36 protein-coding genes and 5 pseudogenes (1 of these 41 only partly in view) are annotated in these 57,671 nt (G+C 61.0%); 13 read left to right on the top strand and 28 right to left on the bottom strand.

The window, feature by feature from the left end:
- Positions 1-393 precede the first annotated feature (393 nt).
- The 9 genes and pseudogenes from ACQR1I_RS32115 to ACQR1I_RS32075 form a co-directional block, all read right to left on the bottom strand.
- Positions 394-900 carry a hypothetical protein gene (locus ACQR1I_RS32115; protein ID WP_434870271.1) on the bottom strand — a complete coding sequence of 169 codons (507 nt, stop codon included), beginning with the start codon at positions 898-900 and terminating at the stop codon, positions 394-396.
- Positions 901-1,163: 263 nt separating this feature from the next.
- Positions 1,164-1,718, bottom strand: coding sequence for a transposase (locus ACQR1I_RS32110; RefSeq protein WP_434870270.1), 555 nt, complete (start codon positions 1,716-1,718; stop codon positions 1,164-1,166).
- A 33-nt stretch (positions 1,719-1,751) separates the two neighbouring features.
- Complete coding sequence (locus ACQR1I_RS32105) at positions 1,752-2,132, bottom strand: IS110 family transposase (protein ID WP_434870269.1); 381 nt, start codon at positions 2,130-2,132, stop codon at positions 1,752-1,754.
- Positions 2,133-3,401: 1,269 nt separating this feature from the next.
- Complete coding sequence (locus ACQR1I_RS32100) at positions 3,402-4,415, bottom strand: carbon-nitrogen hydrolase family protein (RefSeq protein ID WP_434870291.1); 1,014 nt, start codon at positions 4,413-4,415, stop codon at positions 3,402-3,404.
- Between the two features lie 210 nt (positions 4,416-4,625).
- Positions 4,626-5,435, bottom strand: a pseudogene (locus ACQR1I_RS32095) (branched-chain amino acid ABC transporter permease); the annotation flags it as partial.
- A 47-nt stretch (positions 5,436-5,482) separates the two neighbouring features.
- Positions 5,483-6,349 (bottom strand): branched-chain amino acid ABC transporter permease, encoded by an 867-nt coding sequence (locus ACQR1I_RS32090; protein ID WP_434870268.1) that lies wholly within the window; start codon positions 6,347-6,349, stop codon positions 5,483-5,485.
- 2 nt (positions 6,350-6,351) lie between these two features.
- On the bottom strand, positions 6,352-7,044 hold the full coding sequence (locus tag ACQR1I_RS32085; RefSeq protein WP_434870267.1) for a branched-chain amino acid ABC transporter ATP-binding protein: 693 nt from the start codon (positions 7,042-7,044) through the stop codon (positions 6,352-6,354).
- Positions 7,031-7,780, bottom strand: a complete 750-nt coding sequence (locus ACQR1I_RS32080) for an ABC transporter ATP-binding protein (RefSeq protein ID WP_434870290.1) — start codon at positions 7,778-7,780, stop codon at positions 7,031-7,033. The genes ACQR1I_RS32085 and ACQR1I_RS32080 overlap by 14 nt, the downstream gene beginning before the upstream one ends.
- 5 nt (positions 7,781-7,785) lie before the next feature.
- The gene (locus ACQR1I_RS32075) at positions 7,786-9,099 is read right to left on the bottom strand and encodes an ABC transporter substrate-binding protein (RefSeq protein ID WP_434870266.1); all 1,314 of its coding nucleotides are present in this window, start codon (positions 9,097-9,099) and stop codon (positions 7,786-7,788) included.
- Positions 9,100-9,140: 41 nt separating this feature from the next.
- Here ACQR1I_RS32075 and ACQR1I_RS32070 point away from each other — a divergent pair, with 41 nt between their 5' ends.
- On the top strand, positions 9,141-9,371 hold the full coding sequence (locus tag ACQR1I_RS32070) for a hypothetical protein (protein WP_434870265.1): 231 nt from the start codon (positions 9,141-9,143) through the stop codon (positions 9,369-9,371).
- Positions 9,372-9,374: 3 nt separating this feature from the next.
- Positions 9,375-10,370, top strand: a complete 996-nt coding sequence (locus ACQR1I_RS32065) for a helix-turn-helix domain-containing protein (protein ID WP_434870264.1) — start codon at positions 9,375-9,377, stop codon at positions 10,368-10,370.
- 128 nt (positions 10,371-10,498) lie between these two features.
- Here the strand turns inward: ACQR1I_RS32065 and ACQR1I_RS32060 are convergent, their stop codons facing one another.
- The 7 genes from ACQR1I_RS32060 to ACQR1I_RS32030 all read right to left on the bottom strand — a co-directional run bounded on the left by ACQR1I_RS32060 (position 10,499) and on the right by ACQR1I_RS32030 (position 18,533).
- Positions 10,499-11,194, bottom strand: a complete 696-nt coding sequence (locus tag ACQR1I_RS32060; RefSeq protein WP_434870263.1) for an ABC transporter ATP-binding protein — start codon at positions 11,192-11,194, stop codon at positions 10,499-10,501.
- Positions 11,191-12,924: a branched-chain amino acid ABC transporter ATP-binding protein/permease gene (locus ACQR1I_RS32055; RefSeq protein WP_434870262.1), complete on the bottom strand. Its 1,734-nt coding sequence runs from the start codon at positions 12,922-12,924 to the stop codon at positions 11,191-11,193. Before ACQR1I_RS32055 ends, ACQR1I_RS32060 begins: the two co-directional genes overlap by 4 nt.
- Positions 12,902-13,756 carry a branched-chain amino acid ABC transporter permease gene (locus tag ACQR1I_RS32050; RefSeq protein WP_434870261.1) on the bottom strand — a complete coding sequence of 285 codons (855 nt, stop codon included), beginning with the start codon at positions 13,754-13,756 and terminating at the stop codon, positions 12,902-12,904. Before ACQR1I_RS32050 ends, ACQR1I_RS32055 begins: the two co-directional genes overlap by 23 nt.
- A gap of 13 nt (positions 13,757-13,769) precedes the next feature.
- Entirely contained in the window at positions 13,770-14,951 is a 1,182-nt protein-coding gene (locus ACQR1I_RS32045; protein ID WP_434870260.1) for a substrate-binding domain-containing protein, read from the bottom strand.
- Positions 14,952-14,991: 40 nt separating this feature from the next.
- The gene (gene iaaH / locus ACQR1I_RS32040; RefSeq protein ID WP_434870259.1) at positions 14,992-16,401 is read right to left on the bottom strand and encodes an indoleacetamide hydrolase; all 1,410 of its coding nucleotides are present in this window, start codon (positions 16,399-16,401) and stop codon (positions 14,992-14,994) included.
- 146 nt (positions 16,402-16,547) lie between these two features.
- A complete protein-coding gene (locus ACQR1I_RS32035) occupies positions 16,548-17,276 on the bottom strand; it encodes a helix-turn-helix transcriptional regulator (protein ID WP_434870258.1) in 729 nt (242 codons plus the stop codon).
- A 339-nt stretch (positions 17,277-17,615) separates the two neighbouring features.
- Complete coding sequence (locus ACQR1I_RS32030) at positions 17,616-18,533, bottom strand: LysR family transcriptional regulator (RefSeq protein ID WP_434870257.1); 918 nt, start codon at positions 18,531-18,533, stop codon at positions 17,616-17,618.
- Between the two features lie 102 nt (positions 18,534-18,635).
- On the opposite strand from ACQR1I_RS32030, the pseudogene mdlC reads away from it, so the two are divergent.
- The 4 genes and pseudogenes from mdlC to ACQR1I_RS32010 all read left to right on the top strand — a co-directional run.
- Positions 18,636-20,231, top strand: a pseudogene (gene mdlC, locus ACQR1I_RS32025) (benzoylformate decarboxylase); the annotation flags it as partial.
- Positions 20,232-20,282: 51 nt separating this feature from the next.
- A complete protein-coding gene (locus tag ACQR1I_RS32020; RefSeq protein WP_434870289.1) occupies positions 20,283-21,728 on the top strand; it encodes an aldehyde dehydrogenase in 1,446 nt (481 codons plus the stop codon).
- Positions 21,729-21,750: 22 nt separating this feature from the next.
- On the top strand, positions 21,751-22,734 hold the full coding sequence (locus tag ACQR1I_RS32015; RefSeq protein WP_434870256.1) for a ketopantoate reductase family protein: 984 nt from the start codon (positions 21,751-21,753) through the stop codon (positions 22,732-22,734).
- 57 nt (positions 22,735-22,791) lie between these two features.
- A complete protein-coding gene (locus ACQR1I_RS32010; protein ID WP_434888869.1) occupies positions 22,792-24,222 on the top strand; it encodes an MFS transporter in 1,431 nt (476 codons plus the stop codon).
- Positions 24,223-24,519: 297 nt separating this feature from the next.
- Here ACQR1I_RS32010 and ACQR1I_RS32005 read toward each other — a convergent pair whose 3' ends face one another.
- Positions 24,520-24,744, bottom strand: a complete 225-nt coding sequence (locus ACQR1I_RS32005) for a conjugal transfer protein TraD (protein WP_434870254.1) — start codon at positions 24,742-24,744, stop codon at positions 24,520-24,522.
- Position 24,745: 1 nt separating this feature from the next.
- A complete protein-coding gene (locus ACQR1I_RS32000; protein WP_434870253.1) occupies positions 24,746-25,072 on the bottom strand; it encodes a conjugal transfer protein TraD in 327 nt (108 codons plus the stop codon).
- Between the two features lie 170 nt (positions 25,073-25,242).
- Between ACQR1I_RS32000 and traA the strand changes: the two are divergent.
- Positions 25,243-28,253, top strand: a pseudogene (gene traA, locus ACQR1I_RS31995) (Ti-type conjugative transfer relaxase TraA).
- A gap of 127 nt (positions 28,254-28,380) precedes the next feature.
- Positions 28,381-28,617: a helix-turn-helix transcriptional regulator gene (locus tag ACQR1I_RS31990; protein WP_434870288.1), complete on the top strand. Its 237-nt coding sequence runs from the start codon at positions 28,381-28,383 to the stop codon at positions 28,615-28,617.
- A 695-nt stretch (positions 28,618-29,312) separates the two neighbouring features.
- On the opposite strand, the gene ACQR1I_RS31985 is transcribed toward ACQR1I_RS31990, so the two are convergent.
- Complete coding sequence (locus ACQR1I_RS31985) at positions 29,313-30,503, bottom strand: tyrosine-type recombinase/integrase (protein WP_434870252.1); 1,191 nt, start codon at positions 30,501-30,503, stop codon at positions 29,313-29,315.
- A pseudogene (locus ACQR1I_RS31980) lies at positions 30,496-30,603 on the bottom strand (Arm DNA-binding domain-containing protein); the annotation flags it as partial. The pseudogene ACQR1I_RS31980 and the gene ACQR1I_RS31985, both read right to left, overlap by 8 nt.
- 316 nt (positions 30,604-30,919) lie before the next feature.
- On the opposite strand from ACQR1I_RS31980, the pseudogene ACQR1I_RS31975 reads away from it, so the two are divergent.
- A pseudogene (locus tag ACQR1I_RS31975) lies at positions 30,920-31,228 on the top strand (IS3 family transposase); the annotation flags it as partial.
- Here the strand turns inward: ACQR1I_RS31975 and ACQR1I_RS31970 are convergent.
- The 8 genes from ACQR1I_RS31970 to ACQR1I_RS31935 all read right to left on the bottom strand — a co-directional run bounded on the left by ACQR1I_RS31970 (position 31,218) and on the right by ACQR1I_RS31935 (position 53,751).
- A complete protein-coding gene (locus ACQR1I_RS31970; RefSeq protein ID WP_434870251.1) occupies positions 31,218-35,303 on the bottom strand; it encodes a DEAD/DEAH box helicase in 4,086 nt (1,361 codons plus the stop codon). The pseudogene ACQR1I_RS31975 and the gene ACQR1I_RS31970 overlap by 11 nt on opposite strands.
- Before the next feature lie 31 nt (positions 35,304-35,334).
- Positions 35,335-36,828, bottom strand: coding sequence for a protein kinase domain-containing protein (locus tag ACQR1I_RS31965; protein ID WP_434870250.1), 1,494 nt, complete (start codon positions 36,826-36,828; stop codon positions 35,335-35,337).
- Between the two features lie 13 nt (positions 36,829-36,841).
- A complete protein-coding gene (locus ACQR1I_RS31960; protein WP_434870249.1) occupies positions 36,842-37,711 on the bottom strand; it encodes a hypothetical protein in 870 nt (289 codons plus the stop codon).
- Positions 37,696-38,784 (bottom strand): type IV toxin-antitoxin system AbiEi family antitoxin, encoded by a 1,089-nt coding sequence (locus ACQR1I_RS31955; protein ID WP_434870248.1) that lies wholly within the window; start codon positions 38,782-38,784, stop codon positions 37,696-37,698. Before ACQR1I_RS31955 ends, ACQR1I_RS31960 begins: the two co-directional genes overlap by 16 nt.
- Before the next feature lie 663 nt (positions 38,785-39,447).
- The gene (locus tag ACQR1I_RS31950; RefSeq protein ID WP_434870247.1) at positions 39,448-40,164 is read right to left on the bottom strand and encodes a 4'-phosphopantetheinyl transferase family protein; all 717 of its coding nucleotides are present in this window, start codon (positions 40,162-40,164) and stop codon (positions 39,448-39,450) included.
- A 109-nt stretch (positions 40,165-40,273) separates the two neighbouring features.
- A complete protein-coding gene (locus ACQR1I_RS31945; protein WP_434870246.1) occupies positions 40,274-41,452 on the bottom strand; it encodes an aminotransferase class V-fold PLP-dependent enzyme in 1,179 nt (392 codons plus the stop codon).
- A gap of 153 nt (positions 41,453-41,605) precedes the next feature.
- The gene (locus tag ACQR1I_RS31940) at positions 41,606-42,577 is read right to left on the bottom strand and encodes a 2OG-Fe(II) oxygenase family protein (RefSeq protein ID WP_434870245.1); all 972 of its coding nucleotides are present in this window, start codon (positions 42,575-42,577) and stop codon (positions 41,606-41,608) included.
- Complete coding sequence (locus ACQR1I_RS31935) at positions 42,574-53,751, bottom strand: amino acid adenylation domain-containing protein (RefSeq protein WP_434888868.1); 11,178 nt, start codon at positions 53,749-53,751, stop codon at positions 42,574-42,576. The genes ACQR1I_RS31940 and ACQR1I_RS31935 overlap by 4 nt, the downstream gene beginning before the upstream one ends.
- Positions 53,752-54,496: 745 nt before the next feature.
- Between ACQR1I_RS31935 and ACQR1I_RS31930 the strand changes: the two genes are divergently transcribed.
- The 4 genes from ACQR1I_RS31930 to ACQR1I_RS31915 form a co-directional block, all read left to right on the top strand.
- On the top strand, positions 54,497-54,709 hold the full coding sequence (locus ACQR1I_RS31930; protein ID WP_434870243.1) for a hypothetical protein: 213 nt from the start codon (positions 54,497-54,499) through the stop codon (positions 54,707-54,709).
- 284 nt (positions 54,710-54,993) lie between these two features.
- On the top strand, positions 54,994-56,379 hold the full coding sequence (locus ACQR1I_RS31925) for a hypothetical protein (RefSeq protein ID WP_434870242.1): 1,386 nt from the start codon (positions 54,994-54,996) through the stop codon (positions 56,377-56,379).
- Between the two features lie 176 nt (positions 56,380-56,555).
- Complete coding sequence (locus ACQR1I_RS31920) at positions 56,556-57,491, top strand: CmcJ/NvfI family oxidoreductase (RefSeq protein ID WP_434870241.1); 936 nt, start codon at positions 56,556-56,558, stop codon at positions 57,489-57,491.
- A gap of 58 nt (positions 57,492-57,549) precedes the next feature.
- Positions 57,550-57,671 carry the beginning of a 2OG-Fe(II) oxygenase family protein gene (locus tag ACQR1I_RS31915; protein WP_434870240.1) on the top strand. Its footprint extends 811 nt past the window's final position, so 122 of the gene's 933 nt are visible here — the first part of the coding sequence; the start codon lies at positions 57,550-57,552; the stop codon falls past the right edge of the window.

The following is a 57,671-nucleotide window of genomic DNA, read 5'->3' as shown; positions in this document are numbered from 1 at the left end:
ACCATCGCCAGCATAGGCCCGAGGTCGGACATCCGTAGCAAGCGGGCGCCGGAATGCCCCCCATCGCTCGATCTGGCCGCCTCGTCCGCGGTGCAGGATGTTGTGGCGAGTGTGAAACTCATGTCGGTTGCGCAACAAAATCTGGCCCTTCGTCGTGGCTGCTCGGATCTTTTGAGACTCAGGTAACGTTGAGAATGGTGACTTGGGGAATGGTGACGTGGAAAGCGGCGGCGCGGTTCGGCGACGACCTTACTGTGAGGATGTCATCGGAATGGCGATCGGTTCAAGCGGCAGTCAGCCGCGATCAGCATGAATGACGCCAGCTCAGCCCCGGCGACTGCTGCCACCATCACCACCACACCACTGCCCCTTTGCAGCGGCGGTTCGCGACCATCACTCCGATACGGACCCCGCTGGCGCCGGTGTCTTGGGGACAAGATGGCGATATCCGTCCTCCAGGACGCCGGGTGCTGGCCTGACCCGGACCGTGCGGATTTTTTGAAGGCCCTCGGAGGAGATATTTCCAGACTTCATTTCATCGGATCTCCGTCCACCCGCTGCTTCGCTGCTGTTTTCCGATTGAGGCTGGATTGGTTTGATGGTGAGGAGCTTGAAGCTGGCCGTGGGCGGTAGAGGTTGCGCGCTGTCGTCGGCGGCGGGCTGCGAGCGGATGGTGATCGTGCGGGTTTTTGACGGCACCAACGACTCCGCCGTCACAGACGTCGTCAAAGCAGCTGCAAAACAGCTCAGGATAAGGAGGCAGATCCGCGCCTTCGGGGACACTGACTGGATCGGTCGATGACGCTGCATTTTCTCGGCTCCACCTGACGTATGCTCCAGCGTAAGCCGCTCGTTGCGCTTGGCACAAGGGGCGACATCCGCGAGCTTGATGTCCGCCACCACGTGTAGTCGATCGACAGCGCTGGCCGCAGATTCTGAATACCAGAAAACTTGTAGACACCAACCCCAAATCAGTGGTTGATCCGGCCATCCCGCCTCACTGCAAGCAACTGTGCTTTGAGGTAACCCGGCGATCGGCCGGCCTCAAGGCTGGCGCGAGACGCGCCCCCGCCTTCGGCGGCTTAAGGCCTTGACCTCGTCCGCTCGCCGTCCTGTGGGCTTGGCATCCGCTGGTCCTGGACCGAGCGCGGTAGAGCGCTCGATCAGCTCACCGCGTTACGTAGCGGCTTGGGATTCCACCTCTCACCGCGAGCGATCATCGTGTTGAGGATGATGATCAGCTTGCGCATGCAGGCAATGAGCGCAACTTTCGGCTCCTTGCCCTTGGCGATGAGGCGCTCATAGTAGACGCTGAGCATCGGATTGTGCTGCGTCGCCGCGCCGAGGCAGGGAAGGAACAGGCCGTTTCTCACCCAACGTCGTCCGCCCTTGATGTGACGCTCGCCGCGGCGCTTGCCGCTGTCGTCGTCATGAGGGGCAACGACGATCAGGGCAGCGGCGATCCTGTCACTCACCTTGCAGAGCTCTGGCGCTCCTGCAATGAGGAGCGCGGAGGTCGTGCCGGCGAGCCCCGGCACACTTTCGATGATCTCGGCGCGCTCGGCAAACTCCGGTGTCGCCTTGACCTTGGCGGAGATGGCAGCCTCGAGCTTCGCAATCTGGGCCGCGAGCATCTTCAACACCTGGGAATGGGCCTTCTGCGCCAATCCCAGCACGACATGCTCGGTCTGGTTCTGTAAACGAGTTTTCAGATCCATCAGATTCTTGCGCGCTTTCACCAGCCCCGCCAGTTACTCGCGTGCAGCATCGTAGGTCTGACTCGGTGCCTCGTCGAACGTCTCGGCGAACCAGGCAATCATCTCTGCGTCGATCGTGTCGTTCTTCGCCAGTCGCCCCGCCGACAAGGCGAAGCTACGAACCCGTTTGGGATAAACGATCCGCACCTCTATCCCGGCCTCACGCATCGCCTTGGCCCATTCGCGCTCATAGCCGCCGCTGGCCTCCATGACGGCCTTTGTCACCTTGTGCTTGCGAAGCAAGGCCACCAATTGGCGGTGCCCGTGCAGACTGCTCGGGAACGTCTGCCGTAAGCCCAGCTTGCGAATGCAGCCGTCGACCTCGTCATTGGCGACATCGATGCCCGCGACACCGTTTACGATTTGTGTCATCATCCACTCCCTTCCTTGCCTTGTATGGACTCAAGGCCCTTGCAACTGTTCGGGTTGAGGAAGATCACCGGAGCTGTCCCTCGCTCTGATACAATCTCTGCCGCTTTTGGGGCGTAATGGGCTCAGCTCCAGCGACGGGCGGTTTTGCGAGAACCGCCCGTTCGCACATTCTGGCAGATCTGGCGTACACAAGGGGCGTATCGCGATCGTCACGGGACGTTGCGGCGGGGAGCGGTGGCCGCGGGGCGACGCAGCATCTCGATGGAGGTGCGGACGAACGTCGCCAGCGCGGACGGTCAAGCCGTGTGGTCCCGACACCCCGACGCTGGTGTCTTGGTCGGCGACGATGTCGATGACGGGGGCAAGCAAGCCGGTCCCCTGGGAGAGCACGGAGCAGCCGGAAGCCCATCGCGCAGGGAAGGCCGGGTTCATCCGGCTGACCTGTGGTTCCTGCCCCGTGCACTTCTTTCGCACGGGGGCCACGGGTGCCAGTCGGCACTCGGCCTTCCCTGCGCCTCTCTTTCTGAGAGGACGCGGACTACAGCATAGCTCGGGCCTGATGGGCCGCGAGGTTGCGGCGGCATGCGCGAGCTACGGCTGCTGATCGCGGCGGGCTGTTTGACAGGGTTGATGGGAAATCAGAGAGCGTGGCTCAAGCGAGACTTGGGGGGCTCAAACGCCCGGCTTCGCCAAGGGGCTACGCCGGGCACGCTTCGCCGCTTTGCGGGTCAGGGAGCCGGGCTCGGCCGCACCACGCGTAGCCGCAAAGCGGCGAAGCGTGGAGCCCAGGGGCGGAATCGAAGATTCCTCTATCGATCTGAAATTACATCACTTTCTCTACAACACTTCTGCAGTGTACCCACCAGTATACCCAACTGTTTTAGCCAGACCCTGCGTCTCGATAGGCCTTTTTTTCATGCTGTCGGTGATTGCGGGAAGACGCAACCACCGATACCGACACTCACTGGCGGTGGCGATTTGACCGTTCGGCCGCGCTTTTGCGTCGCGGACTGCCGCGGGGTCGCAATCTGGCGTAGCGCCCTCTTTGGGTATTCCTACGCGCCGTCAGCGATTGAGCTCGAAGTTGCGTACCAGGGTTACGCCAAGGAAACGGAGACATCGCGATTTGCTTGATTGAGGGATCGCTTGCCGGGGTCGGCTTTCGACCCTCCTGCCAGTCGACCGATCTCAACCGGCCGCACCTTGCAGCATTTGACGACAGTGTCGTCGAAGGCATCAAGGCGCGCTCCCCTGGTTTCAGGCCGAGGCTAGCTAGTTGCCTTGCTGTGGCCTATCCGGATCGACCTGTTCGTGGGGTAACGAGAAGTGTTCCACGCGGCGCGCCGGCTTATTGTTGAAAAGGAGTCTTACGACGTCAGGGCGCGCGTAATGGCCGGCCGGGTCCGCAGCGTTCTTGGCCACGCCGATCGCCCCGAGATCAACGGTCGCATAGAGCAGCCCCTCCTCGTTTTCCCCGAGCTTGTTCGCGAGCGGGCTTCCGTCGGGGCCGTAGATCACGGCATGACCGCCGCCGGCGTGAACGAGCTCGCGCTTGTCGGGCGTATCGCACATCTCATCCACCATCGCCTGCGAGATGACTGCACAGGGCGCAAGCACGAAGCACGATCCTTCGACCGCGTAGACCTTGCTGACCGCATTGTTCGTTTCCCAACCCAGCGCATGCGCGAAGGGCTCGTACATCGAGAAGCTCGGCCAAGCCGCTACGTGAACCTGCTCGTTCTGTGCGTACATCGCGAATTTTGTCAGAGGTTGCACGTGCTCCCAACAGCATAGCGCTCCCAGGCGACCGATATCTGCCCGCTCGTGCACCGCGATGTGACTGCCATCACCATCTCCGAACACCGTCCGCTCGACGTGGGTCGGACGCAGCTTCCGTCTCTTGGCGATGGTCTCGCCGTCCGGCCCGATCAACCACTGTGCGATGTAGAGACTCCCGCCGTCCCGCTCAGACAGGCCTAGAACGACCGTGATCCTGTTCTTTGCAGCGGCCTCGGCAAGCTGCCGCGCGAGCGGGCTGTCATAGCTCAGCGAGTTGTCGAAATAGCGTTGGACAAAGCCCCTGCCGATGGCCCAGGCCGGCGTTCCGACCCAGATGTACCAGGGATAACCCGGAAGCCAGGTTTCAGGAAACGCGATCAGCTTCGCACCGGCTCTCGAGGCTTCCTCAATGTACTTGATCGTCTTTTCGACGGTCGCCTCCAGATCCAACCAGACCGGCGCGGCCTGGACGACTGCGACTTTGTAGTTGGGATGAGTGATGCCCACGGACCTTCTCCTTTGATCGATAGTCAATTGGCCAAGTTGATGATTGCTGTTTTCGTCAGACCGGACTGGCTCGGGTCCGTGCATGCGCCGGCGAATGCGGAAGAGATCGATGCGCCATTTTTCCGGGACGAGGGACACCGCGCCGCCCGGAGCCGCGACCATGGTCAAGATCGCGAGCAGACCGACGCCGATGAAGTACCAGGAACCGTAGCCGGCAAAGCTCTCTCGCAGCAGGAAATAGACGATGGTTCCCACGATCGGGCCTTCCAGCGTACCAATCCCCCCGAGAACCGCGATGAAGATCGCGGCGGCCGTCCAGTTCAGCGAAAACGAGGCGTCTGGCGTCACCTGAAGCGTATTCATGTATGACACCGCGCCGGCAAGTCCTGACATGACAGCGCACAGAACCCAAAGCGCCATCTTCGCGCGGGTGACCGGGACGCCACTGGCCGACGCCGCCGGTTCTGAATCCCGTACGCTCATCAGCGCAAGCCCCAATGCGCCGCGCAGCACCTCTCTAGCTGCCGCGAGGGAGCCCACGCCGATCAAGAGCGCCGCCCAATACACGCCCGCATTGCGTGTCCAGCGATCGAATTCGCTCATCGCCTCCAGTGGCATGCCGCCTCCTGCGCCAAGCCAAGGCGAATTCAGCGTCAGAATCCGCATCATCTCGGCAAGGACCCAGGTGCCGACCGCGAAGTATGCGCCGCTGAGACGGAACATGGGCCACGCCGAAAGCAACGCGAAAGCGGCAGATGATACCGCCGCGACGGGGAGCAGCAGCCACGGATTGAGGTGCGACTGGTTCGACAGCGCGAACAGCGAATAGGCACCAACGCCGACGAACACATGCAAGCCGATAGCCACCAGGCCGCCGTAACCGGCGAGCAGATTCCACGCGAGAGCGACAGCAAACAAGGTGAGGACTTCGACCAGCAGCCGCTGAACGGCAAAGGTCGCAAGCCAGGGAACCGCAACCGCGAGCGCAGCGACAGTGAGAAGCCCGCCCCAGGACAGCATCCGCACCAGCGCAGTCCAGGAAGTCTTGTTCGACCTGTTGGCCGCCATCATGACGTAGTCCTTGCGAACAAACCTTGGGGACGAGCCAGCAGGGCGGCGAGGAAGACGAGATGACCAAAGAACGGCCCCAGGCCCGAGGCGACCTTGGCGCCAAGAAGCTGAGCAACACCGATCACGAGCCCGCCAAAAAGCGTTCCCCAGATATTGCCGAGGCCACCCAGAACCACCGCCTCGAACGAATAGAGAAGGCGCTCGGGTCCCGCCGTCGGCGAGAAAGGCGTTCTCAGAGCGTAGAGCACGGCAGCTACGCCGATGGTCGAAAAGATGACCCCGGTCACGATTGCGAACAGATGGCGATCGTTCACGCCGACGAGCCTTGCCGTCCCGGGATCGTCGGAAACCGCCCGCGCCTGACGTCCAAAATGCGTGTGCCCGACCATCCAGTGCATCGCGCCGAGCAACGCGACGCTCGCGAGCGTGGAGAGCAGAGGAAGAACTCCAACGGAAACGCCGAGAACGTTGAATCCCAGACCCGCCAGATCGCCGGCCCGCAAACTGCGCGTGTCGGCGGTGAACGTCTCCTGGAGAACATTCTGCAGGACGATGGACAGGCCGAACGTGAGCAGCAATGGCGCGAGGGCATCCTTTCCGACGACGCGATTGAGTAGCGCGGTTTGAAGGACCCAGCCGAGCGCGAACATGATTGGAATGACGAGGAGCAAGGCGGTGAAGGGGCCGATATTCGCCGCGCTCATCACCACGCTGGTCAGATATGCGCCGACGACGATCAGATCGCCATGCGCGATGTTGATCATGCGCATGACGCCGACGCTGAGGCTGAGCCCAAGTCCGAACAGCGCGTAAAGCGCCCCCAGCATTAGGCCGTTCAAAACTGTTTCCACCGCGATCTGCATGATCAGTCTCCGAAATACGCGGCCGATACGCGCGCGTAGTCCGCGGTGCCGGAATTTCCTTCGAGCACGACCTTCCCCTTCAACATGCAATAGTATCTCGACGACTTCGAAAGCGCGCGACGCACGTTCTGCTCCACGAGGACGATCGCCGTACCCTGGTCGATGACGGTCCCGAGCAGGCCGTAGACGGCGTCGACCGCGACCGGCGACAGGCCGAGCGAGATCTCGTCGCAAAGCAGAAAATCGGGATTGGTGACGAGCGCCCGCCCCACCGCCACCAGCTGCTGCTGCCCCCCCGACAGAGCCGTAGCAGGACGAGACCGCAATTCGTCGAGAACGGGCAGCTCACGGTAGAGGCGGCCCGGCGTCCATGGACCACGACGGCCGTTTCTCGCGGCAAGAAGCAGGTTCTCCTCGACCGTAAGGCTCGGGAACAAGCGGCGACCTTCCGGCACCAGCGCAATTCCACGCTTGAGCTGCTCGATTTCGGCTGAACCGCCGATTGGCTTGTCGTCGAGCAGCACGCTCGGAGCGGAAACGTGGACGGCACCCACAATGGCGCGAAGAAGGGTCGACTTGCCCGCTCCGTTGGCTCCTATCAGCGACACGACCTCGCCGCGCGCGACTGAAACGGCGATGCCGAAGAGGGCTTGAAACATGCCGTAGTGTGCGTGAAGACTTTTAGTGCGCAGCATGTGACCCCTGCTCTTCGAGATCGGACCCGAGATACACGTCGCGAACCTCGCGGCTGCTCATGATCACGCCGGGCGTACCGTCGCCGAGCAAGCTTCCCTCCGAGAGAACCAGCAGCCGATCGGCGCAAGACACCAGCGCGTGCACGAGGTGCTCGATCCAGATGACCGTGACCCCTGCCTTATGAATCGCAATCACGAGTTCAAGGAGCTCCCCGACTTCGGCGTCGGTCAATCCGCCAGCCACTTCGTCAAGCAGCAGCAACCGGGGTTCGGTCGCGAGCGCCCGGGCCAGTTCGAGCCGCTTGCGCTGGAGCAAAGTCAGGCGGTCGGCAAGCGTGTCGCCGAGATGCTCGATGTCGCACTGGACGAGCGCATCCCGTGCCTTCTGCTGCGCCTGCTTGCCGCGCAAAGCGGCTCCGAAAGTCGCCGCGACGAGCGCGTTCTCGAACACCGTCATGCCCTGGAACGGATGCGGGATCTGGAACGTCCTGCCGATGCCGACGCGGCAACGCGCATCCGCGCCGAAAGCGGTGACGTCTTCGCCATCGAAATAGACCGACCCGGAGTCGCAACGGAGGTTGCCGGAGATCAGGCCGAACAGGGTGGTCTTACCTGCCCCGTTCGGCCCGATCACACCGACGAACTCGCCTGCACGAACCGTGAGCGTCAATCCGGGGATCACGATCATATCACGATAGCGCTTGCTGACGTGACGGAGTTCGAGCAGCGCAGTCATCGACATCAGCCCTTCAGGAGCTCGAACTTGCGTTCGACCGGGATCTCAGGAGCCGTGCCGTTGTTCGTGATGTAGAGCTTCCGCTTGCCGTTAGACTCGACATGCCATTGCCCGCCGACGACCCGAATCTTCGACACGTTGGCAACTCCGCTGCCGCCGAAATCGAGCTGACCAATGATGGTCTCGTGCTTGAGCCGGCGGAGAGCTTCAACGACCTTGGACGGGGACTTGGGATCGCCGCTCGCCTTCAAAGCCTGTACGCCAGCCTCGAACAAGGCATGGACGACGCCAATCGGCTGCGTCCAGTCGCGGCCGCTCGCAGCCTGGTAGGACGCTCCCAATTCAGCCGCGGTCTGCCCGGTCAAGCTCGAGCGGAACGGATAACTGGGCAACCACCAGATTTCGGTCGACATGCCCTCCGCACGCGGCCCGAGAGCCGCGACCCCGCCGGGAAACAACAACGCCTTCGCAATGGTGCAGACCTTCGGGGCAAATCCCATCTGGGCGGACTGATTGAGGAAAGTCGCCCATTCCGGCGGATTGAACAGGCCAGTGACGATCTCGACGCCTTCCTTCTTGAAGGCCTGAATGTAGGTCGAGAAGTCGTCGGCACCGACCGGGAAGCGGCCGACATCGATGATCTTGTAGCCCGCCTTCGCGAAAGCGGCCGGAATTCCGAGCTTGGGATCACCGAAGGCGTTGCCGGGCACGTCGTTCGAAAATACCGCGCCCACGACCTTGTTGGTATTCGCGCCCTTCCAGATGTCGAGATAGACCGCCGCGATGTCCTCGATGCCCCAGAAGAAGTGGAATGAATTCTTGAAGCCTTTGGCCGGATCTCCCTTCATCGGAAACATCCAGGCCTGCCATGGGGTCATGGTTGAGAGACAGGGAACGCCATTGAGCTCGCATTGCTGTGACACCCCAGGGCCGATCGCAACCTGGGCAAGCATCAGGTCGACGTTGTCCTTGTTGATCAGCTCGGCCGCGAGGTTCGATTGACGGTCCGGGCTGCTCTGATCGTCACGCGCGACGATTTCCACCTCGTATTTGGCGCCGCCCACGGACAGTCCGCCGGCGAGCGACTTCCTGACCTGATCGAGAATGAAATCGTCCGCCTCGGCGAACGGGGCGAACGGGCCGGTTTTCGGACTGATGTAGCCGATGCGGATCTTCTTGTCCGCGGCTGCCCATGCCCGTCCGGTCGAGCCGAGGGTCGCTCCCGCCGTCAATACCGCGGCGGTCTTGAGGAGATCGCGCCGCGTCGGGGCGGCGATATCGGTCCCCTGGATGAGACCGGGTGTTTCCTTTGAAGCCATGAGCTCTCCGATGCGAAAATAGATCGAGTTGGAGGCGCTCATTGAACAGCCTTGGCCGCGAGCGGCTTGGTTTAACCGGAACAGAAACTTGTCTGAGAGGGCTGAACGTATCGCCGCCACACCCCAAGACCGTTCAGGTCAAAACCGAAAGATTGGCATACTTCGTGCTTGATCTCGGGCGGTGGACCAATAAACTCGGCGGCCGCTCGGCCGTCTCAGCGGCCGGCGACGGAGAGGGCACCAAGAACCCCGCCGTCAAGGAAGGGAGTTGAGAAATGCTTCCGGAAGGGACGACGGGTCCTTCGATGCAGCCGTGCTTCGCATCGACGGCGGGCATTCCGGCGCGAGAACGCTTCGACTACTGGCACGACGTGGTCGGTCGCAATCTCGTCGATCTCGACTATGGACTGGTCGGCGACAGTCAGTTCGACGCGACCTTCCATGGCACTCCGATCAACGGCCTGGACCTGTGCCGGATCAAGGCGTCTCCCCACCTCGCCCAGCGAAGCCCCGCCGGCATCTCGCGCGCGGACAGTTCGATGCTGGTCTTCAATTTCGTCCTGTCAGGCTCCTTGGTCGCCGAACAGGACGGGCGATCGGCGCACCTCAAGCCGGGCGACGGCGCCCTCTGCGACGCAAGAAGACCGTATAAGCTTCACTCACAGGAGGCGTTCGAGCTTGCGTGCATTCGCGTGCCGCGCGAGCAGTGCGCCGGCAGAATTCCTCATCTGCACCGTCTCTCCGCCTGCAACTTAGGTCAGCGGGGAGAACTCGCGCCGATGGTGTTCGGCTACATTTCGCATCTGATCGAGCGTGCGCCGAATCTCACGAGTCGTGCGGCAGGTTACAAGATCTCGCAGAACTTCAAGGACCTGCTTCTCGCAACGCTGGCCGAACTGGCTGAATCGCTTCCTCCATCCCTCACGGAGTATCGGAGCTTGGCCCTGATGAGGGTGAAGGCGATGGTGGAACGAAACGCTCACGATCCCGAGCTCACCCCGGCGGCGGTCGCGGCAGAATTGAAGTTGTCGCCTCGCTACATCAACCAGTTGCTCGAAGCCGAGGGAACATCGTTGTCGCGCTACATCTGGTCCAGGCGGCTAGATCGTTGCGCCGAACAATTAAAGGATCCGGCCTTGCGCGCCCGCAGCGTCTCCCAGATCGCCATGGACAACGGGTTCAACGATCTCAGCCACTTCAGCAAGGCGTTCCGAAGCAAGTTCGGCTCGGCGCCGCGCGACTACAGAAGTGATCAGACAATGCATTCGTAGATTTGAGCGATACTCAGCTCTTCCAGTTTCGACCCGACATCGTTTGCTGAAACCTGTCCAGCCGTCGTTCACGTGGCACGGGCCGTACCCGGGACCAGAAACCGCACCGGCTAGCTCATCAGGCCTTTTCATACCGTGAGGTGGGCGAGGATATCCTGCCGATCGACCTCTGATGCCGCCGCGCTCAAGACAACTTCACCGTGGTCCATAATCACGATGCGATCGGCCACCCGGTCGACCAGCGTCAGGTTCTGTTCAATGACCAGGAACGACACCCCGGACCTCTTTTGCGTGACAATCAGGTCGGCCATGTGAACGACGTTCTCGAACTGAACGCCTTCAGTCGGCTCGTCGATGACGATGATGTTCGCCCCTTCGGAAAGGCCCCGCACAAAGGACAACAGTTTCTTTTCGCCTCCGGAGAGTGTTCCTGCATGCTGGTTGCGGCGTTCGAAGAGGCGGGGAAAGACGCGGAAGTAGGACTCGAACTCGTCGAGCCGGCGGCTGTCGCGCATCAGCGAGAGATTTTCCGCCACGGTGAGATCATCGAAGACCACCCTCTCCTGCGGGCAAAAAGTCAAGCCCAGGCCAAGGTTTTCCGATGGCCGCTTGCCCGATATCTCCGCTCCGGCGAGTCGCACGACGCCACTCATGGGCCGCAAGAAACCGCATGCAAGCTTCGCGAGCGTGGACTTTCCGACGCCATTGCGCCCCAGCAGACACACGACCTCTCCGCACCCGATCGAGATGCTGACATCGCGGACGACTCGTCCCGCCCCGTACCCTCCAGAGATGTTTTCGATCTCGAAATAGCCGGATGTCACCGGGAGCCTCCTACATAGACCGCGCGAACCTCCGGATTTCGCTGCACCTCTTCGACACTGCCGTCCGCGAGAAACCGACCTTGATGTAGCACGACCACGCGGTCGGCGAGGCGGCGCACGAGCTCCATGTCGTGCTCGATGATGATGACGCGCAGATTGAGCTCGTCTCGCGCCCATCGGATCGCCTCGATGACGGCTGCCGTCTCCTCGTGCGAGAGCCCCGCGCACGGTTCGTCCAGCAGCAACATGCGCGGCTCCGTGATCAGCGCCATGGTCAGCTCGAGAATCTGTCGCTCACCATGTGAGAGAGCGGAAGCCACTCTTGTCCCGGCGTTCAGAAATTGGAAGCGCTTGCGCATCTCGTCAAGCATGGGCGATGTCCAGCCAAACAGGCTCGGCCGGAGCAGATCGAACCCTCGCCAACGTCCGGCCCACAGCGCCGTGGCCAGGTTCTCGTCAATCGTCAACTTCGGAAACACGGAGGGTGTCTGGAACTTGCGCGCGACTCCCTTGCCCGCAACGATCGCCGGTTCAGGACGCAGGATGTCCGCGCCATCGATGAAGATCCGTCCGCCGCGCCTCGGGAGCATGCCGGTCATGACGTTGAGGGTCGAGGTCTTGCCGGCTCCGTTCGGCCCGATGACACAGAGCACGGCCTCGTCTCCGGTTCGCATCGTCAGACCGTCGAGAATTGTCACGTCGCCGACGCGCACCCGAACATCCTCGAATGCCACCGAGAGAGACGATGAGATCCGCGGCTTGGCGGGAGCGGGTGATCGGGTGTGCGGTCCGAACCTGGCGAGCGACAATTTCCACAGCGGGGCAAGGAGAGTCATCAACCCACCGGGCAGGCGGAGCACGACGATGATGAAGAACAGGGCGATGCCAATTTCCCACCATGGGAAGCGATCGCGCAGTTCCGCCGACATGACCCCGACGACGATGGCGCCGATCACGGGGCCCAGCACCGTGCCACGTCCGCCGACCGCAGCAAAGATGACCAGATCACCGGAGAAAGCGAAACCTGCAAGATCGGGCGTTACAAGGTTCTGCTGCGGGGCATAGAGCGCCCCCGCGAGCCCGGCAAGCGCGCACGCGACGGCGAAGGCCGCAGCCTTGATCGCGGCAACGTCGTAACCGAGAAAAGCGAGTCGGCGTTCGTTGTCGGCGACTGCGCGCCACAGCACGCCAATGGGAGCGCGGACAAGGTAGTCCACGGCCGCGATGCTCAGTCCCAGCACGACGGCAATGAGATAATAGAGGTCGAGAAAACCATCCAACCCTGGCAGGCCGGGAATGTTACGCATTCCGTTGAACCCGCCGGTGATGCTGCTCCAGCTGTTCGCCACCTGAAACGCAGCGAGCGTCAGCGCCAGCGTCATCAATGAAAATGACGGGCCCTGCTCAAAGCGGCCGCGAAAGACCAGGGCGGCGAACGCGAAGCCGAGAACGGCGACGAGCATCGCGGCAACAGGCAGCGCAACGTAGGCGATCGGCGACGAGCCGAACGCGAGGAGCCCATGCGCCGTGACATAGGCCGCGATCGCAACGAACATCCCCTGCCCCAGCGGTAGGATTCCGGCCTGCCCCCAGGTCAGACCGACGCCAAGCGCAGCCAGGCCGTAGAGGAAATAGAGCCCGAGCTGATAGGCCCAGAACTCCCCCAGGAACGGCGGGATGAGGATGAGGAACGCGAGGATTGCGGCATTACGGACGAGGAAAGAGGCCACGAGGTCGCTGCCATAGGAAGAGGATGGAAACAAGGAGCATGGCGAGATAGGCCGATGTCGGACTGACGGCGGCCGACAGAACGCTCTGCAAGCCGCCGATGATGGCGGCACCAGCGAACAGTCCGGCGACCGTTCCCATTCCGCCCACCACCAGCGCGAAGAACGAGTTCACGATGAAGGTCAGTCCCATGAAGGGTTCGACCGGCGTGAGTGGCGCGACCATCACGCCGGCGACACCTGCCAACGCTGTTCCGGTGATGAAGGTGTTTCGCGCCAATTCACGCGTCTTGATGCCGACCGCCTCGGCGAGCACGGGATTGCCAACCATGGCGCGAATCCGTGCTCCGGTCCGAGCACGGCGATACCAGACGAACAGGCCGGCAAGCACCAAAGCGGCGATCGCCATCAGCACCAGACGGTATGCCGGATAAAACTCGCCAAAAAGACTGAGCGAGCCGCTGATCGGAATCTCGACGCTGCGATAGCCGCGGCCAAACGCAAGCTCGACACATTTGCGTAGTAGCAGCCCCAGCCCCCAGGTCGCGAGCAGCGTCTCGAAGGGTTCGTAGCGCAACGGTCGTATCAGGAAGCGCTCCACTGCGAGACCCAGGGCCCCGCAGACCAGCGCAGCAGCGGGCACCGCGAGCAGATAGGGAAGCCCTGCTCGTTGCACCACATAAGCGGCATACGCGCCTATCATGATGAACTCGCCGTGCGCGATATTCAGGACGTTCAACAAGCCCATCACAACGGCCAGGCCGAGGACCAGGATCGCCAGGATCAGAGCTTCGTAGACGACGTTGAGTCCCTGCGTGAAGAGCAGCGCTTCCATGCCCGCCGATCTCCTAGGAGCAGGACTGCTGGGTCGGCACGGCCGCAAACGTATCGATCACCACGAACTTCGTTCCCTCGCAACGTGCCAGGAAGATGTTCTTCGTCGTGTGGCGGTGCGTCATCGTCATCGGTCCGCTCGGGGTCTCGAACCGTACGCCCTCCGCAGCCGCCGCAAACGCGTTTGCGGCTAGCGACTTCGACCTGGCAGTCACGGCGGCGGCGAAAACGAAGGCGTCGTAGAGGCCTTTCGAGATCGTGCACTGCTGTGGCGCCTTGTCGCCGTACTTCTTGTTCAGCTCGCCGATGAAAGCCTTGTTTTCCGGAAGATCAATGTCGGCGAAATAGCCAAGGCTCGAATACAGGTTCTTGCTCGCATCCTTGCCGATTCCGGCCAGCGTGTTCTCCTCGAGCAGACACGACAAGCGAACGATGTCGTCGGACAAATTGAAGTCGGCGAAGGTTCGGTTGAAGTTGACGTTGTCGCCGCCCACCAAGGTCTGCAGTACGATCGCGGGCTTGGCGGCCTTGATCTTGGCCACGGTATTCTCAAACTTGTTCGGCGCGCCGAGCGGGTAGTAGTCTTCCGCCACAACGGTGCCGCCGAGATCCGCAATGTATTTCTTCGCCTTGTCGTTGGTCGTGCGTGCCCAGACATAGTCGTTGCCGACGAGGTAGAACGTCTTGCCCTTAGCAAACTCGACCATCTTCGGAAGCGACTTCTGCAGCTCCTGTTCAGGAACTTCGCCGAGAAAATAGACGCTCGGTGAGCAGTCGTCGCCCTCGAACACCGGCGTGTAAACGTAGGGGATCTTGCCCTTGACGACGTTTTCTACGCCCTGCCGGACAGCGCTGTCGTGCGAACCGAAGATCATCTCGACTTTGTCGCTCAGCATCAGCTTGACGGCGCTCTTGGCCACTTCAGCCGGCGAGGCTCCAGCGTCGGCGAAAACGATCTCGACCTGGCGACCCAGGATCCCGCCCTTGGCGTTGATGGTGGCGGCGCCGAGCTCTGCCGCGGCGCGTTGCGCAGGACCGAACAAGGCCGCGGGCCCCGAATCGGCGACAAGAACGCCGATCTTGAGAGTGTCCGCGGCGAGAGCCGGACGGATGATTCCAGGAGCGCCGATCGCGAGGGCGGCTGCGCTGGCAGCGCGGACCAGATCGCGACGGCTCAGCTTGACTAATGTAGGCATGTCTCCTCCGATGATGTCGCAGCAGTTTTCCAGAATTTACTTAAGGCGCGGGCGGCACGAGAAGCACCTGTTCCAGCGCGACGGCGAGTGAGAGCAGGTCACGATCGCTTCCAGCGGGAGCATCGAGTTCGAGACCGACCGGCAAGCCGGCCGATGTCAGGCCGACGGGCAGACTGATGCCGGGCAGTCCGGCATTGCTTCCCGGATCGGTGTTGCGCACGACCGTCGTAAAGGTCGGAACTGAACGTCCATTGAGCAAAACGTTCTCATCCTCACCGATGAGGGGCGGCGGCAGTGGCGTGGTCGGAAAGACCAGGGCATCGACATGATTGTCTCTAAAGCAGCCTCGATACAGATCGATCAGCTTCGGACGATGAACCTCCATCGCCTCCGAGTAGGCCTGTTCGGGCACCGCCGTCGCGGGATCCAGCAAAGAACCCAGAATGGATTTGACGTCGGGACTGGCGACGTCCGCAACGATGTCGGCAAACCGTTTGGCGAGGCCTTCGCCCAGCAGATAGCGGTCCAGGTCGCGCTTCACTTCATAGAGCGCCACCGTGAACGACACGGCCTGGTTGATGGAGGCAATGTCGGGCAGATCGACCTCGACCAACGTGACCCCTGCGGCCCTGAGTGAATCGAGCGCGGCGTTGCAGATGCCAGCAGTCTCCTGTTCGAGGTCATCCCAGAAGAATGATCTGGGGACGCCGAGACGAAGCCCCGAAGGTCGCTTGACTGGGATGGGATCAGCTTCGCCGGTGACGGCGGCATCGAGGGCTGCAAGGTCGACGGCGTGGCGCGCCAGGGGCCCGGCAGTATCCCGTGTCGACGAGATCGGAACGATGCCTGCCTGCGACCACCGTTGCACCGTTGGCCGAAAACCCATCACGCCGCAGTATGCAGCGGGAACGCGGACTGATCCGCCAGTGTCGGAGCCGATGCTTGCGGGGACCAGGCGCGCGCCGACCGCCGCACCAGAACCGCCACTCGAGCCTCCCGGGATATGACGTTCACCGAACGGATTCCTGATGGCGCCAAAGGCAGCATTATTCGAGCTGATCCCAAACGCCAGCTCATGCATGCCGACCTTTCCGAAGGGGATCGCGCCAGCATTCTTCAGCGCCTGCACAATCGGCGCGTCCGTCGTCGGCTGGTGCGCGCGCAATCCGGGCGTGCCTGCCGTGGTAGGCATGTCAGCGGTATTGATGTTGTCCTTGAACGCGACCGGCACGCCGTGAAGTGCTCCGAGCTTCTGACCGGACTGTCTTGCTTGATCAGCACGGCGAGCTGCTGCCATGACCTTGTCGGCATCGAGCGCAACAAACGCGTTCAGCGAACTGAACATCCTCGCTCGCTCGAGCAAAGCCGATGCGAGCGCTTCCGCGGTGATGTCTCCCGAGCGGATCGCGGCAGCGGCCTGCACCACGCCGATTTCATGCAGATTTTCCATAGCTCGTCCCAGGAGGTGCTTCCAGGCGACGATTGATAGGAGACCTCTGACAGAGACGGTATCAACACAAATGTGGAGGGCAGAGACCGCGTTGCAGCAAAGCTGCGGTCCGCAGCAGGCCGGTGCCACTTAGGCCATACGGCGGCTCAGCTCACTGTCTTCTCTCGCGCGACCAACGCGGCGAGTTCAGCTCGATTGGCGCAGCAGCGTTTTCGCATCGCGTTATTGATATGGGTCCGCACGGTCGCAAAACCGATATTGAGCAATCGCGAGATATCTCGATCCGTACAGCCCTTCGCGACTAGCTTCGCAACGTCACTTTCCCGCGCGGTCAAGTCTTCGTACTTGTGCGCGCCTCGCAACATCGCTCCACGGAGAAAGGGCTCAAGACCCGACAGAAGATCGATTTCGCGGCTTTCGAAGTCCGGACGTCCCGATGCGCGCCAGATCCGAAAGTCGCCGAGATCGCGGTCGCCGTCGAACACATACATGTTGATCCCGTGGTGCAGCCCATCTCGCGCCAGGAAATCATTATAGAACTCTGTCCGAACCATGTCGCGACGGGGCAGGACCTCCTCGACGAACGAGGCCCGACGACGCTGACGAAGCTGCGCCGTCATCGGGTCGTGAAACTGAAAATGGGCGTCGTATCGCTTGAGGTTCTGCGGATCCATGTTGAACGCGACGCCGTGCTGAAAATTCGCAGCATCCTGACGCCAGATGTAGGACGCTCCGAAATCCGCCCGCAGCAGCCGAAGGAGATCCGGCAGTATTGATTGTCTCAGGTCGGCGCCTGCGTCCATGCGCTGGAGTCGCACGACGATGTCACCAAAGAGCTTCAGGTCTTCGGAACCAATGTCACGGACGCGGATCATCGATCTTTCCCCCCCGGCGACGAAAGCAATTTTCCTGCCATCATAGTCGGAGGCTTGAGCGAGCACAAAGCGATAGTTCAGGACAGCCAGCCTGACCGGTGCCCCTCCAGACTCGAAGCTCTCGCGCTCAAATGCCGATATGAAAAACTAAGCCGTTGTATAGTAAATATCTTTTCCGGGTTCGAAGCCTGCACCGGGCATGCCCCCTGTTTGCAACCAAGCGCTGAGTTGACCACCTTCCGTGGACCCGGAGGAAGTGAATCAAGCCGCCCCAATGTACCTATAGCGCCGCACAAAAACTAAGCGACACGTCCCGCGTGCCTAGACGATCAGTTCTGCTCAGCTCTTCCGGTTTCGACCCGACGTCAGTCGTCTCAATTCGTCCAGCAGTTTCAATGAAGGCACCGGCAGAAGACCGCGGCGACGCCGAAATGCCACCAGCCCGCGGCGACCGTCGACACCGGCAATCGAGAGGGGCACGACCAGTCCCGCGCGCCGCTCCGGCTCGAACATCGGCTCTGCCATCCAGCTCAGAAAGCCGGAATCAACAACCAGGCTCTTGAGCACGGTGATCGAGCGCGTTCTGACGACGATGTCAGGCAGGCCCAGACCCTGCTCCGCGAACACGCGTTCAAGATGCTGATGAGGACCGGTGCCTGCCGGCGGGATCGTCCATCTCTCCTCCAGTGTATCCGCGAGCATCAATTTGCGCCGGCGTCGGAGCGGGTGATCGGCCGCGACGATGACATGACTCGTATCCTGCCACCGGCAATCCCGAATGGCGACGATTTCGTCGGTGTCGGGCGCTTCTGCGCCGAGGGCGAGATCAATCTCATGCTTGGCAAGACCCGCAGCCAGCAGATCCCAAACACCTTCGACCACGTCGAAATGCAATCCTGGCCATTTCCGCAGCGTGCGCTCGATGGCGGGAGGCAACACCGAACTCGCGATACTCGCAACCGCTCCGACGCGGACGGTCCCACGACCCGCCCCGCGCAACGCGTTGATCTCCTCCAAAGCTTGCGTAGCCTCGGCGTGAAGCGAGATGGCATGCGGAAGAAAAGCCTTTCCAATCTCCGTTAGTTGCATGCCTTTCGAGTGGCGCTCGAACAGTTCGGTGCCGAGCTGCTGCTCGAGCCGCTTGATGGCCCGGCTGAGAGCCGACTGCGTCATGTTCAGCACAGCGGCGGCTCTGCCGAGGCTGCCCGCCTTGACGATTGTCGTGAAAGTCGAAAGCTGCTCGACGCTTAAAGCCATGATGAAGTGTAATGACTTTTCCGTATTTATGCAATTCCTCGCAAGCGCTTGGCTGCCTTAGCCTGAGGCTGGATCGATAGAAATCCACGGCAGGAGGAAGCGATGGGCATTGTCGATGCGCAGGAATTGCGACGCGTAAGCGCGCCGACGGTTCGCGATTCCGTCATGGACCTGCTGCGTCGGTTCAGGATGACGTCGATCTTCGCCAATCCTGGGTCCACCGAACTGCCTCTGTTTCGGAATTTCCCCGATGACTTCCGCTACATTCTTGGTCTTCAGGAAGCCGTCGTCGTCGGCATGGCCGACGGATTTGCACAGGCCACGCGCAATGCAGCTTTCGTGAACCTGCATTCGGCGGCGGGCGTCGGCAATGCGATGGGAAACATCTTCACCGCATTCAAGAACCGCACGCCGCTCGTCATCACGGCGGGACAGCAGGCCCGCTCGATCCTTCCCTTCGATCCGTTCCTGGCTTCGCGCGAAGCCACCGAGCTTCCGAAGCCGTATGTGAAATGGAGCGTCGAACCCGCGCGCGCGGAAGACGTGCCACACGCCATCGCGCGCGCCTATTACATCGCGATGACGCAGCCTTGCGGTCCCGTGCTGGTCTCTGTGCCAGTGGACGATTGGGATCGTTCGGCCGAATATCTGCCGACGCGCGCGGTGAGCCAACAGGTCCGACCCGACCCCATCATTCTCCAGCAAATCAGGCACGCCCTGGACCGCTCGAAGCAACCGGCTTTCGTCGTCGGAGCCGCCGTCGATCGCGACGGAGCGTTCGACGAGGCCTGCCGGCTCGCCGAGGCGCACAATGCGCGGGTGTTCGTTGCACCCATGTCAGGCCGCTGCAGCTTTCCGGAGGATCATCGTCTGTTCGCCGGATTCCTGCCCGCAATCCGGGAGAAGATCGTCGAGCGGCTCCAGGGCCACGACCTCGTTTTGGCGATCGGCGCGCCCGCCTTCTCCTATCACGTCGAGGGTCACGGTCCTCATCTGCCTTCCGGTGCCCGACTTTGTCAGTTGACGGACGATCCTCAGACAGCCGCATGGACGCCGGAGGGAACGGCCGCGATCGGTAGCATACGGCTCGGCCTCATCGACCTGCTTGCAAGCACGGCCCCGCCGGTACGTAGCGCCCCGCCGATCCGTGCCATGACGCCAAGAGTGCAGCCGTCCAAGCCCCTGTCCACAGCCTACGTCATGCAGACCCTCGCCGACATGCGCCCAGCAGACAGTATCGTCGTCGAGGAAGCGCCGGGCGCGAGACCCGTGATGCAGGCGCACTTGCCGATCAAGCGAAGCGAAAGCTTCTACACCATGGACAGTGGCGGCCTCGGTTACGGCATGCCGGCGGCCGTGGGCGTGGCGCTGGGAAAGCCGGGCCGTCGCGTGATCAGCCTGATGGGCGACGGATCGAGCCTCTACTCGATTCAATCGATCTGGAGCGCCGCTCAACTCGCCCTCCCCATCACGTTCGTCATACTCAACAATCGCCGTTACGCCGCCTTGCAGGACTTCGCTCCCCTCTTCGGGTTCGGCTCGCAGGAGACCGTGCAGGGGACCGACCTCCCTGGACTGGATTTCGTGTCGATCGCAAAGGGCCTGAGCTGCTCTGCCATCCGTGCGGCCGACGCGGAAGCACTCCGCGAGGCCTTGAGCAGAGGGTTCTTGTCCAAGGGCCCGATGCTGATCGAGGTCGAGGTCGAAGACAGAGTTTCACCCAAAGTCCAAAACGATAGAGAGCAAGAGATGAACGCGATTTCCATGCTCATCGGTGGCGATGCGCGCACAGCCGCCCACGGCGCGACCTTCGAGCGGCTGAACCCGCTCGACGGAACGGTCGCGACCAGGGCCCCCGCGGCGTCGAAGGACGATGCGATCGAGGCTGTCGAAGCTGCAGCGACCGCCTTCCCGGGATGGGCGGCAACCGGGCCATCAGAACGACGGACCTTGCTCACCAAGGCTGCACACGCGCTCGAGGCGAAAGCTGAAGCATTCGCTGCCGCGATGGCCGCGGAAACGGGCAGTTCCGGCCTCTGGTCTGGGTTCAACGTGCACCTCGCCGCAGGCATGTTGCTCGAAGCCGCTGCGATGACTACCCAGATCAACGGCGAAATCATTCCCTCGGACGTACCGGGCAACCTATCCATGGCGCTCCGTCAGCCTGCCGGTGTGGTGGTCGGCATGGCGCCCTGGAATGCGCCGGTCATCCTCGGCGTGCGCGCCATCGCGCTGCCGCTCGCCTGCGGCAACACGGTGGTCCTCAAAGGATCGGAGCTTTGCCCCGCGACGCACGGTCTGATCGTCGAGGCGTTCAAACAGGCCGGTTTCCCGCCGGGAGTCGTCAACTATCTGACCAATGCGCCCGAGGATGCCGGCCCCGTCGTCGAAGCCATGATCGCTCATCCGGCCGTTCGCCGTGTCAATTTCACCGGATCGACCCGCGTCGGCAAGATCATCGCCTCGACTTGCGCGAAGTACCTCAAGCCTGCGGTTCTCGAACTCGGCGGCAAGGCTCCGATCATTGTCCTGGACGATGCGGATGTCGACGCTGCCGTCAACGCTGCGGCTTTCGGAGCGTTCGCGAACTCTGGGCAGATCTGCATGTCCACGGAACGGATCATCGTTGACGAAGCCATTGCGAATGAGTTCGTCCGTCGCCTTGCGGACAAGGCGTCCAAGCTGCCGTTGGGCGATCCAAGGAAAGGTCCAGTCGTCCTGGGCTCCGTAGTCGATATGGCCACGGTGCGCCGCTCACTGATCGACGACGCACTCGCGAAGGGGGCGACGCTGATCTGTGGGGGGAAGTCCGAAACCACGCTGATGCCGGCCACGCTGATCGACAATGTCACGAGCAGTATGAGCATCTACAGTGAAGAATCCTTCGGACCAGTGAAGCCGATCGTCCGCGTCAAAGGCGAGGAAGCCGCAATCGCCTGCGCCAACGACAATGCCTATGGCTTGTCGTCTGCAGTTTTCACCAAGGACGCCGCGCGAGGCATGCGTGTCGCCGCACGCGTCCGGTCCGGCATCTGCCACATCAACGGCGCGACCGTCCACGACGAAGCGCAAATGCCTTTTGGGGGCGTGAAGGACAGCGGCTACGGACGCTTCGGAGGCAAGGCCGGCATCGCCGAGTTCACGGATCTCCGCTGGGTGACCATGCAGACGGCTGAACGCCACTATCCGTTCTGAAGCTCGTCAAGTGGAGCTCCAAATGTCAGCTCACAACGGACAACGCCTGCGCATCGCCATACTCGGCGCCGGCGCCATGGGATCGTTCTTCGGCGGCTCTCTGGCCGAGGGAGGATCAGACGTCACCCTGATCGACGTCAATGCGCCACATGTCGAAGCCATCCGCCAGCATGGACTGGCGCTGAGCACCGACTCGGGCAAGAGACACATCCACCTGAACGCGCTTTTCCCTCCCGAGGCGAAAGGGACGTTCGACCTCGTGATCGTCTTCACCAAAGCCATGCACACAACTGCCGCTCTTTCGGCCGTCCGAAGCTGCATTGGCCCTGACACGGTGTTGCTGAGCCTTCAGAACGGGCTTGATAACAAGCTTGCGCTGAGCGGGTTCGCCCCCGCGGAAAACATACTGGTCGGCGTCACCACTTATCCTGCCGATCTCGTCGGGCCGGGTCAGGTCGAGTCGCACGGAAACGGCGTCGCTCGCATCGCGGCCATTGCGAAAGGTACTCCGCCGATCCTGCCGATGCTACCCGACTTGTTTGGGCGTGGAGGACTGAATGCACTGGTAGATCCTCACGCCGAAACCGCCATCTGGGAGAAGGTCGCGTTCAACGCGGCACTCAATACGCTCTGCGCGATCACGCGATCGACTGTCGGCCAGATCGGTGCCGACCCCGAGACGCGAAATCTGGCGTTCACGATTGCAGGCGAAGTCTGCAACACGGCAGTAGCTTGCGGCTTCCCGGTCAATGCAGCCAATGTCGAGACGACCTTGGCGTCAGCAATGCAGCATCACACCCATCACAAGCCGTCGATGCTGCAGGACGTACTCGCTGGAAGGCCGACCGAAATCGAATCCATCTGCGGTGCCGTCGTGAGGCACGCCAAGACGCGCAGCATGCCTGTGCCGATGAACGAGACAGTCCTGACGCTGATCCGGCACATCGATTTGAAGACCGGAAGCGAGGGTCGTGTGAACAGCATGGGCTCAGCACAATCGGCATAGAAGAAGAACGGGCTGGCGCCGCAGTCGGCTCGACGCAGATCGCAAGGAGGAAACAGCATGGCCGGGTCGCCCCCGAATGACCGCGCATGGAATCGGCATGCCGCACCGTCGGATTCCGAATCAACGCATCTATCCGACGGCGCGAACAGCGGCGGCTCAGACCCGACTGCTGCACTCGACATTGGTCGGTTGCTCGACGAGGGCCCTTGGGCCCCGATGCAGAAGCTGGTCGTCGTCATCGCCGCTTTGTCGATCATCATGGATGGCTTCGACGGACAGTTGATCGGCTTCGCCGTCCCCGTCCTCATCAAGGAGTGGGGCGTTACCCGAAGCGACTTTGCTCCGGCACTTGCGGCCGGTCTGGTCGGAATGGGCATCGGGAGTGCGCTTGCCGGGCTCTTCGCTGATCGGTTCGGCCGGCGCTGGGCCGTGATCGTGAGCGTGTTGATTTTCGGGCTCGCCACCTGCTGCATCGGCTTCGCCGCAAATCTCTGGCACATCGGCGTGCTGCGTTTCGTTGCGGGCCTCGGCATCGGCGGAGCCTTGCCGAGTTCCACGACCATCGCAGCCGAATTTACCCCGGCAAGGCGGCGAACGCTGGCCATCACCGCAACGATCGTCTGCGTCCCGCTTGGAGGAATGTTGGCCGGCCTGTTCGCCGGCGTGGTCCTCCCGCACCTCGGCTGGCGTGCCCTCTTCTTCCTTGGCGGAAGCCTGGCGGTCATTCTGGGCGCCGCCCTGCTCTTTACGCTCCCGGAAACGCCGCGCTTCCTCGTGCGCCGGCCGGCGCGTTGGGCCGAGTTGAGCCGGCTCGTCGGTCGCATGTCGCGCCCGGTTGCGACGAATTGCGCATTCACGGATATCAGCGAGCAGCGGATCGAGAAAAGCGAAGGCTTTCCTGCCTTGTTCGAGAAGGGGCGCGCCCGCGATACGATCGCTCTCTGGTGCGCGTTCTTTCTAAACCTTCTTGCCGTTTACAGCGCGTTCACATGGCTACCGACCATGCTGACGTCCGAGGGACTCGACGTCGCGATCGCCAGTTCGGGTCTGACGGCCTATAATTTCGGCGGCGTCATCGGAGCGTTGACCTGTGCCGTAGCCATCGCGCGATACGGATCGCGTTGGCCGCTCCTGCTGTGCAGTCTGCTTGGCGCAGCCACAGCGTTCTATCTGACCACCGTGAATATCGCACTGCAGACGGGGTTGCTGATCGCCGGCTTCGGCTTGCAGGGCTTCTTCGCCAACGCCGTGCAGTCGACCATGTATGCCGTGTGCGCCCACGTCTACCCGACGACGGTCCGGGCCACGGGCACAGCCTCTGCTCTCGCCTTTGGCCGGCTCGGAGCCATCCTCAGTGCGTTCGCTGGTGCAACCGTGATCACGGCGGGCGGCAAGGACGGCTATCTCGTGATGCTCGGCATCGCCATGACAGGTCTCGCCTTCTCGCTCGCTGTCATTCGACGCCACATCCCGGCGCGCGCAACATGACGAGACCACAGATCCATGGAGCGGCGGCGGGCGTACCGCGCCGCTCCCGACCTAAGCGATCAGACTGATGTAACCAACAATATGCTCGCCGCGTCACTGCGGCTCTCCACCGAGGTGGGAGCCATAAGCCCAGGGTACCTTATTTTTGTCGCCACTTTACATCGGCGCTTTGGCGTTAGCGTATCATGTCGATGTTTAGGTTGGTCGCTGCTCGTTCCAAGGCCGAGATCCGATATGATGCCTTCTCGCGGCGAAGATCGAGACAACGCACCTGGCTCCTGATCCTGCGTAGCACCCCTATTGGGTTGTTGACCTTAAAGCCTGCTTTCCCTTCTCGGCCCAGAGCACCCGCGCTCGCTCGCTTCGGTCGCTTCGGAGCGTGTCCGATATCCAGAGTAGCGCACCGAGGATCGTCGCGCGGTCATCGCCAGTCAGGTCCACCACACCGGCTTTGACAAGGAGGCCGCCGAGCTCGATGAGATGCCTCGTGCGCTTGCGACGCTCGACTTGCCAGAACCGCATGTCATGCCGAGCCCTTGCGGCCTGATCCCGGTTGAGTGACGATTGGTTGCGCCGGAGCGCCATCCACGTTGCGGTGAGCTGCTGGAGCATTTTGCCGCGACCGGCTTTGAAAGAACGTGGCCCCGCGCTTGGCCCATGCCTCCCTCTTCCCGGTCTCTTTCGTCTCAGCCAGCACAATCAGCGCACCCGCCAATTCTTCAACGGTGAGCGTGTCAGCTCCAGTGGTGATGACCAATTCGCCGAGCTGACGCACCTTGCGGGTTTTCAGCGCGCGCGCCTTATCTTCAAGTGCGTTCAGGTCCGCATCAAAGTCCCGAGGTTTGCGCATCGTGGTCTCCATGATTGCGATGGAGAATTGATAGCGTAGCGAGCGGCACAATGCTGTAAGGTCGTCAGGACGGCCTGGGACGGTGCGATCCCTCCCGACATTTTTTCGAGGGAGGGCGCGCTTATACGTCGTTCCAACGTGCGCTTCGCTGTGCCAGTGATCTGATCGCGATGGCGATCTATCATCTTCACGTCAAGGTCATTGGCCGGAAGGCCGGGGTGGCTTCAGCTGCATACCGCTCCGGCTCGCGGCTTCGCGATGAGCGGCTCGGCCGTGATCAGGATTTTTCTGGAAAGCGCGGCGTCGTTCATTCCGAGGTGATGCTGCCGGAGAATGCGCCGGAGGCGTGGGGCGACCACGAGCGACTCTGGAACGATGTAGAGGCGTTCGAGATCCGCAAGGATGCACAGCTGGCCCGGGAGGTCGAGTTCGCCCTTCCGCGCGAGATGAGTGAGGCGCAGGGCATCAAGCTTGCGCGCGACTTCGTGCAAGGCGAGTTCGTCGGTCTGGGCATGGTGGCCGATCTTAATGTGCATTGGGATATGGCTGAGGACGGCATGCCCAAGCCGCACGCCCATGTCATGCTGACCATGCGCTCGGTCGATGAGAACGGTTTTGGTCAAAAGGAGCGGGGTTGGAATCGCACCGAGATGGTCGAGCGCTGGCGCGAACGCTGGGCGGCTCTCGCTAACGAGCGGCTGGCTGAGCTCGACATCGACGCGCGGATCGATCATCGCAGTCTGGAAGCTCAAGGCATTGCGCTCGAACCGCAAAGCCAGATCGGCGCGCCAGCCAAACGCATTGAGGGTCTGGGCGTCGCAGGCGGAGGGAGCGAGGCCGACCGTGCCCAGATGCACCGCGAGATCGCGCGTAACAACGGCGCGCGGATCATCGCCTATCCCTCGCTTGGACTGGACGCGATCACCCTGCAGCAATCGACTTTCACGCGCCGCGATATGGCGAGGTTCGCGCACCGGCACAGTGAGGGGCTCGACCAGTTCAACCAGGTCATGGGCGCGATGCAGGGAGCGCCCGATCTGTTCGAACTCGGCAAGGACTCCCGCGGCGAGGATCGGTTCACCACCCGCGGAATGATCGAGGCAGAACAGCGTCTGTACCGGGCTGCTGAACGCATGTCGGAGCGGGAGCGCCATGAGGTTCGAGCTTCGGACCGGACCTCCGCTTTGGCGCGAGCCGCAGCAAGCGGCCTGGTGCTTTCTGGTGAGCAGGCAGAAGCGCTGGCGCACGTCACGGATCGACACGATCTCAGCGTCGTGGTCGGCCATGCCGGCACGGGAAAGAGTGCGATGTTGGGCGTGGCGCGGGAGGCGTGGGAAGCGGCTTGCTTCGAGGTTCGGGGCGTGGCGCTGTCCGGCATCGCCGTGGAAAACCTCGAGAGCGGATCGGGCATTGCGTCGCGCACCATCGCCAGCCTGGAGCATAGCTGGGAACAAGGCCGCGATCTGCTCAGATCGAGCGATGTGCTTGTGATCGACGAAGCCGGCATGGTCGGTACGCGGCAGCTCGAGCGTGTGCTGTCGCATGCTGCGGATGCTGGCGCCAAGGTGGTGCTGGTCGGAGATCCGCAACAACTGCAGGCCATCGAAGCGGGGGCGGCATTCCGGTCGATCCATGAGCGTCATGGCGGGACGGAAATCGGCGACGTGCGCCGTCAACGCCAGGACTGGCAGCGCGATGCCACGCGCGAGCTGGCGGCCGGCAAAGTGGGCCATGCGCTAGAGGCCTACCGCTCCCACGGCATGGTGCATGAAGGCGAGACCCGCGAGCAGGCGCGCGGCGATCTGATCGAGCGCTGGGATCGAGATCGGCAGGCATCCCCGGATCGGAGCCGGATCATCCTCACCCACACCAATGACGAGGTCCGCATCCTGAACGAGGCGGCGCGCGAACGGATGCGAGCCGCCGGCGATCTCGGCGAGGAGGTGCGTGTGACGGCCGAGCGAGGCGTGAGAAGCTTTGCCAGCGGCGATCGCGTCATGTTCCTGCAGAACGAGCGCGGGCTTGGCGTGAAGAACGGCACGCTCGGGGCGATCGAGGAGGTCAGCGCGCAATCCATGACCGTACAGACCGACGATGGCAGGTCCGTTCGCTTCGAGTTCAAGGATTACAACCGGATCGACCACGGCTATGCCGCGACGATCCACAAGGCGCAGGGAATGACGGTTGACCGGGTCCTCGTCCTGGCAACGCCGGGCATGGACGCCCACAGCAGCTATGTCGCGCTGCCGCGGCATCGCGACGGTGTCGACCTGCATTTTGGCCGTGACGATTTTGCCAATGCGGATCGGCTGACTCGCACGCTGTCGCGCGGTCGCGCCAAGGACATGGCCTCGGATTACGACCGTGCCGATCCGGTCCAGAGCTACGCCGAACGGCGTGGGATCACCTTCCGCGAGCGCGTGGCCGAGATCGCGCGCAAGATGATGCCGGAGAAGCTGCGCGAGATGTTCGACGGCCTGCGCTCTCCGGCCGACGTGGCCGGACCGGATAGCGGGCGGAGGCCGGAACAGGCGACGCCGGAAAGGGAAAGCAGCGGTCCAGCGGCAGAGCGGCAGAGCGGCGCGGAGCCGAAGTCCCGGCAAGGAACGTGGCGCAAGATCTCGAAGCGGACGCGGGTCGCATCCGGACACGGGCGCTGGTGCGCCATGCCCGCGCGGTAGATGCGACCTTCGCAGCGCGGGAGACGGGCGGCACAGCGAGCCGCGAGCAGGTCAAAGAGCTGCAAGAGGCGCGTCGAGCCTTCGAGGAGGTGCGCCCCTTTGGCTCGCACGACGCCGAGGCCGTTTATAGGAAGAACCCGGAGCTGGCTCGCGAGGCGGCCGGTGGTCAGGTCAGCCGGGCTGTGCGCGCGCTCCAGCTCGAAAGCGAACTGCGTACCGATCCGAGCCGCCGCGCCGACCGCTTCGTCGAGCGCTGGCAGAAGCTCGACCAGACCGGTCGGCGCCTGTATCAGGCGAGCGACTTGTCCGGCTACAAGGCCACGCGCTCGGCGATGGGCGACATGGCGAATAGCCTCGAACGCGACCCGCAATTGGAAGCCATCCTCGCCGGCCGCAAGAACGATCTCGGCATCGGATTCGAATCAGGCCGACGGCTCGGCCAGGATCTGGCCTTCGTCCATGGCATCGATCTCGGCAGAGGCCGAGGCCTTGGAATTTGACCCATCCCGTTTGCCGCCGGCGCTACGCCACACCGCTCAACGCGCGAACTCCTATTGTCCGCCTGCACCTGATGGCCTCTCTGGTCTCACCAAACATCAGGAGCAACCAGCGAAGGGCATCATGGCCATGCGCGAGCCGGACCGTATCATCAGGTTGAAAACCGTCGTCGCCAGGACCGGGCTGTCCCGGTCCACCATCTATCGCAAGATCGCCGAGGGCACGTTCCCGGCCCAGCTCAAGATCAGCAGCAACGGAACGGGTTGGCATGAATCCGAGGTCAGCCGCTGGATGGCGGATCCGGTCGGATGGCGAACCGAAGATCGCTTCCCCAGCTCGGCTACGACCAGAGGCTCGAGGTCGTGAGGAACATGAAATGGCCGGGGCCAGCGTGATCCGGTGGTCCTCCGCGGCCGTACCCAACCCGCAACTGCGGTGTCGGAGTTCACGGGCGCGCCGACCGAGCCGTACTGCGACGCGCAGATCAGGTGTCCGCGCTTTTTCGACGCTATGCTTCGCTCGCCTGTGGTTGCTAGATGGTGCTAGGCCGGACAGCCACCGAGCCGAATTTGACGTAAGCTTTGCTCGAAACACCAGCCTACTGTTCCACAGCCTGCGTCTCGACACGGAGTGCAGGAGTCGAACACGCTTAGATGCTGCCATCGGTGTTTGAGCCGACGTTTCCGACCTGACCAATTCTGCGCCGCGGTATCCGAAGCTCGCATCGCTTGTACGGGACCCTTCCATCTGCGAACTGCGGCGTCCTGACTATATTGATCGAAGTCTCCGAGCTCGGAGCCAGAGCAGCCAAGGCTGCAGGGTCCTACCTGCGCGCCTGGTGCTAAACTTGAGCAATGTAAGAACAACGAACTCAAGCAGCGCCGTCTCGTCGAGTTCAAGGACGGCTGCAACTACGGCAAATTCGGTAAGACAAAGGCCTACCAGTTGATCGCGCGAGAGCAGATCCGGGCCTACAAAATGGGAGGGAAGACACTCCTCGATCTCGACAGCATCGATGAGTATCACGCCTCGTTGCCGCGCGTTGAATCGCGAGCTATGATCTAGGCCGATTTGCGTAGCGGCTCGGCAGCTCTCTCGCGCAAGCGATCGAGGCGATCGGCCCAATGCTGCACCAAGCGCACGCGCTCGCTCCAATAGGCTGCGCGGTTGTAGATGCCGCGGATCTTGTTCTTGTCACCCTTTGCAAGCTGGCGCCGCACGACCTCGTCGCGGCGCCGCCTCTTCTTTTCGTCCGTTTCGTGGGCGAGTTGAGCTTCGACCACATCGCCGTCGAATGCGCCTTCTTCATCGAGCAAGGTCGAGGCGCTTGATCGGAAGCCGTGCGCGCAGTGGTCGCCATCGGGCCCTGTGTCGTAACCCATGATCCGCAGCGCCTTGTTGATCGTGTTGTCGGACATCGGCACATCGTCGTCATGCGAAAACAAATAGCGGCCGCGTCCCGTCAGCGGCATTAGCTCGGCCAAAATAGCCAGCGCCTGGCGCGAGAGCGGCACTTCGTGATCGTCGCACATCTTCATCTTCTCAGCGGGGATCACCCAGATGCAATTCTTCGCGTCAAACTCCGTCCACTCGGACAGCCGCAACTCACCTGGCCGGACCATGGTCAAAGCAATCAGCTTGAGCGCGTACCGGACCAGCCCCCCATTTTTGGCGTCATAGACCTCGATCCGGCGCATCAGGTCGCCGACGTCTTCGGGATCGGTTAGCGCGGGACGCGGCCTGCCCTTGGGTGCCTTGGTCAGCGCGTGCTTCAAGTCACGCGTAGGATCGCTGCTGCAATACGAGGCGCCCACGCCGAACTGAAACACACGCGAGGCTGTCGATCGCAGACGTCCCACGGAGTAGAAACGGCCGCGGGCCTCAACGCGGCGCAAGGCTGTGAGCAACTCCGGCGGCGCGATCTCGGCAAGCGGACGATCACCGAGTTCGCGATAGAGCTGATCCAGATTCCACCGCTCCCGCTTGATCGTTGCCTTTGCCTTGTTTTCCTTTTCAAGCTTCGCCTTCACCCATTCCTCGCCGACGGCCTGGAAGGTGTGCTTCAGCTTCTCGCCCTCCTGCCTGTGGGCCTCGCGCACCGCGACGGGATCCGAACCTTGGTCAAGCAGCCTTTCGGCTTCATGACGCTTTTCGCGCGCGGCCTTGAGCCCGACCGTTGGGAAGGTGCCGAAAGACATGTTCTTGCGCTTCCCACCGAAGCGGTAGCGGAAAAGCCCAGAGCTTGGTCCCATTGGGTCGAACCACGACGCTCAGACCCTGGCCGTCTGCCATCGCGTATTCCTTGGCCAAAGGCGCCGCGTTGCGGATCTTCGTATCGCTCAGTTCGTCCATGGGAGGCGCCCTCGCAATAGCGAGCCGCTCCAGTGTACCCGGCCCATTCAGTGTACCTACAGTGTACCCAAAAGAGCTGGATGCCAGCGAACGGCCGCGAACCGTATCGGGCTCTTATAGACGCCGAAGTGTCTGATTTTATGGCGAATCTAGCTGAGCGGCGAACCGGCGCGGACTAGAAAGAACGGGGCCGGAAAGGCTGATGGTGCGCCATTCAGAATAAAACTGCGAACTCTTATGTCATTGAGATTTCGATATAAAATTCGGCGTCACCCTTACCGCCCCCGGCGATAACAGCGGCCGAGGTGATCAACGGTTCTCAGGCAGGGTAGTGAGGTGGTCAATGAACGCCACGATGACGGCTCAGTTCGTGGCGGATGCGCTGCTGATGGCGGTCTGGCACCGGGGGGCAAGCCGGATGCATTGTTGCACCATTTCCATGGCATCCTGCAGCATGACCGTTCCGGCATCGTCTGGTACAATGCTGCGAATAGACGATTTTTTTCCGCTCAAGACCGAACGGACGGAACGCAAAACCTACAGGACCAGAGACGAGGCGCGCCCGATGTGTCGGTCACATCGAGAGGTTTTACAACACGACCGCAGGCACTCGACTATCGGCTAGACCAAGCTAGATGAGCTTGGACGCGCCCCAAAATTTCAGGGCGTTCGGCGGCAAACTTTAGCTTTTCGACATCATCGAAGCCTAGTCGAACTGCTGTAGAAAGACTTTCAACGACTTCACGCTCCAGGTCGTCCTGGTCGCAAAATGGATCAAGATCCAGCACCGTGTACGAAACGATACTAAGAACAAACGATATTGCCCGCGGAATAACGGATCCAATCAACTCGCGAGAGCGAGGGCATGTCCGGGCCGTCGCGGAAGAACTTTCCGGATCACCTCCCAATGTGGCTTCAATTTCAGCAACGGTCTTACCTCTCACCCAGCCGGTGATTGCTTGCCGGACCTCCGCGAGCACGTCCTCGTCGACAGGGCCTGCCTTCTTACGTCCCGTAGCGGCTCTCGCAGCTCCAGCCACGTCAGTAAGCAGCAATGCGCGAGCCTCTTCGTCTTCCTTCAGCCAAGTGAAAACCCAAACGATCCATTTACAAATGGACGTTGGCAAGTCACCTACCTGATCGGTGATACGTTTTCTCAGCCGCACCAAGACATCTGTTGGGAGGCCGCTCTTTGACGCGAGGGCGAACACCGCCGCATCAGTGCCGTCCTCCACATCCTCTTCGATAGCCTTCTTCATCAACGCTACCTTATCATCGAACTCCTGTTCTTCGGTGGCCTTGCGGGCAGCATAGGCTGCGAGCGATCGATTGAAATCAAACATCGACGGTTCGTGATCCTCGCCGTCCGCTTCCCGCAATAGAGCCATACGGTTAATCGTATAGAGAACATCACGGTCCAATGTTTCTCCGTTCGCGAGACGATCTAGCACCACTTCCAGTGGGTCTGAGATGGTCACGCAGCGATCGTTCTCCGGCAGCACCGCCCGCAGTTTTTCGATCACGTCCTTCTTCAGGTTCCTTCCCTTAGTGAAGGCGATTATCGGCTCCGGTATCAGCAAGACGACACCGTTTGCTAAGTGCCCGGCACGGCCCGCTCTTGCCGCAGCATTGAGAATCTCGTGCGCTTCCAAATTTTCCCGGCCCTTCTCTTCCGATGCCCGCTTGTCACCAGCCAGAATGGCCAGCTGAGCCGGAAGGTTCAGTCCTTGAGCAAGCGTTGGCGTGGCAACTATGACGGTCGCGCCGTCGGCTCGGCGAAACATCCCTTCAGCTAGCTCTCGCTCGAGACGAAGCATCGATGCATTATGCGGAACGGCGGCCGCTGCACCATTGAGAAGTGAATGCTTTATGTCGCCGAGCTCCAACGTGATAGCATCCCACAGTGCCTGCTCCTCCGCAGTCGGTGAGATGGTGTTTCCCAATGTAGTCGCGACGTCTGAAGCAGTAGAAACCGCATCGTGCTTGGTGTTTACGAATACGATTGTCTTCAGACCATTGCGGGCGGCGTCCGCCGCGATTGCCGCAGCGACGCTGTTAGAGTTTGGCTTTAGGCGGATGCGGCCATAGGAGAGCTCTCCGCTCAATCGCACGGGCGAGTTCAGCAGCGGCGTGAACGAGCAATATGCCTTTTTTTCAACGAGCCAGTTGTGCTGTAAACCCCAGATGGCCATGGGCTGTACCGTCAGCTTGCCGGTGGCCGCGGTGCGCAGGCCCTTGGCGCGCTTGCCAGCATGCTTGTCGCCAGCCGCCTGCGCTTTCAGGGCTTCCTTCTCAATGCTAACAAGCTCCTCGTCTTGATAGATCACGACGCCGCGCGCTTGTCGGCTTGGCTTCCAAAGCAGGTCGACATGCACGCAGTTTCTTGTGGTCAGTTCAGCTATCCAATCCCCAAATTCCGCGGCGTTCTTCAGCATCGCCGACAGAAATAGAAAGTCAGCTTGGGGCACGACATGATTGAAGGCCAGGACGCATAGCATGCTGTCCAGCGCCCTTCGGATTTTTCCCGATTGCGGGCTTAGAAGATGGCACTCGTCGAAGACGAGAAGACCGACTTCGTCAAACGCACTGGAAGCGAAGGATAACATCGCGAGACAGCGCTCGGGAGTCATGACTTCGATTTCCTTGAGCTGCGCATCTGACAGCATCAGCAAATCGAAATCGCTCGAAACAACCGAACCAAGCAAATCCTTCGGAAACATTGATTGCAAATCACGCGTCAATTGCTCGGCTAACGCATGTGTGGGCGCAAGGAACACTACCTTCTTCTTCTTAGCAAGAGTTCCGGCGATCTTCAAAGAGGACACCGTGGTTTTGCCTGCACCGGTCGGTAGCACGACAACCGCTGACCTGCCGCTCTCGTAGAAGTTCTTGTTGATCGCCTCGCGGTGATTGGGCCAGACATACGGAGCGCTGTCGGCTCGGTGCCGGAGCCACTTCTTCCAAAATTTGGTGTCGGCGCCTCCCGGCGGCTTGAGCTTGGTCAGCGCCGCCTCGCTCACACCGTCGGATGCGGACAAGAGCAAAGAAGCAAGATGACGTGGACCGGCATAAGTCGTGAACAGCTCACCTGCCATCATCTCATCGCCTTCGGCCGAGCGTGACGATAGCCTAAGGACCCTGCGGAACGCTTCCTCCGCGCTGTCAAAACGGCCGCCGGTGGCATCGGGCACCGGCACCGAAAGTAGCTGTGACGCAAGCAGCTCGATTCCAGCAATGAGAGCTTCCAGCAAGACTCTCAAGGCTTTCCGCTGAAGCTCTATCGTGATACTATCCGGCCGACGCCAGCGCGAGGCGCGAGCGATGATTGCGTTCAAATCGCCGCGAGCCAAATCCCGGACGTTGTCGGCAAGAATTCTTGCTTCGTAGAGCTGATCTCGCGGCTCATTTCCGATCAGTGTCGCTGCTTCGTAAGCGTCTGCGTATTGTTCGGCCGCAAGAAACAGCAATGCCGCTGCAATAGTCGGGTCCACTTGATCGCGATCGACAAACGGCCTCAGTGTTGTCTCTTCCGGAGGCGGTTTCCGAGCAAGTATCTGCTGCGCCGTTCCGGCAACGAATGCGGATGCACGGCGAATGCTCGCATCGTCGTGTACAGATGTGATTAGCTCATATGTGTCCGCTATCCTTTCAAGGGGCCATTCGTCCGTGCCGCTTGGCTCGCTCCCACCTCCGCCCCGTAAGCGCTGAGACATCAATTGGGCGTAGTGGCGAGTAAGCCTCCGGGGCAGGTCCTGCGAGTCGAGATCAGGCAGGCTCGGTGCCGAGCGCAGCATCGCGGAGGTGACGGGATCAAACACCGCTGCCCTCCTTTGCATCTCATCCAAAGCTGTCATGGCTCGCTTGGCAAGACTATCAAACCAATCTCGTAAGTCTCCGTCTATGACGAAGGTTGCACCAATTCGCTGCTGCGCGGTAATACCATTGAGCTTATCGTAGCCTTTAAATAGAGCAACTCGCCCCTTTTCAGAATCATACTCGTTATTTACTGCAAGCGATGCCCGGTAACGGCGATACGCAAGGTCGAGCACGCGCGAAGCGGCCTGAACAGCCGCTGTCCCGTCAATACCGCTTTTCTCGATCAATGCGGACGCGCCGGACACAAGTTCCGGGCCGCGAAGATTCTTGTGATGATCACCGAATGCTTTCATCACGTCTTGACGAAAGATGGCTCTCGGATTTTCAGAGCATTTGTCTTCGAAAATCGTTGCAGAAGTAATTTCAGGCGCGGAAGCCGCCAATTCAATCATCAAACCGTCGATGCCCTGGGTCGTCGATTTGATGTGTGGATCTTTCATGTAAACCCGCGACTTTCCGCCTTGACGAGCCGCAATCCAGGAGATCGCTTCAAAAAGAAACCCATCCCGACGCCACCGTGACGCATCTTTTTGATCGTCGGTCTTGCCGGTAATTCGAAGCTGCCTTCTAGCCGCTTCGGTCAAACTGGCGGCAGTGATGGCAGACGAGGTCGGCGAGAGGTCTTCGATGATCTTCGCCGCATGCAATGCTTGACCCATGGCGATAAGCGCGATCAGACGTGCAAGACGATTAAGGTCCTGCACAGTCCACCGGCTACCGACCGAATTGCTGTCAATGACAACGGTTTTTGTAAGCAGGGCATTCTTCTCCGCCTTGCTTACATTTTTCGGTTTCGCAGTCTTCGCCCCCGTAGCACTTGTCATTCTTGCAGGATGTTTCTCAGCTGGCGCAAGCTCAACGCCGTCGTGGTTTATTGTTGAGTTCAAACATAACAAACTGCTGCAGGCCGCCTCGGATCAGCTCGGGGAAGGCCTCAAGCGCGTTCTGCACGAAGGTCCGCAAATCATCGGCCTTGTCTGGCCACTCGGAAATATCAAGCTCAAATCGTGCGGGCTCGGTGGCGATGGCGTAAGCAAAGCGGCCCCGACCCTGCTGGGTTCGATTGACGAAGGCGTGGCAGCGCTGGACAGGCCGGTTGTCCGGTTCGCGGGTCTGAAGCGTGAGCCAGATGCCGACCGGCTCTTTGGGCGACTGACCGGCCGGGGCGACGATGGCTTTGCGGTAGAACGCAAATTGCAGCGCCGTGATGCGTTCGTGCGCGCCCTCGTGCTGAAACGTGATCTCATGGCCATCCAGCGCCTGCGATTTTGAGACCCGGCCCATCACAGTTGCGCCGCGCGGATTGAAAGGCTGCGCGCCGGATTTGATGAGGCCCGGCTCGGTCAGCCGCGCCGCATGGGCGGCGAGCTCGCCATGCACCAACGCGAGAATGTCCATGTGGACATCGTTGAACCACGCTTGACGGCGCTCCTCTTCGTCCGCTTGATCCTGGACACGCGAGCGGTCGGCAAGCGCGGCCTGCTTGAGACGGTCGATCGCAGCCGCATTGAAAGCATCGGGCGGCTCGGAAGCGGCCTCGGCGGCAATGGATTCAAGCCTGCGGATGACCTCAGGCATGGCTTGGATGCGGTAGGGACGGGCGCAGATCATCTGGCTCAGCAGAATCTTTAGCCGGAGCAGCCGGCCGCCTGCCGCAAAGGGCGCGGCGTATGCCTCTTCATGCAGACGCTCACGCGGCATGCGCACGCCGCCCGTGATCATGTAATAGATGACTTTGCCCAGCGAGTAGATGTCGGCATCGGGGGTGACGGCCAGTTGACCACCGTCCTCAAGTTCCGGCGCCATGAACACCGCGGGGCCCACGACTTCGCCGTCTCGGGTGTTGCGCTGCTCGCGCGCCTGGATAAGACAGATACCGAAATCCGCGACCCAAATCGCGTGCCCCTCGCCGGGAAAGAGGATGTTCTCCGGCTTGACGTCGCGGTGAATGATGCGGGCCGCGTGAGCGGCCTGAAGGCCATGGGCGATCTGGATGGCGACCGTCAACACGTCGTCGAGCCTGCCCCGGTAGCGGTCCACGGCTTTGGCTAGGTTGCCGCCTTTGGCGCGCGGCATGACAAGGTATTGCCGCGCGTCGTCACCGGGAACGGCATCGAGCGCGGAGTGATCGAGCAGCGGCACGATGTTAGGATGTGAGAGTGTCTTGATCGCTTCGACCTCGTCGCGGAAGCGCTCATGGCGCTCGGCGTTGAACACGCGCTTGAGGGCACAGGGCCCCTGGTATTGTCGCATTAGGTCTTCGACGAGGATAACCTGGGCCTGGCCACCCTGATCGAGCGTGTCGCCGCTCTTCCATCGGCCGCCGTAAGGGCCCCTTGTTTTTGCCATGGGCTTGTTCCCGCTAGACCAGCCCCAAGGCCTTCAGCCAGGCCTGCACCTGTCCGAAAGCGTCCTGTTGCCATTGATCGGGGGTACGGTCTCCGAGGAGATGCGTTTCCTCGACGAACTTCCGCACCGACGTTGGGCCGTAGGCATCTTCCTTGTCGAACTTCCCGGCGATGTGTGCGTAGCCTTGTCTGCCTTCCGCCAACTCGAGCAGCGGCTTGCAATCCGCGGCGAGCGCCTGCGGCCCGCCGGGGTAACTGCGGATGCAGTAATAGATATCGTAGGCGTCCTTCTGCTTATGTCGGTTTTGGATGGCATAGCCCTTCATGGCCAGAAGCGCCGGGATCGAGGCGATCGCGATCTCGACGCGGTTCTTGCCGCCCGCGGGCATCGAGCCGTCGATCGCTACCATCTGATAAAACTGGAGCGCAAGATCGGCGCCGTCGGCGCGCTGAACGGCAAAATTCTCAATGAGGGCCGGCTTGTTCTTGGTAAGCTCGACATGGCGCGGCATCAGGAAATCGACGATCACGTCGATGGGCGGACCGCCGTCGTTGGGGTCGACCTGTCGCACCAGCTGGAACTTCTTGAGCTCGGTGCGCTGGTCGTAGCCGTTCTCCATTAGGCTTTCGATGAGCGCCTTGTATTCGGCGTCGTCCTTGAGGGCGGCGGCGTCGAGAGCGATGTCGATATCGAGCGTGCCGACATGGGCCATGTCCTCGCTCTCAAGCAGAAGCCAGGGCACAGCGCCGCCGATGATCGCGAACTTGCCCTTGAAGCTGCCAAGGATCTGGCCCATTTCGACCAGCACGGATTTCACGGCCGCCGTGGTGCGCTCGTCGTAGTCGGCAGCGGACTGCGGCTCGGGCTTCACTTCTTTTGCCATTGGAGCTTTTCCTCCCGGAGATGCTCGGCAGCTTCCCTTCCGCGCTCTCCAGCTACGTAAAGGTCAAGGTAGGTCTGGACGGGGCTCGAGCACCGGACATGCGGCGCGGGCTCGACGGAATCCCGAAACAGTCCCTCGTCCTCGACTTGCAGGACGGTAACATTCTCACCGCGTGCCGGGGAGGACAAATCAAGGCGCTCTTTGAGTACCGAGACGCCCTTCTCGTCGGCGTAAAAATAGTTGGTGCTTATACGGGCGTATGGCGCGAGCCACTGCGCCGCCGAAAAGGAGGCCAGCATGGCCTCGCCCTTGCGGTTGGCCTCTTCGAGGACGTCCGGCAGGCGTTGTTGCAAGGCGCTGCCGTGTGAGGTGGTGTAAAAGAGAAGCTGCTGGCCCGGTGGCTTTTCATAGACCGCCTGCCAGCTATCGAGCAGCGCGTCGGGGTTAGTGAGGCTAAGCCCTTCGCGGTCGGTGCTTGCCCATTCGCGGTCAATCAAGGCATGGCGGACATTACTGACATGACCGAGGCTCACATTAGCTTGTTCGGCAAGCTCGGCGACCTTCCAGGCACGTTTGGGATCGCGTAGCAGCAGACGGAGAATCTGGGCGGACTTTGGTGCAAAGATTGATTTGATTTCGCGGCGCTCCGTCGCGGGCTTGAGAGGAACGGCGCGTTCGATGAACACGCCCCCGAAGACCAGACGGCAATTGCCTTCAAAGTCGAGGAAGCCAATATTCTCTTCTCGGCAAAGTCCCTGCGCGGCGGGCGACAGGTAGGGCGCGATGACGACGCCGTACGCGCCTTTGTCGAGGGCCTTTACGTAGTGCCGGAGCTGGTCAATCGCAGCCCGCACGATGCGCGGCTGGCCATTGCTCTTGAACTCGCAAACGATCTTCTGGGAGCGTCCATTCGACTTGACCTCAACGAGCAGGTCGAGCTCCCGGCGGTGATCAGGGTCAATGACGTTCTGCTTGACGGCCTCCACGGAGAGGAACGGGACGTCGGCCAAAACGGCTTGCAGCCGGCGGGCGGCTTCCTTCTCGAATTTCACTGCAGAGAATGATTTCAGCATTTGCTGAAAATAGCCATACCGATGAAAAAAGTCAAGTCATTTTCACTGGATTAATCGCTTTCAGTATTCGCTGAAATGGTATATTTGAATGAAATTAGTCGTAACCAATTGACTTTGCTTAACTCTAGACGCACTCCCCAACACAGGCCCAGACCCTCCCCGCCACCGCGCGATTGAAGCCTGGGACGACGGCTCGCGAGAGCCCGGTCCCGCAGGCTGGACGCGCCCGAAGGCTGGGAACCCAAAGAACCGGCGGAAACGGTTTCCCTTCGCCCTACCGGTGCCGGATCGGCAAATCCGTCCTGCGCGGCCGCCGCTGCCGGCTTCGCTTCCCTTTCGGGCGGCGCGGCGAGCCCAGCTCCGGCGACGGGCCAAGTAGCGGCTCTGGCTCGCTTGCGAGGGCGGACACATTCCCTCCGGCAGCTCCACCTCGGTCACGCGGCTCATATGCTCGGACGCCGGCACCTCGGGCGGTGGCCAATCGCCATCCAGCGGGCGGAGGATGTTGTTCTACCGAGTTGCACTCCCCGGGGACACGACCCGGCGATCTCCTTGTCGCCGACGCCGGCGTCCGCCGCCAGCAGGATCTGCACTCGCTTTAGCTTGCGCGCGCCGCCCGCCGCTCAGGAATTGCGAGTTCCTCGCGCTCTCTGTGCCGAGGTACTAGCGCGAGATTTCCGAAATCATAGAGCGCAAGTCTCCGGAAGCGAGCTTCACTTCGGCTGCCTGGCCCCGCCAGGCGAGCGCTAACGAATGCCTGGGTCCGACGCAGTGATGCCGGACATGCCAACGATCGGCGGTCACAAGGATTCCATTAGAGATGGCAACCGCGGGAGGATCTATTTCCACCGACAGCTCCTTCAGCGGGTGATCAAGGCCGCAACCGGCGGCTTTCAGCACCGCTTCCTTCAACGTCCACATCTTCATAAAGCCGTGCGACCGATCAGCGGGGGTGAGGTCGGCGAGCCAGCGCCGCTCGCCCGGCGAGCAGTAGAAGTCGGCGAGTTCCAGTGGAGCTGTCCTGTCCAGCGGCTCCACGTCAATTCCGATCTCGAGAGTCGACGAGAGCGCGCACGCGACCATCGCGTCGCAGTGCGAGATACTGAAGTACGGCCTACCCGCCGGCATGAGCCACGGCTTGCCTGCGGCCGTCTTGCCAAATCGCAGCGAGGACGGAGGCACGCCCGTGACTGAGCAGATCATCAGCCGCTTGATGGCGTGCGCCACGACAAATTGCCGCCGATGCCTGTCGAAGACAAAGCCGGACGCACGCTCTCGCTCGTCGGCGTCAAGCAATTCAACGAGCGCGAGCCACTCCCCGTCCGCGACGCCGTCGAGCGAGACGGCACGGACGGCAATCGTTTCGCTCGCGTCGCTCACGTTCGAGCGGAGCCAAAATGACGGCGCACCGCATCCCAACTCTGGCGCTTCTCCTTTCCTTTTCCCTGCCGGTATCCCGGACCTGCAGGCGGTTTCACAAAGCCATTCTCTACAAGCGCCCGGGAAATAAGCGGAGGGCCTCGGCGAGACGGTCGATCTCCGCTTCCAAATTGAAAACGTGTGTCGAGACCCGCAATATTGGCTCGCTCGCGTGCGTCATAACGGCGACTTCTATCTTGTGTTGCCGCCAAAGCCAATTCTGCAGCAAAGAAGTGTCGTCAAAGCGAAGCAATGCAAAGGTAGTCATCGCAGCACTGAGTTGGCCCTCCTGCGGCGTGATGCACTCCAGCCCGGAACGGTCCTGTAAAATGCGCCGCGTGTAGGCGGCGAGTTCCCGCATTCTGTCCAGACGGTGTCCCGTCGGCAAGGCCTCCAGGGCATCGATTGCGTCGGGGACGGCGAGCCAGGGGCAAAAGTCGCGTGTGCCCTGACATTCGAGGCGGCGCAAATGCGGAGTCGTGCCGAAACGGTCAGGCCGATCGCGGTCTTCGCCGGACACGTCCATCTTGTAGCCCCAACTGACCAGCAACGGCTCGACCGTGTCGATGATGTCAGCACCGAAATAGACAAAGCCTGTGCCGACCGGGGCCAGCAGCCACTTGTGGCCTGAGCCGAGATAAGCGTCGCATGGCAAGGTTTTCAGATCGACCGGAATCTGCCCGGGCGCATGGGCGCCGTCGACCACGGAAATGATTCCCTTCCGGCGCGCGATCCGGCAAATGTCCGCGACGGGCAGGATCAAGCCGCTCGTAGAGACGATATGGCTCAGAAAGATGACGCGGGTCCGGCTTGTCATGGCCTCCACGGCGGCGCTGACGATGTCTGCTGCGCTGCTCGGATGCCGCGGCACACGAAAGACGTTGATCGTCAGACCGTGGCGAGCCGCAACTTGTTCCCAGCACCAGCGCATTGTTTGGTACTCTTGATCGGATAGCAGAATCTCGCCCTCCCCGGCGAACCGGAGCGACCTGGCGACGAGGGTCGCCGCTTCCGTGACATTGGTCGTAAACAGCAAGCGCCGCGGTTCGCCGCTCAGGAACGCCGCAAGGCGCTCGCGGGCTCGCCAGAGCAGCGACGGCGCCTGCCTCAACAGAAATTCGGCTGGATTCTCGGCCAATTGCCGTCTGAGTTGCGTCACGCAGGCATAAGCGCGGCGGGTCGGCGGACCGAAGGCGCCGGAGTTCAGATATGCCACATCGGGGTCCAGGAGTATCTGCCGCGCATCCATCCGAAATCGACCATAAATCAGGCGCGGCTTACGAAAGCCCCAGGAAGCCCGCTTCCGTCGCCTTGCCGAACAATCAGACCCCAGCCCGCTATCGATCCGCCATTCGTGGATGCGTGCCCCTGCTGCATCTCCGCCTCGCAGAACGTTCTGGCTTCAGGTCTGGCCGTTCTTGACGATCAGGTCGCCGAGCCCATGCCGCAGATAGTGTCCGTAGGCCAAGCCATGCCGGGTATGCGGCCCGCCGGGCCTGTCCAGCGTGGGCGCATCGTCGTCTCCGAGGTTGACGAAGAACGGCAGCGACAGCCGCTCCTTGTTGATGAAAACCACGCGATGTCGACGAGCCGGATAGAGTCCGTTGGTCAAATGCGCCATGTAGGTTCCACAATTGACGAGGAAGTCCGTCCCAGAAACGGGCACGTCCAGATACCCGCCCGCTGATTCCACCTGGAGATTAGGTATAGGCGTCTGGAAGAGGACCGTAATCAACGACACGTCGAGATGGTCGCCGAAGCTCAGGACGGTGCCGTCGGGGGCTGTTTGCAGCGGCGGATAATTCACAAGATAAGGATACCGTATGAGCGACACCGCCGAAAGCGTATCCTCGCGTCTGAAATAGCGGGCGAAGAAATCCTCCGATTCTCCGAGCGCCAGCGCGAAACCTCGCAGGATCGTCTGCGATAGGTCGAAGATCTGCCAGTAGTAGCTTTCGAAAAAGCTGCGCCAATCCACTCCGTCGCGAGGTCGCGGCCACACATTGACCTCGTGCATCGGCGCCTTCGCCGCGATCCGTGGATGGTCGGCGTCGAAATTTGGATTCAGATAGCAGAAGGACTCTGGAGCCTTCTTGCCTTCAATCGCCAGATAGAATCCAGCGCGGGAGCGGCTGTTCGTTGGATTGTAAGCCTTGATGGCGAGATCGAATTTTTCCTGCGCGGGAATCGTTCGATGCATGATCGCCGTCATCTCGGCAAGCTGCCTGACGTCGATCCCGTGCCCGGAGACGTAGAAAAATCCCGCTCCGCGACAGATCTCGTCAAGCTCGCGCGCCAGAGCAAGCTTTTCGCAAGGGTCACCGTCTCTGAGCGCGCCGATATCGATGCGAGGTACGTTGAGCTGCCTATTCATCGTAGTCCTGCCTTGTCGAGAGCTTCTGCTTTCGAACCCAGAAGGTCGGTAACGTGGCGGGCCATTTCGGCGACCACCGCCGCATCCCGCACCCAGGAGAAATGGTCACAACTTCCGAGCGAGCGCACATTGATAGCCTCCGCAGGAACCAAAGCGTCCAAGTGATTGTGCGATGACCGCGCATAATACTCGAAGAGACGTCGCCGCTCGATTTCGCGCGTCTCCTCATTGTAAACGTTCGCCTTGAACAAGGTTATGCGCCCGATGGAAGGCAGAAGCGGCGCGAAGTCCTCACGGCGCGGCGCGTACCTAAGATTTATCGGGTCGATCACGGCGCTGATGTCCGCCGGCGCGAGGCGCAGCGCGGCCTCGTCCACGCGCCAGAACGGATCTATGAGGATCAGATTGCTTGTCTTGTCCCCTCCGCGCGCCAATTGACGCGCCGCCTCGAGCGCAACCACGCCACCGAAACTCCAGCCGAGCAGATTGTAGGGCTTTGGCGATCGCATCTCGCGGATCTTCGACACATAGTAGGCAGCGATCTGCTCGAAGGAATCAAGGCGACAATGCTGGTGGACGTTGTTGAAAAGGACCTGATTGACCGTATCGAGGCTCCGGGACAGATTGCCCAGATAACTTTCGGCACCGCCCTCGCCGGGAGGAAGCAGGAAAATATCCGGCGCGCCCGGAGATCTCCTGATCATGACATTCGACTCAAAGTCCCACAGACGGCCGTGCCGGCTTACGACACCGGACTGCTCTTCGGCCTGCGCTGTTCCAGACACGGCCGATCTCGCGCAGAGATCCCCGATAACTTCGATCAATCGGTCGCCGAACTGCTCGGTCGCCGCCGGCGCGAGACCGCTGTCCATCACGAGGATGAGTTCGTCTTCGGCGAGCCACGCGGTCACGTCAAGCGCGCCCTGGCTCATGCCGAGATCCGCGGCGGACTTCCGCAGTCCGAACATCTGCACGTCGAGCTGCCATCGGTCCGCGTCGCGGCGCCTTGACGGCTTGCTATTCGCGAGAGCGATACGGCCGAGATAGTTGAAGCTGATCGGCGGTAGGGGGGCCTCTGCGCTCCCGAGCGTTCCGCGGCTTATTCCGTAGCCAAGGCCATTGTATGGAACGCGGTCACGCCAAGCCTTCACGCGCTGCGCCGTTTCCATCGGATTGTCGGCGATTTCAACGCGAACCGGATGCAGAGTGGTGAACCAACCCACCGTACGCTCAAGCCGCCAGCGAGGGTCGAAGGCCTCCCGGCCATGGTTCTCGAGGGTTATGTAACGGGACGGTACGCCGACAAGCTCCTGAGCGGCATGTCCCAGGGCCGCCATGAGCAGGTCGCGCATGTCGAGCGCGCCGCCGCCACCGGCCAGCGATCGAAGTCGCGCGGTCTGTTTGGACGAAATGCTGAGACGCCGCTCGACGGGTGCAATCTGCCCCGGCGACGCGGCCCGTGATTGCATGTCGTTGGCAACGTCTTCGGCAACTTGTCGCCACAACGCGACTTCATCCGGCGCGAGCTCGTACAGTCTGAGCGCCCTTGCCCACTGCCCATAGTCGACGTCTTCAGAGGCGACCTCACCACCATTGTACAGGATTTCGAGGTCACGAAGAATGATCGTCCAACTGACCCGATCAACGATCAAATGATGCGCTGCAAACCAGATGCGGGCCGATCCGTCCGCATAACCGTGCAGGTAAGCGACGGCGGCGAGCTCGCCTTTCGATAGGTCGAAACCGCTTTGCCAGCCGTCGAGGAGGCGGCGCAGATCCTCAGACTCCATCGCGCCGATATCGGCCTGATGAAACGCGATGGATGACCGACCGTTCGAGCGCTGCGTCATCGTCATTGCCTCGCCGGATTCGCCCAGCGCATCCGTTTCGAAGCAAAGGGAAAATGCCTTGTGAAGCTCGGCTAGTCGCCTAACAGCGGCGACAAGCCGGCCTATCTCGAGCCTGCCAGTCCGGAATGCAAATTCCTGGTTCCAAAATGCCGGCTGCGAAAGCTTCTTTGCAAAGAACCAATTCTGGATCGGAGTGGCGGGGATCGGCTTCTTGGATGAGAAATTCAAGAGCTCGGCGTGTTCCGACAATTCGCCCGCGTGTGCCCCGGCGCATTGATCCGCAAAGACCACCAGCCGCCTCACGGTTGGATGATCGAACAGCCAACGCACGTTGACTTCGGAACCAAGAATTGGACGCAGGCGGGTCGCAAGATGGAGCGCTGCGATACTGTCCCCGCCGGATCGGAAGAAATCGTCGTCGATTCCGACCTGCTCCACTCCGAGTGCGTCTGAAAACGCCTCGCAAATCTCGCTCTCGCGTCGAGTTCGGGGTGCCGAGTAGCGTTCAGCCGGTCGGCGAGCGTGAGGCGTCGGGAGCGCCGCGACATCGAGCTTTCCGTTGACGGTGGTCGGAAGGCGGTCCGATACGGTGAGGATATGACTTGGCACCATCGGCCGCGGCAGAAAGCGCAGAAGATATTCTGCAACATAGGTTGGCGTTTCCGTTTGCAGTTGCGCGTCACCAAAATTCGAATTGGCCGCCTTTTCGGCAACGTAATAGGCGATGATTTCCTGACGCCCGCTCGCCGATGAGCGCATGATGACCGCACATTGTTTGACGACCGGGCACGAACCCAGGACCGCCTCGATCTCGGCTAGATCAACGCGAAAGCCGTTGATCTTGACTTGCGTGTCGTTTCGGCCGTGAAACTCCAGATATCCGCGAGGATGACGACGGACGATGTCGCCAGTCGCAAAAACTCGCTTGTCGGCGCCAAAGGTTGTCGCTTCGAAGCATTCTGGGATTTGTCCAAACCGACTTACGTTGAGGTCGGGACGGTTGAGATAACCAGCGCTCACACAGGGGCCGGCAATGAACAACTGGCCGCGCGCGCCCCCCGGCGCTGGTCGCAATGAGGCGTCGAGGATGGCCAGACATGTGTTTGGCAGCGGCGAGCCAAGATCGTTGGCGAAGCCGTCGTCTGGCTTGAACTCTCGGAGCGTGTTGTAAACCGTCGTCTCCGTCGTCCCATATGCAGTCAACAAACGGCCCGCGAAAGTTGCGCGAATTCGCGAGACATGATGAGGCCCCACGGACTCCCCGGCGATCAGCACCGTTTCGAGAGAGGTCAGCCGGGTAAGGTCGAAGCGGCCGATTTGCGTGGGCGTCCCGCTAAGATATGTAAGGCCATTGGCATTCAGACGAGCGTAGGTGTCGTCGTCGAGCACCTGCGTGGGATCCACGAGCAGGCTGTGACCGCTCAAGAGGGACAGGCAAATCTGCTCGATCGAAAAATCGAAGACGATGTTCGAGGTCAGAAGCACAGTTTGGCGTTTTGCCGCCGCGCTACCGAATATGCGCTCGGCAAGCCCGTCATGGAAGCTGAGTACATTGCCATCATTGACGACGACGCCCTTCGGCTTGCCCGACGTGCCGGAAGTATAGATGACGTAGGCCTCGCTGTCCCGACGACGATCGAGGCCGAGATTGCCGCTCGACTCGGCGCTCGCCGTCGAGACTTCGTCGACAACGAGAATTTGCCCTTGTGTGAGCGAGAGCACGCGTTCGTAATTGGCGCGGTCTGTCAGAACAAGGCGAACGTCGGCATCACCGAGAACGAAGGCAAGCCGCTCGCTCGGATAGCTTGGATCGAGCGGAATATAGGCGCAGCCAGCCTTCCAAACGGCTAGAATTGCGAGAATGGCGTGCTCGCCGATGTCCAGGACGATCGCGCTGCGCTCGCCGGGTGTTGCGCCTCCGGCGATCAGGCGGGCGGCCAAGCGATTGGCCGCGAGATTCAAGGCGTTATAGCTGAGCCGACGGTCGCCGCAGACGAGCGCCAAGTCCGTACCATGCAGCGCCGCAACATTTTCGAACAAATGCGCAAGGGACAAGACGGCTGTTGTCTTCAGCGCCGGCGCGTCGGCTTCGGCCACAGCCGAGAGGCGCTCGACCCCCGACGCATCGCTGTCGCTATCGTCGGTACTGCGCACCGCACCTAGTGTTTCGGTTTCCGCCGCCGCCGACAGCCGCACGATCTCGCTGGCGATCACAGAAAACGTCCGTGCAAAGCCGGCGGCACTTTCCGGTTCAAATAGCGCACATGGAACCGTCACGTTTCCCTTTATGCCATCTTCAGTCTCTGCAAAGGTCAGGGCCAGATCAAACTTTGCGCTCGTCTGGCCTTTCGTCTCGACCGAGTAGTCCGTCACTGTGGCCGCGCTGGTCTCGCCTTCCACCCCTGGCGGCAATAGGGTGACGAGCGCCTGGAAGAGCGGATGACGGCTATTGTCCGGCGCAACGCCCAGCGCCTTTACTACACGGTCGAACGGCACATGTTGGTGACGCAATGCCTCGTTGACGCGGTCGCTGACAGTTCGAAGGTAGCGCGCGATAGTCAGGTTGCGGTCCACCCTGATTTGGATGACAACGAGGTTGGCGAACAAGCCGATAACATCTTCGAAACGACGATCGAGGCGATTATTCGTGGGCGTGCCGACGGTAAATTCGGCTTGGCCGCTATAGCTTTCCAAGAGTAGCGCAGAGGTTGCGAGCAGCACGGTATAGAAACTCACGCCACAAGAGCGCGCCAACCCCTTCAGGCCATCGCGCGTCTTGCTGTCGATTGAGAACAGGGTCTCGAAGCCCCGATGGTCGAAAATTGCCGGGCGCGGCTTGTCGAGCGGAAGATCAAGAGCCGGCGCGCCGCTCAGGCGCTCGCGCCAGAATTCATCCTCCAGCGCGAACACGACTTCGGTTCGTTCGTCACGTTGCCAGACGGCGTAGTCCGCATAGGTCGCCGCGCCAGCGGCCGAAAGCGCTGAGTTTCCCTGACCGACAAGCCGGGCGAATTCGCCCCGGAAGATTTCCATCGATCGGCCGTCGAAGCAGCTATGATGAAACACGAGGCCGACATAAAGTCTCGCCGGGTCCTCGTTGTGCGCCATAAGGGCGATGCGGAGGGGCAACTCCCGGTCGAGCCTGAAGATATGCTCTGCGTTCGCGAGGAGTTCGCTGTCCATTTCCCGCCGATTTGCCAGCCGTTTGACGGTCAGGCTCAGCATGGCGAGCACCGCAGCAGGGTCGAGGACGCTCAAGAAACGGGCGCCGTCGCTGCCACCGCTGATGAGCGTGCGCAGCGAGGCATGCCGCCGAACCAGGAACCGCAGCGCCGTCTTCACGGTCTCCGCGCTCACACGCCCGATATCCACGGCAAGAACCAGCGGGATATTGTATGCAGAGGTTCCGCCGAGCAATTCGTCGATGAAGAGCAGTCGCTCTTGAGCGGAGGTGATCGGCGCATTCCCGGCCCTGGGCAGCTTATGAGATGCAAGGCTCGGTTGTGCGCCGCTTTCACTGGCTTCAAGTCGCCGAGCTTGAGCCTCGATTGTAACGTGATCGAACACTTCGGGAAGCGTCAGTCGAAGGGCGAGTTCCGACGTGACCCTTGTGGTCAGCCTGATCGCTGCCAGGCTGTCGCCTCCGAGAGCGAAGAAATTGTCGTCTATTCCAATCCTATCTTGCGTAACGGCGAGGACTTCCGACCATATCCCGCGAAGCGCCCTTTCAAGCGGCGTTTTCGGTCGCGCCTGTGAGGCGTCGCCGCTGACGGCGTCGTTGGGAAGCGCTGCGACATTCAGCTTGCCGCTCGGGGTGACTGGCACCTGGGCGATCCGCGTGACGGAACCCGGTATCAATGCAGCCGGCAGGCGATCGCGCAGCCAAGCAGTCATTTCCCTCTCTGGGATGTCTGCGGCGGCAAGATAGAAGGCAGCGAGGTACTTGCGGCCGGCGCCTTGCTCGCGCGCGATGACGACAGCACGCTCGACGCCGGGATACGACAGCAGCTCGCTTTCGACCTCCCCGAGCTCAATTCTTTGGCCGTTGATCTTCACTTGCCCGTCGGCGCGGCCAAAATATTCAATTTCTCCATTCGGCAGCCAGCGACAGAGGTCTCCCGTCCGGTAGAGACGCGGTCGCGCGCCGTCTGGGTCAGGGCGGACAAAGGGATCGGGGACGAAGCGTTCGGACGTCAGGCCCGCACGATTCAGATAGCCGCGCGTGACGCCGACGCCGCCAATGTACAGCTCGCCGATGCCGCCGATCGGGATGCGCCGCATCATGTCGTCGAGCAGGTAGCTGCGCGTGTTGGCGACGGGCAAGCCGATGCTCTTGTCCCGTCGCGGCTCAGAGCGAGCATAGGGTCGTTTATGGGAGGTGATGGAGATTTCGGTCGGACCGTAGCCATTGACAATGACGCCGTCGAACCATCGACGGATCGAGTCGAACGCCGGGCGGGTGAGATCCTCGCCGATCGCATCGACGATACGCAGGCTTGGACAATCAAACAGATCGTAGGTCGAAAGCACCGAGGGCGTGCCCGACAGGTAGGTCACGCCATTCGTGCGAATGCAGCGCCGCAGCGCCTCATTGTCGGTGCGCAGATCGTCGTCCAGGACCACCAGTGTCTGGCCATTGAGCAGGGCGTCGGTCATCTGCTCCACAAAGTGGTCGAATACAATGTTGGAAAATGACAGAAACGTCTGCGGACCCCGGCTGCGATCGAGCGCGAACGTCTGCGCCAGTGACTCCCGCAGATTAACGACACCGCGATGTTCGACCAGCACTGCTTTTGGCTGGCCGGTCGTGCCGGATGTGTAGATCGCGTAGGCCAAATCGTCGCTTCCGGCCGTTCGATGCGGCGGCCGGTTCGGCAAGTGCTGAAGCGCTTCCTCCTGTGGCACGAGAATATCGACCGCCGCCCGGGCTTCCCGATTCCGCACGATTGTCGCGAGCCGCTCTCGATAGGCAGGGTCAGCGAGCACCAGTCGCGTCGACGTGTCATCGAGAATGTAGGCAATACGGGTTGGAGGATAACTCGGGTCGATCGGCACGTAGGCCGCACCGGCCTTCCAGACTGCGAGAAGGCTTGCGATCATCCATTCGCTCTTGTCCATTACGATCGCGATGAGATCGTCTGTCTTCGGCGCTATCCGCAACGCAATCAGCTGAGCGAGACGATTAGAGAGTTCATCGGTCTCCGCATAGCTGAGCTGGACCTGCCGAAACACCAGCGCCCGCTCGTGTGGCCATCTGGCCGCGACCTGTTCGAACACGTCGATAAGTGTCGACTGCCGGGAAAAGTCTCTTTCGGTCGCGTTCCAGCAATCGAAAATCGCCAGCGCAGCACGATCAACCAGACTCAATTCGCTTAGCGTTTGGGTCGCATCGCGCGCGATTTGGTCGAAAATAACCGAAACGGTTTGAAGGAAGATCGCAATCATCGCCTCGTCGAACAATTCTCCTGCATGCCAGAGATCAATCTCCAACGTTTCGTTCGCCTCGCGGCCGACGATTTGCAGCGGATGATCGACCTTGTTGACATCGCGACGTCGCTCGAAGGCGAGCACGTCCTGATGGTGTCGATCGCCCGCGGTCATGGGATAGTTTTCGAACATCAACAGTGCGTCGAAAAGGCGTCCCTTCGGTCCAGGCGTTGCGATTTCCGCGAGATTGACAGTGCTGAACGCGTTGAGGGCCGTCGTCGAACGTTGGATCTCGGCCATCGCCTGGGCGACCGTCCAGGCAGCCCTCGTGGGACCGTGCTCGACGATGATCGGCAGGGTATTTATGAACAACCCGACCGCCGTTTCGATGCCAGGCACGGGAATCGCGCGACCGGAGACTATAGTTCCGATGACCGTTTGACTGCCTCCCCCGAAGGCGCCAAGGGCAGTGTGAAAAGCAAATTGCAGCGCGGAATGGATCGTCAAGCCGTGGTTCGCGCAACTTGCGCGCAGTGCGGCGTAAGTATCCGCGGCGACCGTCAACCGGCGCATCTGGTGATTGCAGATCCGATTGTAGCCGCGAACGTCGATCTTTTCGCGCTGATCGAGTTTCAGCAAACCGCGCAGGTCGCAGGACTGTTCGATCCGTTCGACCTCACGAGTCCAATAATCTACGTTGTCACCGTGGCGCTCATCCCAATGGACCTGCGCCGCGAAGAACGCATCGTCCGGGGGCTCATCAACCAACTTGCCGTCGAGCAAAGCAAGATAGGAGCGGTGGACCGCCTCGTGCAGAACCGAAAGGCTCCAGCCGTCGAGCAAAATATGATGGCAGGTGAATATGAGAGCCGCGCGGGATGCGTCCTGATGGACGAAGCGCAGACGGAACAGCGGGCCACCTTCGAGGTCGAACGGGTCGCGGCGTTGCCGTTCGCAGAACGCATCGAACTCAGGTTCCGTATGGGCAGGGGATGCGGAACCGGTGAAATCAACCACGCTCCAATCCATAGGCGCGGGTTGAAGGTCGAGGCGCTGAACTGGAAGCTCGCGGACAGGAAAGCGCAGTCGCAGAGCCGGAAACCGGGCATAGGCGCGCCGCCAGGCCAGTTCCATCAAATCCGGCCGGACCGCCCTGCCATAGAAATGCACCGTCTGCAGAACGTATATGTCGTCGCCGGATGGGGTGTTGAGGGCGCGATAGAGAAGACCCTGCTGCAATCCGTAGGTAGGTCGCTCCATCGCCTGCCGGGTGGCAGGCGACGAGTCCGCCTTGGCTGGGATCAATTCCACTGGTTGACCGTCCACAAAGGCGACGAAGGCGTCGAACGAGGCGTGGGCGGCGACGTCATCCACACGGATTAGGCGTTGTAGACGTTCGCGGATGCGAGCGACAAGCTTGATCGTCGAGATACTGTCGCCCCCAAGTCGGAAGAATTCAGCCGTTTCACTGATTTCTGCCGGTGCGACGGCGAGGACTTCGGCCCATATGTCGCGCAGAATGCGCGCCGTTGAACCGGCCACTGGGGGCGGCGCCGGCGTGACGTCCGATGTCGTTGAACGACCCTGAGCCATCGCCAGCAGCGAGCGCCAATCGACCTTGCCGATCGGCGTCACCGGAAAGGCGTCGAGCTTCAGCATCCGCGACGGAATCATCACCGGGACCAGCCGCGTCTCAAGGAAGGAGATCAGACTTGCCTCCTCGACGTCCGCTCCAGGTGTGGTCGTATAAAAGCCGACAAGACTGCTACGACCGGAAACGATTGGCCAATCTCTGGGCAAAACGACGCATTTACGAATCCCCGGAAACTCCGCCACGTGCGATTCTATCTCACCCGGCTCGATTCGCACCCCGTTTATCTTCAACTGGAAATCACGCCTGCCAAGAAACTCGACTTCGCCGTTCGGGAGCACGCGGGCGATATCGCCGGTCGCGTAAATCAAGCCGTTCCCGACCCTCGGCGCCGGTCGTGTTTTCACTGCGGGATCTTCGTGAAACCGTTCTGCTGAAAGCCCATCGTTGTTGAGATACCCGTCGGCGATGCTGCGGCCGCCTACGTGAAGTTCGCCAACGGCCCCGATCGGCAACTGCCGCCGGTATTTGTCCAGGACGTACCATCTGACGTTGCGCAATGGACGGCCGATACTCCGATCGTCCCGATTGATCACGTCGGGGGCGAACAGCTTTATGGCCGTGACGAATGTCGCTTCGGTGAAGGCGTACTCGTTGATCACCTGACCCCGGAAGACCTGCCGCAGCTCGCGCAGGCCCGCGGTCGTGAGCTCCTCTCCCACCAGCGCGATCCGCCTCAGCGTCGGACAGCGGGTGAGGTCGAAATTTCGGATTACGGAGCCGGTGCCGTTCAGATGGGTGACAGCGTGGCGGGCGAGAAAGTCGGGCAAGCGATGTGGATCGAGACGGATGTCGTCGGCAACAACGACCAGAATCTGCGAGTTGATCAACGCCAGGAGCAATTGACGCATGAAGGGCTCGAAGCCGCAGCCGGAAAACAGCAAGACGCGCTCCTCGCCAGGCGCGGCAATCAGGCCATAACGCTCGGAAAGGTCCGTGATGCTGTTGACGACGCTGATGTGCGGCTTTGCAACGCATTTGGGCTCACCCGTTGTCCCCGACGTGTACATCACGTAGGCAGCTTGGACATTGTCGAGGGGAAGCCCCAGATCCTCCCCGGAACAGTCGGCGGCAGTTTCCGAAATTGCTTCGGCGGCGACGACGCTGACCGTGATTCCACGTTGCGCAAAGGCCGCTCGCAGCGCATTGGCATGGCGCTCGTTCGCGATCAACATCGATGTGCCGGTCTCTCGAAGGATTGCTGCAACGCGCTCGACCGGTTGCGCAGGATCGATGGGCACGCAGGTCGCTCCTGCCTTCCAGAGGGCAATCGTCGCGACGACAGGAAGGTGACTCCTCTCGAGGAGCAAGCCAACGAATTGGCCCGCCTCGACTCCCAGCGCCTCCGAAGTGAGCCAACGCGCGAAGCGGTTGGCCCGCTTGTTGAGCTGATCGTAGGTGAGAACCAGTTCGTCAGTGCAAAGAGCCCTCGCGGCCGGCGTGCGTCGGACCGCGGCCTCAAAAAGGTCTTCGACCCGCAACGCGTCCTGAAAATCGCCGTCGGTCGCGTTGAATTGATCGAGCAACCGCCGTTCCGCGTCGGACACCAGGAGGAATTCACCGATGGTTTTGTCGGGCTCCGCCCTGATTTGGCGAAGAAGGACCTCGAGCAGCCCGATTAGCCCCTCGACAGTCGCCGGCTCGACCAGCGTCTCCGAGTAAACGATCCGGCCACCGATGAGGCCGGAAGCGGCATCAAACTGGAAGAGTGCGTTGACGGGGCCTGAATAGGGCGTCTCGCGCAAATCGTCTCGGGTAAAGACGATTGTCAGGTCGAACAGGCCTTGCCCTAAAATGCCCTGCGACGCCGGAGCGCAATCGTAATCGGCCAGTCTGCGGCAAATGTCCGCAACCGCTTGCCCGCTCCACTTCGACGAAAATTCGGAATGCTCGATGACCGTGGGATGCACCTGCGCATCTGTGAGGCTTGCCGAGTTGGTCGCATCGACGACGGCGATCGCCGTCGCTGCTCCGAAACCATATGCATCCAGAAGCAGATGGAACGCCGTCACAATTTCGGCTTTTGCGCGATCAACCGATCCGCGCTCACCCGCAACCGGCTGAATTGCGCTAAACGGGATATCGCGACAACAGCGCGAACCGAAGCGCCCTGGACCATCGCGAAACTGCACACGGTGTCGAAACGCGTCCCGCAGAAGGCTCGCGAAGTCGCACCGGCGATCAGCGCAGTTATTGAGGATCGTCAACCAATAGTCTTGTGGGTCCATCCGCGCCGTAACGAGCATCGACCACTCTCCTTGACGACAATAGCTTCGACAGCGTTCGATTCCCTGTGGAATGCGCCTTGCTAGGTCATCCAAAATCCATCGCCGCTAATTAATTCTCTCAACAACGTCGCGTAGGCTGCGCGAGTGCGCCTCTGGGCGCCGGGCCCCAAGAACTCGCGCGTGGTTTCCAGACAACAAGGGAAGGAAAAAACGCCGAGCGCTCACGGTCGATCGGCAACAGGAATTCGCGCTGAGCTTCACGCATGTGAAACACCGACCCACGATGGGGCGGCAGAATTCGGCTTTTGCAGATCGCGTGCACCGACGGAGCCGAGCCGACATTGTCGCCGGGCCCTCGACGCCGGCGCGGCGGCTTCGCCGTGCGCCGCTACACGTTGAGAGGGCGGGCCTCGTCCCAAGTTGCCTGCAATGCATTGACCGTCCAGCAGTTGTTCTGCTGTAGGCGGACCACGGCGGCCGCAATACTGCTGTGTCCATGGCGGGTTGTCTTTCTTCTCAGAACATCCATGGTCTTCCGAAAACGATTCTTGCGCGAGTTGAGGGCAATGCGACGCAAGTCGGAGCGTTTGGACGACGTACTCCATCTGGTAGGGCCTGGCCGTCAGACGTGCGGAACTTCTCGCAGCGCAAGCCATATGCTCGCTATTGCTGCGTGTTTTGTAAGAAACTTGCATCTCGCAGCGAAAGGTGTCAATATGAGATACTTTCTACCTGCAGTTAGAAAGATACAAAGGAGAGTCAGATGAAGTCGGATATCGATCGACTGACCCGGACTTACCAAAAGGCGGTTGAAAACGATTGGCGAACGGTCCAGTCCGCGACGGAGCAAGCCATCGCCATGCATGCGGCAAAATTGCCAGCTGAGAAAATTACTCAGAAGCTAAATATCGCTCGTTCGATTCTCGCAGGCGAGAATGGAACTCATATCAAGACGTCTGGAATCGATGAACCGTAGATGCTAGGCGACGCCCCTTCAAATTGATAGGCGATCTTGCGGGGGCGCTTCGCTGCTATTGGCGCAACGGCCGTCTTAGAGACGGGCCCCGCATCATGACATGTACTTGGTCCATCGCCGACCGGTAGCTAATTCTTTCAAAACGACGGAAATATGTAATGCGGCTTTGACTGCGTCGACTATCTACACGCGCATACCTCGTTTTGCCCCGCAAAAATGAGAAGAGTCAAATGTCCGCATAAGCCACAGAGAAGTATGAGCCCAGAGAGAAAGTGACCCCGCATATGCGCCTCGAAGTTGACGCGCCCAGCATCTCGCAGCGGGAATCGATCCAGGCCCTGCAGGAATTTCAAGACGAACTGCTGCCTGAAACTATTGCAAACGCACTTCAAACGAGTTTCTACCGCGAGCACTGGGCCGGCTGTGACGTTGGCGATATCAATCGCTACAATCTCTCGAAGCTGCCTACAGTCGGCAAAGAGCACATTCGAGCTGCGGGAGCGGGCGCTCAAGTTCGTGCTGGCGTCATTTGCGACGACGTGTTTACGACAGGGACGACGGGAAACCCTCTGACAACGGTCAGGAGCAATCGCGAGCAAAAGTTCATAAGGGAATTCTTCGGCCGGCAATTGAAAGAGCGCCCAGTTACGCGGCTGTTGCGAGGACTGGAGTTCAAGAATCCCTATCACGGCCATCTCATCGGCGTACCGGCACTTATTCATTACCACAAAGTAAGCGTGTATGACGCCGGCAGTTTTGATTACGCAAGAAACACGCTGATATGCAGTCACAACGACGCTAACGTGGAAGAGCGCTGCTCCATCCTGTTGGGGCTCGAACGATGTCTGCGCGCCTTCACACTGGACACAATCAGCAAGTTTCCGGGTGGCTTTTCAGGGCCTGAGCTGCGGGTGGTCGTGTCTTACTCGCAGTACCTCACTTACGCCTGGCGCCGTCGTCTTCAGGACACCTGGGAAGCTCCCGTCATCGATCGTTTCGGTGTCAGCGAGGTGTTCGGCGGAGCCAGCCAGTGCTTGCACTGCGGTTGGTATCATTTCGAACCATTTGTCATCCCCGAAGTCGTGGGCGCACATAGCGGTGAGACAATGTCCTCAGGCGCGGGACTTCTGGCGCTTACAGCGCTGTATCCATTTCAGCAGGCCCAGCCACTTGTCAGGTATTTGACCGGAGACCTCGTGGAAACGACGACGGAGCTATCGTGCCGCCCGGGGACAACAGCGATCAAGCCTCTTGGGAGAGCACGCTACGGCGTGCCGGACCCTGGCACCGACCGATGGCTTATGACTCCGGCATCCGTGCTTGAAGCGGTCGACGAAATCCCCGAGATCCAGCGCACGCCACGATTTGTTGGAGTAGGTCAGATACGCGACCCCTATGCGATCGGCCATCCAAAGTATCGAACGCGGTGGTCCAAAGAGGGACCTCGTTTGCGATCAAAGATCGAATTCGTTGTCGCTCCTGGAACCTCCGACGATCGACGGAAAGCGATTTGCTCGGAGATTCTAAATCATGTTGTCAAAGCAAATAGGGCGTTGGATCTCGCCGTGCGGGAAGGCGCCGCCTCGATCGAAGTCGAAACTTGCGATGACATGGAAGAGGGAGACTTGATTGCACAGGCTCATTCGGGAGGCGTATGGAGCGACGCTTAGCAGACGGCGGAGCTGCCTTAATGATCGGTTCAATCCGCTGTAGCTTGTGAAACTCCGGCGTCTGGGACCGCAGGTATGCCGCCAAGAGGCACAAAAGAAGCCGGATAGCTAAAGGTCATCCTTGGTCTGGTGCCATCGAGTTTATTGGCGAGCGTACACTGTCGGGGAGAGGCGCGATGGAAATGGCTTGCGGAACTTTGTACTATTCGGCACCGCTCACTCCCGGAGGACGTGAGGACAATTGGCACTATGACGCCGTTTCAGATCCGCCGAACGTAACAAGCAACTTTCTGACGACCGGCATTGATGTCGACGTAACGGATCTGAGGAGCGTGGCTCTAAGGCCAACGCTGGATGTGTGGGGATTTGAGAAACTCGATTTTCCAACCGGCGTCAACCAAGCCGACCTCTCAGACTCGGATCCCGAAGCCATCAACGCATATTGTGACGAGACGACGTCTTACCTCAAGGCTGTACTCGGAGCCGACGAGGTTGTGCTGTTCGACACAGTCATACGACACAAGGATACCGAATCCCCAGCCAAGCCGAACGGCAGTCCCTTCGTAGCTCCCTATATGCGCGTGCATGTCGATCAAAATCCGAGAAGCGCTCTGGCGCGGCTCAAGCATCACGTAGGGTTCGACGCAAAGCTTCGGCGATTTCAAATACTGAATGTTTGGCGGCCGCTGGTCATCCCGGTCCGAAACTACCCGCTGGCGCTGTGCGACTACCAGACTTTGAATCCTGAGCGGGATTTGATCTCGACGCGACGCCTGCTTCCTGAATGGATGCACGAACTCTGGGTACAGGATCGAGAAGGCTATTCTCTCAAGCATCATCCAAATCATCGCTGGTACTATTGGAGACATCTGACGCCGGACGAAGCCATTGTCTTCAAGTGTCACGACAGCGCCAGCATCAGCCTTGCGCTAGGTCCGGAAGGCCGCGACGCAAGGAAACAAGACTTAGTAGGCAGCGCAGAGTTTGACCTGCTCGATGTATCGGGTGTTTGCCCTCACACGGCATTTTTTGACCCACTGAGTCAAGATCAGGGACATCTTAGGTCCTCGGTCGATGTCCGCATGCTTGCGCTCTACAACTCGGGTCCTTAGAGCCGCAGCTTTTCTAAACTTGCATCCTATCATTGATCGCGCTTATAGGGCTGAACCAATGACCGAGATCGATAACGCAACTTTCATGTTTTCGGAAGTTATTTCCGGTTCACGCTTGGGGCCGCTGCGACGGCAGTTGATCGAAAGGGGATTTATTTATGTGACCGAGCACCCGATATC

This window comes from Bradyrhizobium sp. HKCCYLS2038, assembly GCF_051167655.1.
GTDB lineage: Bacteria > Pseudomonadota > Alphaproteobacteria > Rhizobiales > Xanthobacteraceae > Bradyrhizobium.
The sequence above is the reverse complement of the archived record's forward strand: the minus strand, read 5'-3'. Positions and strand labels throughout refer to the sequence as shown.

What these genes read in the sequence shown, in the direction of transcription:
- ACQR1I_RS32110 (WP_434870270.1), bottom strand. Translation starts at nt 1,718, where the DNA reads ATGGATCTGAAAACTCGTTTACAGAACCAGACCGAGCATGTCGTGCTG.
- ACQR1I_RS32105 (WP_434870269.1), bottom strand. Translation starts at nt 2,132, where the DNA reads ATGATGACACAAATCGTAAACGGTGTCGCGGGCATCGATGTCGCCAAT.
- ACQR1I_RS32090 (WP_434870268.1), bottom strand. Translation starts at nt 6,349, where the DNA reads ATGCAGATCGCGGTGGAAACAGTTTTGAACGGCCTAATGCTGGGGGCG.
- ACQR1I_RS32085 (WP_434870267.1), bottom strand. Translation starts at nt 7,044, where the DNA reads ATGCTGCGCACTAAAAGTCTTCACGCACACTACGGCATGTTTCAAGCC.
- ACQR1I_RS32080 (WP_434870290.1), bottom strand. Translation starts at nt 7,780, where the DNA reads ATGACTGCGCTGCTCGAACTCCGTCACGTCAGCAAGCGCTATCGTGAT.
- ACQR1I_RS32075 (WP_434870266.1), bottom strand. Translation starts at nt 9,099, where the DNA reads ATGGCTTCAAAGGAAACACCCGGTCTCATCCAGGGGACCGATATCGCC.
- ACQR1I_RS32065 (WP_434870264.1), top strand. Translation starts at nt 9,375, where the DNA reads ATGCTTCCGGAAGGGACGACGGGTCCTTCGATGCAGCCGTGCTTCGCA.
- ACQR1I_RS32050 (WP_434870261.1), bottom strand. Translation starts at nt 13,756, where the DNA reads ATGGAAGCGCTGCTCTTCACGCAGGGACTCAACGTCGTCTACGAAGCT.
- ACQR1I_RS32045 (WP_434870260.1), bottom strand. Translation starts at nt 14,951, where the DNA reads ATGCCTACATTAGTCAAGCTGAGCCGTCGCGATCTGGTCCGCGCTGCC.
- iaaH (WP_434870259.1), bottom strand. Translation starts at nt 16,401, where the DNA reads ATGGAAAATCTGCATGAAATCGGCGTGGTGCAGGCCGCTGCCGCGATC.
- ACQR1I_RS32035 (WP_434870258.1), bottom strand. Translation starts at nt 17,276, where the DNA reads ATGATCCGCGTCCGTGACATTGGTTCCGAAGACCTGAAGCTCTTTGGT.
- ACQR1I_RS32030 (WP_434870257.1), bottom strand. Translation starts at nt 18,533, where the DNA reads ATGGCTTTAAGCGTCGAGCAGCTTTCGACTTTCACGACAATCGTCAAG.
- ACQR1I_RS32020 (WP_434870289.1), top strand. Translation starts at nt 20,283, where the DNA reads ATGAACGCGATTTCCATGCTCATCGGTGGCGATGCGCGCACAGCCGCC.
- ACQR1I_RS32015 (WP_434870256.1), top strand. Translation starts at nt 21,751, where the DNA reads ATGTCAGCTCACAACGGACAACGCCTGCGCATCGCCATACTCGGCGCC.
- ACQR1I_RS32010 (WP_434888869.1), top strand. Translation starts at nt 22,792, where the DNA reads ATGGCCGGGTCGCCCCCGAATGACCGCGCATGGAATCGGCATGCCGCA.
- ACQR1I_RS32005 (WP_434870254.1), bottom strand. Translation starts at nt 24,744, where the DNA reads ATGCGGTTCTGGCAAGTCGAGCGTCGCAAGCGCACGAGGCATCTCATC.
- ACQR1I_RS32000 (WP_434870253.1), bottom strand. Translation starts at nt 25,072, where the DNA reads ATGCGCAAACCTCGGGACTTTGATGCGGACCTGAACGCACTTGAAGAT.
- ACQR1I_RS31990 (WP_434870288.1), top strand. Translation starts at nt 28,381, where the DNA reads ATGCGCGAGCCGGACCGTATCATCAGGTTGAAAACCGTCGTCGCCAGG.
- ACQR1I_RS31985 (WP_434870252.1), bottom strand. Translation starts at nt 30,503, where the DNA reads ATGGGACCAAGCTCTGGGCTTTTCCGCTACCGCTTCGGTGGGAAGCGC.
- ACQR1I_RS31970 (WP_434870251.1), bottom strand. Translation starts at nt 35,303, where the DNA reads ATGACAAGTGCTACGGGGGCGAAGACTGCGAAACCGAAAAATGTAAGC.
- ACQR1I_RS31965 (WP_434870250.1), bottom strand. Translation starts at nt 36,828, where the DNA reads ATGGCAAAAACAAGGGGCCCTTACGGCGGCCGATGGAAGAGCGGCGAC.
- ACQR1I_RS31960 (WP_434870249.1), bottom strand. Translation starts at nt 37,711, where the DNA reads ATGGCAAAAGAAGTGAAGCCCGAGCCGCAGTCCGCTGCCGACTACGAC.
- ACQR1I_RS31955 (WP_434870248.1), bottom strand. Translation starts at nt 38,784, where the DNA reads ATGCTGAAATCATTCTCTGCAGTGAAATTCGAGAAGGAAGCCGCCCGC.
- ACQR1I_RS31945 (WP_434870246.1), bottom strand. Translation starts at nt 41,452, where the DNA reads ATGGATGCGCGGCAGATACTCCTGGACCCCGATGTGGCATATCTGAAC.
- ACQR1I_RS31940 (WP_434870245.1), bottom strand. Translation starts at nt 42,577, where the DNA reads ATGAATAGGCAGCTCAACGTACCTCGCATCGATATCGGCGCGCTCAGA.
- ACQR1I_RS31935 (WP_434888868.1), bottom strand. Translation starts at nt 53,751, where the DNA reads ATGCTCGTTACGGCGCGGATGGACCCACAAGACTATTGGTTGACGATC.
- ACQR1I_RS31930 (WP_434870243.1), top strand. Translation starts at nt 54,497, where the DNA reads ATGAAGTCGGATATCGATCGACTGACCCGGACTTACCAAAAGGCGGTT.
- ACQR1I_RS31925 (WP_434870242.1), top strand. Translation starts at nt 54,994, where the DNA reads ATGCGCCTCGAAGTTGACGCGCCCAGCATCTCGCAGCGGGAATCGATC.
- ACQR1I_RS31920 (WP_434870241.1), top strand. Translation starts at nt 56,556, where the DNA reads ATGGAAATGGCTTGCGGAACTTTGTACTATTCGGCACCGCTCACTCCC.